Genomic DNA, 57,671 nt, shown 5'->3' on the forward strand with positions numbered 1-57,671 from the left:
TCATGAACAGCCGGGTAAAGGCCGTCATGTGCCCCAAGTACGCGGTGATGGTTTTGGGAGCGTAATTCTTCAGCTCCAGCTCCATCTTCATCTGGTCACGCAACTTTCCCATGATGAGCCTCCTTATGGTTAGGGTTAATGGGATAGCACCACGCTTACGATGCGTCTTTGCATCTTCATATCAAAGTAGGAAAAGTTGCGATCCTGTCAAGCACTCCTTGGTATCGCCGCGATCAAGCTCGGAGCGTCCAGACCATCCTGATTGTCAAAGAACGATAGCAGCGACTACAAACCCAAAGCTACCGCGCAGCGGTTTCGTTCAACATTGATTTATCGGGCTAGGGTGAAAGCCGCTCGATCAACCAGCCGCTGCCGCCGCGACGGTAGCGCAGCCGGTCATGCAACCGGCTGGGCCGTCCCTGCCAGAATTCAAACACCTCCGGCACGAGGCGGAAGCCGCCCCAATGCGGCGGCCGCGGCACCTGCCGGTTTTCATACTCGCGCGCCAGTTCCTGAAAACGCTGTTCCAGCATCTGGCGGTTGGCGATGATCTCGCTTTGCGCCGAGGCCCACGCGCCAAGCTGGCTGTCGCGCGGCCGCGTCTGAAAATACTCGTCTGCCTCCGCCGGCCTCACCGTTTCCACTTGGCCCTCCAGCCGAACCTGCCGTTCCAATTCCCGCCACCAAAACACCAAACTCGCCCGGGCATTTTCGGTCAGCTCGCGGCCTTTGCGGCTGTGAAAATTGGTGTAGAACACGAATCCTCGGGCATCGCAGTCTTTCAACAGCACCACGCGTGCCGAGGGCCAGCCCGCCGCCGTGCTGGTCGCCAGAGTCATGACATTGGCGTGCTGCGGGTCGGCCGCCAGCGCCTCCGCAAACCAGCGCTGAAATTGTTGAAACGGATCCGGCATGGCTTCGCTTTCTTCCAGACGGCGTTGGGCATATTCGACGCGCAGATGGTTCAAGGCATTGCTCATGGCTGTGCTCGACGGTGTGACTGCGAATTGAATGACGCGGGAGCCGCGTTCGCGGCTCTTGCGTTCGCGGCAAAACACGGCCTATTTTAGCATCTTCCGCGAAAGAAGCAAGCTTTACCTCCAACATCGCTTGCCGTCAGGCGCCCAAAGAGGCCTGCACCGAAGAGATGGTCGGAATGATACAGAACGTGGAACACACCCGACAAGCCCGGATCCTGAGTTCCATCCACCAGCCTGAACACTGCCGGCCGGCGAGTCCATTACATTTTCATCACAGCCGGATTACAATTTTCATTCCTGTAACTGCTGGTAGCCACACGGAGGCGTGGTTTCCTTGCAGTTTCACCCGGGAATGATTGTTGCAAACATGTGAGAGCACATGGCACCGGGCGCTATCGTTCTTAAATCAGAGAGAGTCCGCACCGAGGCGCACGCTGCCAGCCGAACCCGACATCGAAGGAGGCACGAAAATGGAAACAATTCTGAAATGGCTGATCGCCGGCTATGTGGTCGGCGTCATTTGCATGCTCTATCTGATCGCGCGCTCGTGGGTGATCACCAGCGCCATGCTGAACAACCGGGGCAGCGCGGTCTACCGCCGGGAATTCGGCGTGCACTGGCTGGGCATGGCCCTGCTCAGCACCGGCATCTCGCTGGGGTGGAGTTTCATCGGCGGCGGCATTCATCGCATGATGGCAAACGATCTAAAGTTCGTGCAGTTTTCCCTGGGTCTCGCTGGCGCCATTGCCATGCTGCTGATGATGGGCAAGACCACCCACAAGGCCGACAAAATCGCGCTCAACACCATCGTGATCGTCGGGTTGGGCGTACTCATTCCCGTGATGTTCTAGTGGTCTGTTACCTTGAAATGTATAGCCCCCACGCTGTCATCCTGCAAGGATCCTGTGAAAACTTGAGCACGGTATCAAGTAATTCACAAGATTCCTTCTGAATGACACTCGGAAACACTTATACAAATCAAGGTAACAAAGCACTAGGCCGAACCCACCGCCTCCCGCCGGCTGCCGGACCGCTGACGGTCGATGACAGTTGTGGTGACCTGGCGCTGGCGCGAGGCGAGGATTGACAGGATTAGCAAGACCCAAAGCAGACAAACCGCGTTGGGTCTTGCTATCAGTCGGAAAAAGTCGCTGCTTGCCCTGCAAAGATCCCAATTGCAACAGCCAAATAGTTCTGTCCCAAACCATCTTGCCATAGCTGTTCTGCCCTTGACGGTTTTGCCCTCAATCATTTTGTCCATAATCATTTTACCGCAGCCGCTCTGCCCCAAAGGTTTTCTTCCCAAGTCATTTTGCCCCAATCGTTTTGCCCTCCGCAGCATGCCATCGAGTTTTCCCTTGACATTTGGCAGTTGGTTGTTAGGTTATGACGCAATCTTAACCTTGACGCATTGACCCGTGACCAGGAGTGAACCCTCACCCATGTCCACGCCCACTTCGTTCACGATCGGCCTCGTGCAAATGGCAATGAGCCGGGACGCCGATGACAATCTCAGCCGCGCCGGCGGTTGGATCACCGCGGCAGCGCGGCAGGGCGCGCAGGTCATCTGCCTGCCGGAGCTGTTCCGTTCGCAATACTTCTGCCAGGTCGAAGACGCCAGCCTGTTCGACCTCGCCGAGCCGGTGCCCGGACCGACCACTCACGCTTTGAGCCGGTTGGCTGCCGCGTTGAGCGTCGCCCTGGTCGTGCCGGTGTTCGAACGCCGCGGGCCGGGAGTTTACCACAACAGCGCGGCCGTCATCGACGTCACCGGCGCGATCGTCGGACTCTATCGCAAAATGCACATCCCGGATGATCCGGCTTACTATGAAAAATTCTATTTCACGCCCGGCGATCTCGGCTTCAGAGCGTTTGACACGCGGCCGGGCCGCATCGGCACGTTGATTTGCTGGGATCAATGGTATCCCGAGGCCGCGCGCTTGACCGCTTTGCGCGGCGCCGGCATTCTCTTCTATCCCACGGCTATCGGCTGGCACCCGCACGAAAAGGCTGAATATGGCGCGGCGCAACGCGAGGCCTGGCGTACCGTGCAGCGCGGTCACGCGATCGCCAACGGCGTGTATGTGGCCGCCGCCAATCGCATTGGTCACGAACAGCCTGCCGCGGGCGCCGGCATTCAGTTTTGGGGATCGTCATTTCTTTGCGACCCGCAGGGCGTGATTTTGGCGCAAGCAAGCGACGATCGCGAAGAAATTCTGCTGGGCACGGTGGATTTGCGCCACCTCGAAGAAATCCGCCGCAATTGGCCGTTCCTGCGCGATCGGCGCATCGATGCCTACCGCGATCTCGAAGCGCGCTATCTCAGCGAGGAGCCGTGGCACCAAACTCGCTGACTCCGAGCCGCGGCACGCCGGCGCGTCTCGGCTTCCGCATGCCGGCGGAATGGGAAAAGCATGAAGCCACCTGGCTGGGCTGGCCGCGCAACCGCTCTGACTGGCCGGGCAAATTCACGCCCATTCCCTGGGTGTATGGCGAGATCGTGCGCAAGCTGGCGCCGGGGGAGCGGCTGCACATTCTCGTCGAATCGAAAAGCCACGAGGCCCAAGCCCATCGCGTTTTGCGCGCCGTTGGGGTCGATCGGGAGCGCGTGCAATTCTTCCGCTTTCCCACCAATCGCGGCTGGACGCGCGACTCCGGCCCCATGTTCGTCCGGCGCCGCGGTGAAATCGCCGTCGTCAATTTCGGTTTCAACGCCTGGGCGCGCTATCCGGATTGGCAAAAAGACAATGCCGTGCCACAGCGCGCTGCCCGGGCGTTGGGCTGCCGGATCTTTGCAGCGCAACAGCAGGGCCGGCCGTTCGTGCTCGAAGGCGGCAGCATCGAAGTCAACGGCCGCGGCACGCTGCTCACCACGGAAGAATGCCTGCTCGATCCCGTCACCCAGGTGCGCAATCCCGGCATGAGCCGCGCCGCGATCGAACACCTGCTGCGCGATTATCTCGGCGTCACCAATATCTTGTGGCTGGGCCAGGGCATTGCCGGCGATGACACGCACGGCCACATCGATGATCTCTGCCGCTTTGTGAATGAACGCACGGTGGTGCTGGCCAGCGAGCGCAATCGCCACGATCCCAACTATGCGCCGCTGCAGGAAAACCGCGAGCGCCTGCAGCACATGCGCCTGGAAGACGGCGGCAAGCTGGAGGTGGTCGCGCTGCCCATGCCGGAGCCGCTTTACTTCAAGGGAACGCGGCTGCCGGCGAGTTATGCCAATTTTTACGTCGGCAACGCCGCGGTACTCGTTCCCACCTTCAATGATCCCCATGATCGCATCGCGCTCGGCATTTTGGCGGAACTGATCACCGACCGCCCGGTGATCGGCATTCACGCGGTGGATTTGGTGTGGGGCTTCGGCACGTTGCACTGCCTGACGCAACAGCAGCCCGCAGCGGAATGACACCGGCCCGCGCAGGCGTGCTCGTGAACCACCCCGCTGTGAGCAGAGAGAGTGCCACTTTGGTGCCGCGAGTGATCACACCGGCTCGTGGGATCGATGCCCTCAAATTGCATGGCAGCTCGGAAACGGGACATACGCCCTACCCTCTTTGAGGCTCGCGCCTCGCTTCCATCCACTGATACACCACCGGCAAAATAAACAGCGTCAACAAAGTTGAAGTCACTAGGCCACCGATGACAACGGTGGCAAGCGGCCGCTGCACCTCTGCGCCGGTGCCGTGCGAGAGCGCCATCGGAATGAAGCCGAGCATCGCCACAAGCGCGGTCATCAATACCGGACGCAATCTCTCGGAAGCGCCTCGCACGACGGCGAGATGTACGGAGATGCCTTGGCTGCGCAGTTGATTCATGTACGTCACCAGCACGACGCCGTTGAGCACCGCGACGCCGAAGAGTGCGATGAAACCGATACTCGCCGAAACGCTGATGTGCAAGTCGCGAATGAGCAACGCGAAAATTCCGCCGCTGAGCGCGAAAGGCAGATTGGCAAGAATTAGAAGAGAATGGCGGAAATTGCCGAACGTAGTGTAGAGCAGCGCGAAGATGATGAAGATGGAAAGCGGCAGCACGACCATGAGCCGGCGCGTGGCGGATTGTTGGTTCTCAAATTGTCCGCCCCAGGTGAGATAATAGCCGGAAGGCAATTCCACTTCCGCTGCAATTCGACGCTGCGCCTCGCCGACGAAACTGCCGATATCACGGCCGCGCACGTTGCACTCGACGGCGATGCGACGCTGGCCAAACTCGCGGCTCACTTGCACCGGCCCTTCTTCGGCAACGACGCGCGCGATTTGCGAAAGCGGGATTGAACCGCCGCCTGGCAAATGCACGAGCGAGCGTTCAATCGGAGCGATGTCGTCGCGCTTGTTTTCAGGATAACGCACGACGACGGCAAAGCGCTTATTGCCTTCGAAAATTTCCGACGCAACTTTGCCGCCGATGGCGATTTCGATGACTGCCTGCACTTCATTAACGTTGAGGCCGTAGCGCGCAATCGCCGCGCGGTCGATATAAATGTTGAGATAAGTTTGTCCGGCGATTTGCTCGACGGAGACATCTTCAGCGCCGGAAATTTCGCGCACGACGTTGGCAATCGCATCGGCTTTCTTTTTGAGCACGTTGAGATCATCGCCGAAAAGTTTGATCGCGAGATCGGACTTGACACCGGAGACCAGCTCGTCGACGCGCATCGCAATCGGCTGTGTCATGTTGTAATTGACGCCAGGAATTTGTTGTAGCTCATGCACCATTTTATCGACAAGCTCTTCTTTGGTTTTAGCAGTTTTCCACTCGCTGTGCGGCTTGAGCGTCACATAAATGTCGCTGAGATTCACGCCCATCGGATCGGTGGCAATATCGGGACGACCGAGGCGGCCAACGGCAAACTCGACTTCGGGAAATTGCATGATGATCTTCTGCACCTGTTTGTCGATCTCGATGGACTCGGTGAGGCTGATGCTCGGCATACGAATCGGTTGCACCAAAATTGCGCCTTCGTCCAATTCGGGAATAAACTCCGTTCCGAGCAACGGCACGAGCGCGAATGAACCAAACAAAATAACTATCGCGGCAATGAGCATTTTGCCTTTGTGGTGCAATGCTTTCTCCAACGCCGGCGTGTAATATTTGTGCAGCCAACGCACGAGAAAAATTTCGCGGTGTTTTATTTCTTTGGGCAGAATAAAACGCGCCGCAGCGGGCATGAACGTGAGCGCGAGAAAGAGTGAGCCGAGCAGCGCGAAGCCGACGGTCATCGCCATCGGCGTGAACATTTTGCCTTCGATGCCTTGCAGCGTGAGAATGGGCATGTAAACCGCGATGATGATGAGCACGCCGAATAGCACGGGCCGCGCCACTTCTTTGGCAGCGCTTTCGATCACGTGTTCGCGCTTATCGTCGGGATTGGCATGGCTTAACCGGCGCACGCAATTTTCGATCATCACCACGGCGCCGTCGACGATCATGCCGAAGTCGATGGCGCCGAGGCTCATGAGATTGGCCGAGAGGCCGCGCCACTTCATGCCGATGAAGGCGAACAGCATTGACAGCGGAATTACCGAGGCCACGAGCAGCGCCGCGCGAATATTGCCGAGAAAAACAAAGAGCACGGCGATGACGAGCAAGCCGCCTTCGATGAGATTCGTGCGCACCGTTTTAATCGTTTTCTCGATCAAATCAGTTTGATCGTAATACGGATGAATTTTCACATGGCGCGGCAGCGTTTTGTTGATCGCTTCGATTTTAGCTTTGACGCGCGCAATCACTTCGCGGCTGTTTTCGCCTTTGAGCATCATGACAATCGCGGCGGCGACTTCGCCGCGTCCTTGCATCACCACCGCGCCTTGCCGCACCTCCGCGCCGGTCGTGACTTCGGCAACGTTCTTCACGTAAATCGGCGTGCCGTTCATGGTTTTGACGACGATGTTCTCCAAATCACTCATCGTCTGCGCGCGCCCGACGCCGCGAATGATGTACTGCTCCGAAGCATGCTCGATGAAATTGCCGCCCACCACGCTGTTGTTGTTCTCCACCGCCGTGAAAACTTCGGCGAGCGACAGACCATAGCTCAACAACATTTCCGGCGAAACGAGAATTTGATATTGCTTCACCAATCCGCCGAAGCTATTGACTTCAGTGACGCCAGGTACGGTGCGCAGTTGTGGCTTGATCGCCCAATCTTGCAAGCTGCGCAGCTCCATCAAATCGAGGCTGTCGCTTTCGAGAAAGTATTGATAGATTTCACCCATGCCCGTGGTGACCGGTCCCATCTCCGGCTCCGGCATGTTGGGCGGCAGCGCTTCGCGCGCGCTTTGCAAACGCTCGAGCACGAGCTGGCGCGCGAAGTAAATATCAACGTCATCTTCGAACACGACGGTGATGACGCTCAAGCCGAATTTTGAAATCGAACGCACTTCGGTGAGTTGCGGCAGTCCGTTCATCGCCACTTCAATCGGGAAGGTGACGAGTTGTTCGACCTCCACCGGCGAAAGCCCAGGGGCCTCGGCGAGAATCTGCACCTGCACGTTGGTCACGTCCGGAAACGCATCGATGGGAATGTGCGTGAGCGACCACCAGCCGAGTCCGGCCATGAGAATGACGAGGCAAAAGATGAGCAGCGGTTGTTTGAGAGAGAATTGGATGAGACGGTTGATCATGAAAAAATTCTCCGAAGGTTGTGCCTAACAGTTTCATTATGAAAAATTTCGTTTGAGCTGGAATTTTTCGTTTTGTGTCTTCGTTATATTAATTAAGCAATTGCTAAAATACTTACAGACAAGCTTTATGAAAAAAATCTACGTCGAAGGCAAGCTCTGCATCGGCCCGAATTTCTCCAAAGCCGAATTTGCGCTGATCAAACGCAATCTCGCCAACCAAAAAGGCTTGGAAACTTTGGCCGATCTTCTCGCCGTTGCGGGCAACGGCCAGCGCTTGAAAATCTTGTACCTGTTGCACGCGCACCACGAGATGTGCGTGTGCGATCTGGCCGAAGTGCTGGAGATGACGGACTCCGCGGTTTCGCAGCATTTGCGCAAGCTCAAAGATAAAAACCTGGTCAAAACGCGGCGCGAAGGCCAAACCATTTTTTATTCGCTTGTGCAAAATGTTTTTACTTCCAACTTGGAAGACATGTTTGTGCAAGATGAAACCAAAGAGCAACATGCTTTTGTTTTGAATGAAAGGAGTTAATCAATGCAAAAAACCGCTTTATCAACTGTTGGAAGTGTTGTGACCGCTGTTGTTGCTTCGCTTTGTTGTATTGGGCCGGCGGTCTTGGCAATTGCCGGCGCCGGCAGTCTCAGCGCCTTTTCGGCGTTTGAAACTTACCGTCCTTACTTCATCGGCGTTACCGTGCTCCTGCTCGGCTCGGCGTTTTATCTCACCTATCGTAAACGTGAGGTGAAATGCGAAGACGGCTCGTGCAAAATTCAAGGCGCGGGCAAATGGAACAAGCTCGGCGTGTGGAGCGCGGCGATTATTGCTGTTCTTGCCATTTCGTATCCCTATCTCGCGGCAAAGCCTTCTGCCACGACCAATGCCGCTTTCACGCCCAAAGCGACGGTGGTGTTGGAAGTCAAAGGCATGACGTGCGCCGCGTGCGCTTCGCATATTCAAACCGCGCTTTCAGAAGTCAAAGGTGTTCCTCGCGCCCGCGTGGAATATGAAACCGGCAAGGGCGTGGTCGAATACGATCCTGCGCTCGTGCAGCCGGAGGCCTTGATCAAGCGCGTTGATGAGGCCGGCTACAAGGCAACAGTTGCCCAAGAAAACAAAGGAGAATGAGATGAATGCCTGTTGCGCACAACCTCTCGACGCGATTGCCGCCGGCCAGCATCATGAAGAAAGTTGCTGTCTCGTCACGGAGAAAACGCCCGCACCTGCAAAAGCTGCGTGTCCGGCTTCCGGAACGCTTTCACGCAAGATTCAGCGCCGAACGCTGGAACATTTGCTGAAACCTGAGAAGCTTGGCTCCCTACGTCGTGTGCAATATTACTATTGCAAGGAACCCACCTGCAACGTGGTTTATTTCTCCAACGAGAACGTGCCTTTCTTTACGACAGATGATGTGGCGGTAAAAGTGTTTGTCAAAGATCAGGGTGACGACGTTCCGGTTTGCTACTGCTTCAATTGGACGCGTGCTCGGATCAAACAGGAGATTAGAGAAACTAAAAAATCGACCGCTGCCATGGAAATCGCGCGCGAAATCAAAGCCGGCAACTGCGCGTGCGACATTAAAAATCCCAAAGGAGAATGCTGCCTTGGTGAGGTCAATACGTTTGTCAAAGATGCGGCATCGGCGGCAACTGCATGAATGTTCATGAACAACGCCGCCGCACTCTCCCTGCCGGTATCCGCTTCCTTAAAGCCAGCGGCGTGTTTGTTGACAATACTTCTGATACTCTACGCCGTGCGTTTGGCGCAGATATTCTTCTTCCAAGCGAACTTGGATTTGCATCAGCGCGTCTCCCAATAGCAGCAAGGCGAATGTCACGGCATTGGGCAAGATTAAAAAGAGGCCGAGCAAGGTCACGCGCATGCCGAGAAAAATCGGATTGCGCGACCAGCGAAAAACGCCGTGCGTGATCAAAGGAGTTTTGGCGTTCACGTCGATGCCGATGCGCCATGAATTGCCCATCTGCGCTTGCGCGAGCAATGTCCAAATGAAGGAAGCGGCGAGCAGGAATAAGCCGGCGTGCTGCAATGCTTGCCGTTCAAGCCAAAAGATCGGAGCCAAATGCTGATATGCTTGATTCGAAGCGGCGTGCAGAATGACGACGGCGACGATGGCGATCAGCGTGAATCGAAACAGCATGCCGACGAAATCATGCGCGTTATCGGTTTTGCCGAGCACGTAAGGATTGACACCGGTTCGTTTCCAAACTAAAAACGAGCGCCAGAAAAAAGCGAACGTGAGATAGACGATCAGATAAATTGGAAGCACGTATCGCAGAATTGCGTCCATGTTTATTTCTCCGAAATGCAGAAGTATTTTATCCGCGCGGCCACCACATGATCACCGCGATGCCGACGCAACAAATGGCGGCGCCAACAATATCAAAGGTGTCCGGCGTTTTGCGATCCACCAGCCAACCCCAGAGCAACGACATGACGACAAAGATGCCGCCATAAGCCGCGTAGATGCGCCCGAAGTTGTGCTCGCTTTGCAGCGTCGGTATCACGCCGTAAAGCATCAGCAGGAGGCCGCCGATCAGACCAATCCAATGGCTGCGGCCATCTCGCAGCCAGAGCCAGACGAGATACCCGCCGCCGATTTCACACAGGCCGGCTAAGACGAATAACGCAATTGATTGCGCGATAACCATACTCACCTCAATGATGTTCTTCACCAAAAGTTTCTTTGGCCAGCTCGGATTTCAAAAAGAAGCCGCCGCGCGTCACGATGCGTTCGCCCGTCGCGAGGCCGTCGAGCACTTCGACAATCTCGCGCGTCTCCACGCCAGTGCGCACCTCGCGTTTTTCAAAGGTTGAGTCATTCACAGCCACAAAAACAAAATGCCTTTCGGTTTCACCAAGCATGGCGCTGGCCGGAATTTTGATCGTGTTGCCGCCCAGCTCGGTGGTGAGATGCACGCTCGCAAACATTTCCGGCTTGAGCTTGCCGCTGGGATTTTGCACTTCAAGCCGTGCCTTCACTGTGCGGCTTTGCGCATCGACGACGCCAAAAATTTCCGTCAACGTGGCGGCAAACATTTCGCGTGGATAGGGCGTGACTTCGACTTGCGCTTTCATGCCTTTGTGGATGCGCGGCAAATCTTGCTCGTAAATGTCCGCAAGCACCCACAACGTCGAGAGATCGGCGATTTCAAATAAATGCGCGCCCAGCTCGACGAATTGGCCTTGCACGACTTCAGCGCTGAGCACCGCGCCGCGGAATGGCGCGCGAATGTGCAAATGGCTCAGCGGTTCTTTTGCGGTTTCCAGTTGGCGCAAATCAGCCTCACTCAGTCCGGCGACTTCCAATTTTCTGCGCGCCGAGAGCAAAATGGTTTTTGCCGTTGATTGATCGGTGCTTCCATTGCTGGGGCGCTGCGCGCGTTCGATAGTCTGCAAATATTCCATCTGCATCGCGAGAAATTCCTGGCTGAAAACTTCGGCGAGCGCTTGCCCGGCGCTGACGCGATCGCCGGCAAACGCCGAGACTTTTTCCACGCGGCCCGCCAGGCGCGCGGTGATGGCTGCGCGGCGGCGCTCATTGAGCATCACTTTGCCCGGCAGCGTCAATGGAATCGGCGCCGAGCTTTCATTGACCTCAGCAGTTTCAAGGTGAATGTGGAAAAGCTGGTGTTTGGTCAACGTCACGACTGTGGCATTTTCCTCATGAGCTTCTGCGGCTTGATGCGGATGCTCTTCGGATTCTGGTTGATTGCAAGCCCAAAGTGCGATTGCAGCGAAGGGCAAAGTATACTTGAGAGCTTGATTCATGGCTTATTCCTTGAGAATGAGTGAAGTCCGGCGCTCGACAATTTTTCAAATCTAGCAAGCTTTCGCAGCGCGAGTCAGACTTCACTCGTCTTGTTCAAACTTTTCGCCAACTGCTTCCAAATCAGCGCGGGCGGCGAGGTAATTGAAAATCGCGCGAACATTTTCCAAACGCGTTTGTCCTGCGGTGCGATGAATATCCAGCAAATCCGTGAGCGAAAGCTGGCCGGACTGATATGCTGCCACCGCGGCATGTACCACATTTTGGGATTCCGGCAACACGACGTTGCGAAATTCCAAAACCTGCTTCTCTGTCGCTTCCACGGCAGCGACGGCGACTGCAAAATTGTGGCGCACCTGCTGCTCAAAATAAGCCAAGCGTGTTTCCGCCGCCGCCAGCTCGGCCTGGGCGATTTGCGTTTCGCCTTTCGGCGCAACACGATTGAACAGCGGCAGGCTGATGCCGGCCTCGAGGCCGAAGGCATTCACGGTTTCACCGTTCGGCTGCGCGAGCGTGAAAGGTGGATTCTCCGCGACCCGTTGAAACGAAGCGCCAACAGAAAAATCCGGTCGACTGGCAAGTTGCGCCAAGCGCAAAGCGCGGCGTTGGCGCTCGACCGCAGTGACAAGAATTCGGCGCAAATTGGATTGCCCGGGGGCAAATGCCGAATCACCGGAAGGTGCATAAACCAGAGAATCACTCAACTGCAAAAGTTGCGCGCTTTCACGGCCCAGCAAAAGATTGAGCTTGGCTAACGCCGCGATTTGATCCTCTTGCACCGCGGCCAACTCAATCCGGCCGCGGCCCAGTTCAATCCGGCTGCGCACGACGTCAACGTAACTTGCCGCGCCGCTTTGATAACGTTCGGCGATGAGTCGCTGCAAATCGTCGAGAAGCTGCACGGCAAATTGCTGGCTTGTGACATTCTCCTTCGCCAGCAGGTTTTCATAGTACCGTTTCTTGACTTCCGCTGCGAGCAAGACGCGGAGACGCGCCAGTTGCAATTCGGCGATTTGACGATCAGCGCGGGCAACGGCTTTGCGGCTGCCGCGCTTGCCGGGAAATTCAAAGCCTTGACTAAAGCCGATCTCGATGGCATTGGCAGCGGCAAAGTCGAAGCCGATTTCGTCGAGGCGAGCAAAGATTTCGGCGGGCGGCAGCGCCCCGGCATGCACGCCTTGTCCCCGCGCCACGGCAACTTCCTGCTCGGCCAGCATGATTTGCAGGTTTTGCCGCAGTGCCAAAGCAATGGCCTGTTGCAATGAAAGTTCACTCTGCGCCCTAGCCGCGCCGGACAGCAGCAATAATGGAAACAGCACAGCCAGGCAGGAACGCGAAACAGGAATCACGTGCCGGCTCCTTTCCGAAAAAACTGCACCGAGATGAGATGCGCCTAATGATCTGTGGGAAACGGGGAGAGAATCAGACTAGCGCAGGAGGGTGATCGACGAGGCGGCTGGGAGCAGAGGAGATTTGCAACACGATGTCGGCCGTGTTATATTGGGCATTCGGAAAAAAGCTGAAATCGAAAACCGGCCCGATGACTGTCGGCACGTGACAGACGCAAGAGCAATCCCGGTCCGCAGCACGAGCGGCGCTCTGCGAGGCTTCATCATGCTTGTTCATCAAAGAACAGAACAATGAAGCGCAACCACCGTCGCCTTCGCCGGTCAGACAATCGATATCACCGCACACGAACATGGTGGCGATGAAACTGAACGCCAACAGGCCACCCAGCGGGCAGAGAAAGGCTTTGGTCAAAGCGTTGATCATGGCAGGCGAATTTAGAAATTCTCGATCAGATTCAAAGCCTTTTTTGCAGTTGCTCCAGACTGACGAGTTTTGCCATGGTATTCGTGCAGGCACACAACTGGCTCTGCCCCTGCTTCGGCAACGGCAGAACCTGGCTGTTGCGATTTTTGCTTCGGCGGCATCACAGTCGGCAATCGCGCTGCACGCGAATCATCCCCGAGAAGTTCGTGGCCGGCGTCGGCATGTTCCCGGGTGAACACACGCGCGCACCCACCCTGGCGTGTTCCACCGTGATCCGCGCGACTGATTCCGCGAATGCGTGTTCCTTTTCAAATCAGAGAAAACTGCATGCGGCGTTTCCTCAGGAACAACGGACCGCACAGACACTTTCTCTGACGCAGGGCAGACGCCGGCCCTGCAGTTTTTCACCGAGACTGCGGTAGTAGGAAAATCACCTTTAACCATTCGGAGTGCAACATGAAGAAGCTGGTTTTGATCTCACTGTGCCTGTTCCTGGCGGGGCCGGCCTTGGCGCAGAAGCGCGCTTTCACCATAGCCGATCTGTACAAGATCAAGGACGTTTCCGACCCGCAGTTCTCGCCGGACGGCCGGCACATTGCTTTCGTGCTGACCACACACAATCTCCAAAAGGGAAAATCCAATGCGGAGATATATGTCATCGACGCCGATGGCACGAATCTCAAACAAATGACGAACAACCCCGCGACCGACAATCATCCGCGCTGGTCGCCGGATGGCAAGTCGATTCTTTTCGTTTCCACGAGAAGCAACGGCAGCCAGGCGTGGCTGATTGCAGTGGAGGGCGGCGAGGCGCGCCAACTCACGAACATTTCCACCGGCGTGGGCGATCCCCTTTGGCTGCCCGAGGGCCAGCATCTCATTTTCGCCAGCGACGTCTATCCGGAATGCGGGGCGAATGATGATTGCAACAGCAAGATCGACAAAGCCGCGAGCGCGGGGCCGCTGCAAGCGTACCTGGCCGACAAGCTGCTCTATCGCCACTGGACGAGCTGGAAGGAAGGCAGGCGCTCGCACATTTTTTCGTTCAATATCGGCAACGCCGCGCTGATCGATTTGACGCCCGGCGACTACGATGCGCCGGCATTCTCATTGGGCGAAACCGGCTTCGCCGTTTCGCCGGAGGGGAAAGAGCTTTGTTTCGTGTCGAATCGTGACGAGTATCAAGCCGAGTCCACCAACAAAGACCTGTGGCTGGTTCCCACCGCGGGCGGCACGGCGGTGAACCTCACCGCTGAGAACGAAGCGTACGACGGCTCTCCCGCCTATTCGCCGGATGGCCGTTATCTCGCCTACCGCTTTCAAACGACGCCGGGTTATGAGGCCGACCGTTTCCGCATTGGCCTCTACGATCGCGCCACCAAACAGAAAACCGTGCTCACCGAGGCATTTGACAACTGGGTGAATGAGATTATCTGGGCGCCGGATTCCAAAAGCATCTATTTCACCGCCGACGTGCAGGGGCATGTGCCGCTTTACAAAGTCGAGGTGAGCAGCAAGCGCATCGATCTGGTTATCGATGCCAAAACGATTGATGGCTTCTCGATTGCACCGGATGGCAAAGCGGTGACGTTGGTGCGGCGTTCGGTCGGTGAGCCGCGCGAGGTGTGGCGGGTCGCCGCGGGCAAACTCAGCCGCCTGACGATGTTCAATCAGACGCTGGCGGACAGCGTCGACCTCCGGCCCGCGGAAGAGAGGTGGATCGCGTCGCCGACCGGCCGGAAGATTCACACTTTCATCGTGAAGCCGCACAATTTTGATCCGGCGAAAAAGTATCCGCTCATCTTGAATGTGCACGGCGGGCCGCAGCAGCAATGGGCCGATGCGTTTCGCGGCGACTGGCAAGTGTATCCCGGCGCCGGTTACATCGTGGCTTTTTCGAATCCGCATGGCTCCACCGGTTACGGCCAGGCGTTCACCGCGGCAATTTCGAAAGACTGGGGCGGGAAGGTCTACGAGGATGTCATGGCGGTGGCCGATTCACTGGCAAAAATCTCGTGGGTCGATGCGAACCGCATGGGCGCGATGGGCTGGTCGTATGGCGGCTACATGATGATGTGGCTCGCGGGACATACCGATCGCTTCCAAGCGCTGGCGGCCATGATGGGCGTCTACAATCTCACGGCGATGCACGGCGCCACCGAGGAGTTGTGGTTTCCGGAATGGGATTTGGGCGGCGCGCCGTGGGAGTCCGAGCTTTATCAGAAATGGTCGCCCAATCAATTTGTGAAAAATTTCAAAACACCGTGTTTGGTGATCACCGGCGAGCGCGACTACCGCGTGCCCTATACGCAGAGTTTGGAATTCTTCACCGATCTGCAACGCAGGCGCGTGCCCTCGCGCTTGATCGTGTTCAAGAACGACGGTCACTGGCCGAGCCATGTCAAATCGATGCCGTTCTATTACAATGCGCATCTCGACTGGTTTCACCAGTACCTCGGCGGGCCGCCCGCGCCGTACGATATGAAGAAGATGATTCGCAATCAGGCGTGGGAGTGAGGGCGGGGAATTTGGAGGTGGGAATGCGCCAAGCGCAGAGGATCACTGCAACGAGGCGGGTGAGGCTCTGCATATTGGATGAGCGGATCGAGCACGTCCATGCCGGCGGGTGGGGCGCGCCGGTTGGTTGGTGCTCGGTGGCACGGTCATGCGCTGCCGGCGGCAGCCATTCATGTCGAGATCTCGAGCCTTTTGGGATAACATGATTTCGGTACGGAGGTAGTATGCAAATTCATCCCACTTTCAATCATCGCCAGTTGTACCGTCTGCCCTGGTCGCTGCCCGACAATGCCATTTCCTGGCTCGAGCCGACTTCGGCTTGCAACCTGGCGTGCGAGGGCTGCTACCGCGAGAACGTTGCCAAGAGCCACAAGTCTCTGGAGATCATCCGGCGGGAAGTGGAAACATTCCGCGCGCTGCGCAATTCTGATGGCATCTCGATTGCCGGCGGTGATCCGCTCATGCATCCGGAGATCGTGGCGATCGTGCGGATGATCGCGGAGCTGGGTTTCAAGCCGGTGATCAACACCAACGGCGGCATGCTCACGCCCGAGCTGTTGCGCGAGCTGAAGGCCGCCGGCGCAGTTGGCTTCACTTTTCATATCGACAGCAAGCAGGGCCGGCCGAAATGGAAGAACAAGAACGAGGTCGAGTTGAACGAATTGCGGCTGTTCTATGCCGAGATGCTGGCAGAGGTCGGCGGCCTGTCGTGCGCTTTCAATTCGACGGTGTATGAAGACACGCTGGCTCATACGCCGGAGCTGGTCGAGTGGGCCGCCCAACACATCGACATCGTGCACGTGATGGTGTTCATTCTGTTTCGCGCCGCGGTGCCCCAGCTTCCGTTCGAGTGGTATGCCGGTGGGCGAAGAATCGATTTGGGCGTGCTGGCCTACTCGGAGACGAAGGCGCGCAAGATCGATCTGAAATCAACGGAGGTCGTCGCCGAGATCCGGAAGCGCTTTCCCGAGTTCACGCCTTGCGCCTATTTGAATGGAACGGAAAAGCCAGATTCCTTCAAATGGCTGCTCAGCGGCCGCCTGGGTTCGCAGGGAAAAATCTACGGCTACGTCGGCCCCAAATTCATGGAAACGATTCAGACGATGCATCACCTGACCCAGGGCCGCTATCTCGCCTACACCAAACCGGCGCACACCAACTTGGGCCGGGCGATGCTGCTGCTCGCGCTGATCGACCGTGGCGTGCGCAGTGCGGCCGGCCATTATCTCGGCGCGGTACTCAGCAATCCGCTGCGGCTGTTCAAGGGCTTGCACTATCAATCCATCATGATCATCCAGCCGGTGGATTTTCTGCCCAACGGTTTGCAGAACATGTGCGACGGCTGCCCGGACATGACTTTGTGGAACGGCGAGTTGGTCTGGTCCTGCCGCATGGAAGAGTTGAAACACTTCGGCTGCTGGGTGCGCTCTGTGCCGTGCGCCAGCGCATGAGCGGCAAACCACCTGTTGCCTCAAGTGGCATATCGCCGCCCAGCACTGTCATTCTGCAGGGATCCTGTGAAGAACTGGGCACTGTTCCAAGTTACTCCAGAGATCCCGCGGGATGACAAGGATGAGGGCATGCCTTTAGCGGCAACAGCGCACCTCCTGCGGCAGCGACAGATACACACCGACTCTGAGGCAATATTGTCCGCGCCGCAGAATTCGATTCAAAGTTGCAGTCCTGGAAGGCCGTCATCAAAAGATCCAAGTGTAGCCCAGCAACAGCGCCAGACTCACGTGGATGATGAGGGTGAGGAACATCAAATAGGTAAAGGGCAGGTGGAAGGCGTGCCACAGCGCGAAGGCGCGGGCGGTTAAAGCCAGCGTTGCGCGGCTGCTTTCGAGGAAGAGCTTGCGGGACAGGAGAGTCAGGAGGCTGCGGTTGCGCGCGGCCGCATGATCTGCGGCGGTGAGCCACCGCTGCCAGGCACGCAGCTCGCGCCGGCGGCGGCGCCAAAGCTGCGCCACCTGCAGCCAGCCGACCCGTGCCGGGCGGGTGGATTGCCGCAACGCGCCGACGCGAAAATGGTCAGCGGTCAGTCCGGCCGCCGCGAGCGAACGCTGCACGGCAATGATCTCCGCATCGATTTCCTGCAGCGACAGCAACACGCCGCGTTGATTGCGCGGCAGCAGGGCAAACAGAAAGCGTCCGACCAAGCCGCTCGCCATCACAATCATCATCGCATAATAACAAATCGACGCCAGCCCGCCGAACTTGAAGGCGGTGTGCAGGGTGGCAAACAGCGGCCCAGCGATGCCGCAATACATGTGGAATTGAAACCACCGCCGCGGCGTGCCCCAACTGGCCAGCCGGCGCCAGCGTTTGCGCAACGGATAAAGCAGGGTCAGGAAACACAGTGTGCCGCCCACCACGCCGAATCCCTGCCCGATCAGACCGCTGGGTTTGAGCAAAACATGCAGCGGGTGCAGCGGCCGCTGCGCCAACGCGGTGAAATAGTACTCTCCGCCATAACGCAAGGCCGCGAAGAAGACGAATGCGGTGGCGAAGATCAACGCAAAGATCGCGTACGCCTGCAGCGCGAAGCGCTGCGGCGGTCGCGCGGCACGGCGGTGGGGCGCAGCAGGCGCGAGCGCAACGTGCAACTCCTGCGCGTTCACGCTGCCCTCCGGCTGGGAACCGGTTCGCCATAGAGCGTGCGCATTTCGATGCCAATCTCTTTCAAAAACTCGAACGGCAGGACGCCGCCGGCCATGATGAAGACGGTGTCGTTGGGAATGACTTTATCCGTCCCCTCACAGTCGAGCACGACTGCCGGTGTGGTGATTTCCTTCACGACGCTCGGCAGGATGGCTTGAATCTCTCCGCGGCGCACCGCCGCCGCCACCGCCTGGCGGTTGCGCGGTTTGGCGCGCGTGAGATGGGGTTGCCGGTATGACCAGGAGACGCGCGCGCCGGCTTCCACCAGCATCAACGCGCATTCCAGTGCGCTGTCGCCGCCGCCCACCACCAGGCAGTCACGGTTGGCAAAGGCGCGCGGGTCATCGAGTTCATAGTGCACTTTGGGCAAATGCTCGCCGGCAACCTCGAGCTGGCGGGCAATGCCGCGCCGGCCCAGCGCCAGCACGAGATGAGAGGTCGTGTAACTTTCGCCGGCAGCAAAAACCTCCAGCAGGCCCTCCCGCCGCACCACTTGTTCGACCCGCTTTCTCACTCGAATCGTGATGCCGGTTTTGGCAATGATCTTCTCCCATTCCGCCAGCAGCTCTTCCTTGCGCACGTCATTGAAATGAATCCTGCCGTAGCCGGGCAAGGCGAGCGGCGCAGTCATGACGATTTTGTTGCGCGGATACTTCAGAATGGTTCCGCCGACGTCGTTTTGTTCGAGGGTCAAGTAACGCAGCCCCTTCGTTGCGGCCTGCAGGGTGGCGGCCAGGCCGGCCGGGCCGGCACCGACGATGATCACATCATAGTCGGTGCCGGTGCGGCGCGGCTGGGCCGCGATGGCTTCCAGGCATTGCAGACCCTGTAACATCGCATTGCGAATCAAGCCAATACCGCCCAACTCTCCGACGACATAAACGCCGGGCACGCGCGTCTGAAAAGTTTCATCCGTCACCGGCACCTCCACGCCGCTGTCCTCGGCGCCGAGCACCAGCGTGATCGCACCGGTCGGGCAGGCTGCTTCACAGCGGCCATGGCCGACGCAATGGTCCGGCTGCAGCAACGCCGCTTTCATGCGCACCAGGCCCAGCACTTCCCCTTCCGGGCAGGCGATCACACAACTGCCGCAGCCGATGCAGCGATCGGGATCGATGAAGGGATGCAAGGACGGCGGCGCCTTGATTTCGTCGCGTTGGTTCTGGGCGAGGCGCGCTTGATTCCGGCGATCGCGCCGCAACCGGCGTTGTGCCTGCCACGCCACCACGAAGACCGCCCACGCGAAGATGAAGAGAAATTCCATCATATCTTTCACCGAGATGTAATCGAGATTACAAAAATGGAGTTGAATGACACTGCTCGCGGCCGGGATTTCGGGGAATCCCGCTTGGTGCTGCTCTTGTCTGCAAAATCAAAACCACTCGCCGGTGGCATCATCTTTGATTGCTGCCGGCTCCTGAGCCGCGGATTTTTCCGCCCAATGAAGCAAGGAGTGATATGAGGAGATAACAGCCTGCCCACTTTTGTCGCCAAATGCCACCGTCGTCTCGGCCGCGCCACGTGCGCATGGCTTGCGCTCTCTGCTTGCGCAACGTTTGCTCAGATTTCACCGGGACCGCTCGCGCGGCCGCACGCGCAGCTCGAGGGCTTGACCAAGTGTCTGTCTTGTCATGAGATTGGCGAGCGCATGAGCAATGCCAAATGCCTGGCGTGCCACGTGGCGATCGCACAGCGACTGCAGGCCAAACGCGGCTTTCATCCCACGGTAACCACTGCCCAGGTGGCGGGACCGGAAGCATCCGGCCAGTCGTGCGCGCACTGTCACAGCGAACACAATGGCGTGAGCTTTGAGTTGATCACGTGGCCGTCAAGCGAGGCAAACTTCGACCACCGCAAAGCCGGCTATGTCTTGCAGGGCCGGCACAGCCAGGTCGCCTGCCGCGATTGTCATCGGCAGGAGAATATTCAGGAAAAATTCCCCGATGATCCCAACGTGCAGTTGCGCAGAACCTTTCTGGGATTGGCGCCGGCCTGCATTCCCTGCCACGGCGATGAACACCGCGGCCAGCTTGCCGCCGCCTGCGAGCAGTGCCATGATTTCAACGGCTGGAAACCGGCACCGAAATTCACACACGAGCGCGCCCGCTTCCAGCTCACTGGCGGCCACCGGCAGGTGCCCTGCGCCAAATGCCACGTCGAGAAATCCGCGCGCGAGCGCGTCGGCACAGAGACGGTGGCGGCATTCGTGCAATTCACCAATCTGCCGTTTTCGAATTGCACGCCCTGCCATCAGGATCCGCATCGCGGTGAATTCGGCAAGGAGTGCAGCCGGTGCCACACCACGGAGAATTGGCAGAAAATTCCCGCCGGCGCTTTCAATCATGATTTGACGGATTTTCCGCTGCGCGGCCGGCATCGGGCGCTGGCCTGTGAACGCTGCCACGCCGGCCTCAATTTCAAAAGGCAGATCGCGCACACTTCGTGCGGCGATTGCCATCAGGATGCGCATGCCGGCCAGTTTGCCCGGCGGCCGGATCGCGGCCGCTGTGAAAGCTGCCACAGCGTCGAGGGATTTACACCGTCGCAATTCACGCTGGCGCGCCATCAACAATCGGCTTTTCCATTGGCCGGCGCGCATCTCGCGACGCCGTGCAGCCTGTGCCACCTCCGGCAGACCGCCGGCGCCCAAGCCGGGAAATTGCTCTTTGTGTTTCCCAAGCAACGCTGCCCTGCCTGTCACGAGGACGTGCACGGCAGCCAATTCGCGGAGCGCGTCGCCAGCGGCGGCTGCGAGAGTTGCCACCGCAACGAGAGCTGGCGGCAGACGAAGTTCGATCATGCCAGCGCGCGCTTCGCATTGACCGGCGCTCACGTGCGCGTGGCGTGCGGCCAGTGCCATCCGCGGGAGAAAATCGCAGCGGAAATGAACGGCAGCACCGCAACAACGCGGTTGGTCAGGGCCGGACCGGCAATCACGGAACGCGTGCGCTACCGGCCGCGTCCGCTGCGCTGCGAGGGCTGCCATGCCGATGTTCACCGCGGCCAGTTCGGCAAGCCGGAGCAAGTGCGCTGCGAGAAGTGCCACCAAGCCTCGCAGTGGCATGACCTGCTGTTCCGCCATAATCGCGACAGCGCTTTCAAACTCGAAGGCGCGCACGCGCGGGTGGCATGTGAGAAATGTCACTTCCCGGTCACGCGGGCGGATCGCACCGTCGTCATCAAATACAAACCACTCAAGCAGGAGTGCGCTGCATGTCATCGCTGAGCTGGAGGCTCGCATCCCGCTGGCTGCTGCTTGCCGGACTGGGGCTTGCTCTCGACGCCGGCGCGCAGGTCGCCACGGTGAATCAACCGCACGGCAAGATCAACCTCGCCTGTAGTGATTGCCACACCGCCAAGTCCTGGTCGCCGCTGCGTCTCGATCTCAAGTTCAAACATGAAACCACCGGCTTTGCGCTGGTGGGGCAGCATGCTGCAGTGGATTGCAAGCGCTGCCATACCTCGCTCAAATTCACCGGGGCCGCGCGCGAATGCACGGCCTGCCACGCCGATGTGCATGACGGCACCCTCGGCAGAGACTGCACACGCTGCCACAGTCTTCAAGCCTGGCGGGAATTCTCCAAAATCAATACGGTGCATCAGGCCTCGCGCTTTCCGCTGCTCGGCTTGCACCAGAACGTGGCTTGTGAAAATTGCCACACGCGGCAGGGCACCAGCCAGTTCGTGAATCTGCCGCTGCAATGCGGCGTCTGCCATCAATCCGATTACGAGGCCACGACCGATCCCAATCACCGCCTGGCGGGATTCTCGCTGCGTTGCGAGCAGTGCCACAGCACCATGATCATTGGCTGGGCCTCCGCCGGCTTGGGTAATCTCAGTGGATTCGATCACAACCGCACGCGCTTTCCGCTGCAAGGCGCGCATGCCGCAACTGACTGCGGCCAGTGTCATGGCAACGGCCGCTTTGCCGGCACGCCGACTGATTGTTTTTCGTGCCATCAGGCGGATTATCAGCGCGCCGCCAGTCCCAATCACGTCGCGGGAAATTTCTCGCAGGATTGCGGCTCTTGTCACACCACCGCGGCCTGGCAGCCGGCAAATTTCGATCACAATCGCACGCGCTTTCCGCTCACCGGCGCCCATCTGGCGGTCGTGTGCAGCCAGTGTCACGTCAATGGCCAGTACACCGGCACCCCGACGGCTTGCTTCTCGTGCCATCAGGCGGACTATCAGCGCGCCGCCAATCCCAATCACGTCGCAGGAAATTTCTCACAGGAATGCAACTCCTGTCACACCACTACCGCCTGGCAGCCGGCCACTTTCGATCACAACCGCACGCGCTTTCCGCTGCAGGGCGCGCATGTGACAACCGCCTGCGCGCAGTGCCACATCAACAACCGTTACGCCGGCACACCCACGGATTGCTTCTCCTGCCATCAGGCGGATTTCCAGCGGCCGACCAATCCCAATCACGTCACGCTGAATTTCTCCCACGATTGTACCGTGTGCCACACAATGACTGCCTGGCTGCCGGCGACTTTCGATCATGACAGCCAGTACTTCCGCATTTACTCCGGCAAGCATCGCGGCAAATGGCAAAGCTGCGCGACCTGCCACGTGAACGCGGCGAATTACGGAATCTTCGAATGCCTCTTCTGCCATGAACACAGTCAAGCGCGGATGGATGACAAGCACCGCAACCGGTCGGGCTATCAATACAACAGTCAATCATGCTACCGCTGCCATCCCCGGGTGTGAGGCCGGCAGCATGAAACGCAACGCGAAAGAGAGAGGGCAGTGATGATCACAAGCGGCAGGCATGGTCGCCTCGCGCTGGCATTGCTGTGGATGTTGTGCGGCGGTTGGGCGCAGGCGCAAAGCAGCATGCCCGGCGCGGCGGCAAACGGCAACGAGGCGCGCCGGGAGTTTCGCGTGCGGCATGTGACGCTGGAGGCGGTTTACTTCAACGGCGGCAGCGTGTTGGGCGTGGCCGCCGGTGACAAAGTCTGGGTGATGCGCAACGGCGAGCGCCTGCTGCCGTTGATCGTGAAATATGTTGCCGAACACAGCGCCAGTTGCCTCCTGGAAAACAGTGCGCCGGCCGGCAACAGCCCGACCGTGAAAATCGACGACACGATCTTGTGGGTCATTCCGCTTGCCGAGTATTTGAAACGCCTCCCGCCGGCAACGGAACCGGAACGCAAGCCCGCAGCCGCAGCGCCGATCCGCCGCGCCACTGCTCCGGCGCCGAAAAGATACGCGGGCCGGCGGGGGGTCTCCAACAACGACTTCTCCGGTCAGCTCAGTTTGCAATCCTACGGGCAACGCGACCAGGGCCCGCAGCCGTTCGATTTCCAGGAGTCCTCCGCCTATCTGCGCTTGCATGCCGAACGCCTCGGCGGCCTGCCGTTGCGTTTGCTGGCGCGCACGCGAACGGTGCGCAGGTCCCGGCAGGCCGGAATCGGCGGCTGGCAAACCCAGCCGGTGGCGCATCGGGTTTATGAGCTGGCCTTCGAATGGCAGGGAACTGCCACACCGGTTGAGTTTGCCGTTGGCCGCATGTTGCGGCATGATCTGCGCGGCGTGGGCTACCTCGACGGCATGGCAATCGGTTCTCGCCTTGGATCGCGCTGGAAAGCCGGCCTGTTTGCCGGTTTCGAGCCGGATCTCTCCGGCTACACCGTGCGCGCTGACGGGAAAAAATTCGGCGGTTTTGCGCAGATGAAAATGCCCGTGCGCAAGGCCGGTGAACTCACGGTGGCGGTCACCGGCGTCGGCCAGTACCGTGGCGGCGAGGTCAGCCGGGAGTTTCTCGCTGCGCAGACCGACCTCAACTGGTCACGCCGGTTTTATCTCACGCAGTATGCCGAGATCGACTGCAATCGCGCCTGGCGCAATGCCAACCGCGGCACGCTGGCGCTCAGCAATGCCTATTTCAATCTCACTTGTTATCCGCAGGAGAAACTCGCGCTGGGCTTGTCGTATGATGCGCGGCGCTTGCTCCGCACCTGGGAGACGCGCACACTCGCGGACAGCTTGTTCGATGCGAGCCTGCGCCAGGGCTGGCGCGGCCAATTGTCCTATCAACCGGCAGCGCTGTATCGCATTGCGATCGATGGCGGCTGGCAGGGCCAAGGCAATGCACCGGCAGTCTATTCCTTCGGCTGCACTGCCAGTGCCGCGGAGTTGTGGAGCAGCGGCCTCAGCCTGAACGCCCGCTTTTCTTATTTTGGAAATGCGCTGGCGCGCGGCTACTATCCCGGCCTCGAGATTTCGCGCCGCATGCTGGCGATGCTGTATGTGAGCTTGGGCGGGGGAATCTATTCGTATCGCATGAGCAGTCCCGCCAGCACCCAGAACAATCCCTGGGAACGTTTGCGGTTGGATGCACATTTCAACCGCGCCTTCTTCCTGAGCGCGACGGTCGAACGCTATCACGGCGACACGATGCGATTCGTGCGGGGATTCGGAGAGGTGGGCTGGAGATTTTGATCTGCCGGCACGCGCAGCGTAGACTCCCAGCGCAATGTCACTCCCTCTTGAGGGAGAGTCCGTTCCAACTTTGGCTGAGCCGAGGTTTTGTGATCGTTTGTACGACGCGGATCCACCGGCTTCATTCCGCGGCGTAGCCGTGGCAAGAGCCTCGCCGAAAAGTTGGTGACATTGGCTCCCAGCCTGCAACCGAGGGCAAGTTCAAACCTGGCGCGACAACCTCAGATCATGCCGCTCGAGCCGCAAGCGAGAACCTGCTGCCGGCCTCTCACCGGATCAGAGTATCGGAGAAAGCATCATTTCCGCGAGCGCCAGGGGCGCATGGCCGTTCTGGCGCAGGTGATCGAACGCGCGGAATTCCACCGGCGCGCGCAGGCCGAAGGCCGCCAATTCCTCAACGCGCGCGAGCAGCTCGCCCGGCACGCCCGCCAGCACGATTTCACCACGATGCAAAATCAGTAGACGGTCGGCAAACAGGGCTTCTTCGGCAAATTGCGTGATGTGCAAGATTGCGAGCGGCGTGCCGCCCGCTTCCGGCCGGCGCAGGCGGGCGAGCGTGTTGAAAAAACCGAGACGCGCGGGATAGTCCAAGAGCGAAGTCGGTTCGTCGAAGATCAAATGCCGCGGCTGCATCGCCATGACGCTGGCGAGCGCCACCCGCTGTTTTTCCCCGCCGGAGAGTTGATGCGGCGCCCGCTCGCGATAGCGGGTTAGCTCGAACAGCTCCAGCATGGCCGCGACGCGGCGTTGCATCTCCGGCCGCGGCAGGCCCAAATTCTCCAACCCAAAAGCCAGCTCCCGCTCCACCGTTGGCGCCACCATTTGATTATCCGGATGCTGGAAAACCAGCCCCACGCGGCGGCGGATCTCGCGCAGATCATGCGGGTCGCGCGTGTCCAAACCATCGACCAGAACTTCGCCGGCGGAAGGCGACACGATGCCGTTCAAGCAGCGCGCCAGGGAAGTCTTGCCCGAGCCATTGGCGCCCATGAGCGCCACGAACTCGCCCTCGGCCAGCGTCAGCGAGAGATGCGACAGCACGCGCCGCCTGCCGGCGGCCGCAGGATATTCCACCGCGAGATTATTGGCGATGATCATGAAAGGTCTGCTTGCGGAAAGAAAACGCCACGGCGCACCGGCCGCGGCTTATTCCCATTTCATCAAATTGCAGTGGCCGGGGTCAGCCTGTTCGTGATAGCCGGCCAGCGTCATGCGCAGTTCGGCGTGCGCAATGCGAAAACCGGCTTCCAACAGCATGCGATAGGCGTGCGCGTACCGCGTGGGCGTGCGTACGGTGACGCAGGTGTTCTGCTTCTGTTCCGCCCACGTCAGCAACAGTGCCGGCACTTCCGCCAGCAGGGCCGTGTGCTGCGGATGCACCAGCAGCATGACGATGCGCAAATGGCGGGCGGTCTCTTCCGGTGAGTAGGTTTCGGTGTGGGCCACCACGCAGGCGGCGAGTGCGCCCTCGCGGCGCACGTAGAGCGTATCGCCGTAGCCAAACTGGTGAATCAAGCCAATTTCATGCCGGAGGCGCAGACAGGGATCGAGCGCGGCTGCCAGCGCCTCCGCCTCCGTCACGGCGCGCGCCGCCTCTGCTGCGCCGAGCTGGCTGTGAAAGAAAACTTCGCGCGCCGGCGGATGCGCGTCGGTGCGCACCGGCGGCACATGACGCACCATATCGAGCGAGAGCTGAGTCGGCAAGAATCCGAGATTGGAGTAGAACCCGATGTTGCGGCTGCTGCGCGGCTCGGTCTCCAGCCCGATCACTTGCGCGCCCGCTTGCAGCAACGCCTGGATCACCGCCTGCATGATCTCGCGGCCAAGATGTTTGCCCTGATATTCGGGCAGCAGGCTCACCGGCCCGATCCAGCCCACGCCGCCCCAGAGATGAGCAAAGGCGTAGCCGATGAGATTGTGCTTGTGTTCCATCACCAGACAGGCGGCGGGCAGCGAGGAGCGATACATCTCCAAGAAAGAAAGATGCACCAGCGGCACATAAGGCCGGCGGTAACCCTCCTCCATGCGCGCCGCGGTGAATGATTTGGAAAGCACGCGATTCACCGCCGGCAGATCGGCGCTTTGCATTTGACGAAGTTGATACGAGCTCATGACATGGAAACTCCGCGCGCTCAGCGGCCGGGGCCGTTTTCGGCGCAGCTTGCCCGCGCTTCCGCCTCACTGTCGAAATGCGGAATGTATTTCCGCAACCCGACCATTTCAAAAATCTTTTGGAAATGCGGCGACAGGCCAAACGCCTTGAGCGCGAGCTGCTGCTGCTGGGCACGGCCCAGCAGGGTGATGATGATCGACATGCCCGCGGAATTGATGTAACCGACCTCGCTGAAATTCAACAGCAGGCAGCGCAGCTTCTGCGTGATCGCACGTTCATAAGCCGCCACGATCTTCCGTTCGGCCAGACTGGTGACGTCGCCGGTGAAGTCGATGATCGCGAGCTTGTCTTCCAGGCGGAGATTGACTTGAATATCCGGCACGAGTCCCTCACTGCTTGTGTTTGCCACCTCGCTAAGGCAATACCAAATCGTTGCCCTCATTGGGCCAGCGCGAGCGCACTTTCACCGTATCCGGCCAGACGTGCGCGCGTTCTGCCGGAACAAAGGGAAATGCCGTGCCGGCATCGAAGCGGCCGTTGCGATTGCCGTCGCGAAAGCCGCTGAGTTGATACAGGCCGGGCAAGACTGCCGGAAAAGTATAGTTTCCCGGCGCCCGCGCGAGGACGTGGTATTCGATTTTACCGCCAAGCTGTTTGGCCTGCAGGTGCATGTCGCCGGCCGTGGAGTCCCGCGCATCGCTGAGCGCGCCGCTGATGGAAGCCAGCGTGTCGGCATTGAGCGTCCAGAACGTGACGCGGCCGGTGGTGTCGAGCAGAGCATTGCCATTCCAGTCAAACAAAGAGTCAGCCGCAATCACGAATTCATAGCGCGCCCGGCTCTGCCAGCCTGCTGCCGGCGCAAAACGGTATTGCAGCGGATTCACCCACCCCGCGTTACCGCTCACCGCCGCGCCACTGGAATCACGCACCAGGAGCGCCCGCGCCAAACTGTCACGGCGCATGATCTCCGAGAAAACCAACTCAATGGGCAGGTCGAGCGGGAGATCGCGGCTGCTGTCGGCAATCGAGATTTTGATCAGGCGCGGCCGTAGCGTATCCGGCTGGGTGAGGCCTTCGAATTCGATTTGGCTGCGGGCGGAATCAATGCAATTGCCGGCCTCATCAAACAGCGAATCCGCGGCCGCGAGATAGGCCACGGCCTGCAGCGGCGCGCTGAGCGCCAGCACTTGATTGCGATTGAGCGGATGTGGGAAGGCCGCCAGCAGCGCGAGCGGAGTTTGCGATTCTTTGGCCGTCACCCGCAGCCGTGCCCGCCAGTCCCCATGTAGGGGCATCACCGCCTCGTCGAAACGCCATTCCAGTTGATTGGCAGAAAGCGGACTCACCGCGGCGAGCGCAGGCGCGAGCGTATCCTCGGCAGCCAGAGAGAAGCTCAGACTCGGCGCGGTTTGATCCTCCCGTGTGATCGTCACATCCAGCGCCGGCACACCGATGGCTTCTTCTCCGCGCGTGTAGAGGCGATCGGCGTTGCGGTCGCTCAGCGCGAAGACGCGATAGCGACCGGGCGCGAGGTAGGACAGCGTGAAAGTGTTGTTCTCGCCCACCTGGGTGTAGTAGTCCGCCCGCTGTTTGGCGGGATCAGGCGCGCGGCCGTTTTCGAGAATGTAGGCCATGATCAACACGCCGGCGGCCTTTTCTCCCCAAATGCGGCCGCGGATTTCGCCGCGATCGAGGGTATCGCCGGTGGTGAAGGCGAGCGCAAAAGCTTCCAGCAGCCGCACGCCGCGCAAGTCGCGCACATCGGTGCCGAGATTGACGACATACGTGCGGCGCGCCCGCAACGAATCCGGAAAGCGAATGTGAACCGTTCTGCCCTGCCAGTCGAATTTCAACTCAGCTTCTTCCTCCAACTCGCCGCCCAAGCTGGGGGTAATGAAAAGCGACTCTTCAAAACTCTTGCGATTGACCTTCTCGCTGAAGGTGAAGGAGAGTTGGGTATCACGCGCGACGCCGGTGGCATCGCGTGCCGGCGAAGTGCTCAAGATTTTTGGGGGAATGTCATCCACCGGGCCGCCCGGCGGTGAGCCGGTTTTGGCGCAGGTGAGGCCCACCAGCGCGGCACCGAGCACGGCCCAATTCCGCCGCCGGCGCCCGGCATTGCCCGGCTGCCGGAGAGCAAAGCGGTTGCGTTTGACGATTGCGCAGTTTTGTGCGGCTGAAGGCATGAACTCTTTGCAAGGCACAATGGCCGACCTGGAAAGGCCGATCACGCCGAAGCGCAACCGGCTCAGTCACTCAAACGGTAGTTCTTGACGCCCCAGAGCACCAGCTCGGCCGTGACTTTGATGATGCTCGCCACCGGCACGGCCAGCAACATGCCCCACATGCCCAGCAAGCTGCCGCCGATGAGGATGACCACGATGATCGCCAGCGGATGCAGTTCCACGCTGCGGGCGGTGACGTAGGGTGAAATGAAGATGTTTTCGATTAACTGAATCGCGGCAAAAGCAATGACGATGGCCAGCACGAGATTGAGCGAGCCGGTGTGCACCAGCGCGATGATGATGGCCGGCACCGCGCCGACAATCGGGCCGAAATAAGGAATGACGTTGGCAAGGCCGGCCAGCACGCCGATGAAGAAGAAGTAGGGCACATGCAGCAGGTAGAGCGCCAGCACCGAAAGCCCGGCCACCGCCGCCGCCACGATCAACTGGCCCTGCAAATAGCGGCTGAGCTGTTCCGTCATCTTGTGGGTGATGAGCAGCGCCATTTCGAAATAGCGATTGGGCACGCCCGCAATCAATGCCTTCTTGAGCGGGCGGCCGTCTTTGAGCAGAAAGAACACCATGAAGGCGATCAACACGGCATTCGGCGCGGCGGAGAGCAGGCCGAGCATGAAATCGAACGCGTTCTGCATGAAGCCGGCGACCAGGCTCTGCAGTTGGGCGGTGATTTTTTGATCTACGGCTTCCAGACGCAACAGCGGGATCTTTTCGGCCAGTTCGCCCCGGAGGCGGGCGATGATTTGATCGAGCGCGGAAGCGTCCATCGCGGTGGAAAGCGATTGCACCTCCTGGCTGATGACCGGCACGAGCAGGCGAATGAGAATGAGGCCGACCAGCAGCGACAACACGAGCACGAACGTCACGGCCGTGGCGCGCGGAATGTCACGATTCTCCAGAAAGGTGACGAGGGGATCGAGCACGGTGGTGAGCAGCAGGGCGGTCGCCAGCATGCTGAGCACGGGCGTGATGCGCGGCAGCAGCCAGACCAGCGCTGCCAGCACGGCCAGCAAGAGCACGCCGCGCGCGGCGCGGCGCAGCAGTTTGCGATCCAGCACCAGGACGATTTTGGTGTCCGCCGCGGGCAGGCCGGTGAGCACCGGCGGCTCAGCGGTGAGCGAGGAACGCAGCGGCCGAAAGCGGGATTCCCGCGGGGGCTTGCCGGCAGTCTTCACGGACATCATAAGACAACGTCCGTGCGGTCGAGCTGGGCGCGCAGATTTTGAATTTCCGTATTGGTCTGCTTGAGCCGTTCGCCGATAATGAGCGCCAGTTGGAAGAGGAATTTGTTGCCCAGCCGCGGCTTGCGTTCCAGCAGGCCAAAGAGATCGGGCCGGAACAAGCCGATGATTTGGGAGTTTTGTTCGGCGATCGCCGAAGCCGAGCGCGGGCTTTCATCGAGCAGCGCCAACTCGCCGAAGAACTCGCCGTCGTGCAGGAGCACCAGCGTTTCACGCACGTCATTGCGGTTGTGCTTGCAGATGGCGACCGCGCCGTGCTGAATGATGTACATGCCCACCCCGGGTTCGCCCTCCCAAAAGATGGTTTCGCCGGCTTTGAATTGCCGTTGATGGATGAGCTTTTCGAACTCGCGCAGCTCGCCGTCGGTCATGTTGCTGAACAAGGGTACCTGCCGCAGCGTGCTCAGAATATCCTCGGCGGTGTTGCTTCGGCGCCGGAAGATGTTCCCCCACAGCGGACTTTTTGCCGCCGCGCGGGGAACGCCATTTTCGCGATTCATGGGATTCGTGCAATCGATGGGTGTGAGAAGATGCGGAATTATGACAGAACTGTTGCATTGCCGGCGTGCGCGTGGCCGCGCGCCGCACGGTGATTTTTGCAGCGCAATATAGAGAAGCTGCCTGCGCGAGTCAAGCTCTTTTCCGCTGCGCTCGGCGCAGGCCGTGGTTGCCATGGGGAATTTCCAGTTGATTTTCTTGGGTGAATACTTTACTTTCGCGCCATGTTTTGCCAGCGCCAGAGAGCGGCGCGGTGGCCACTCGCCGCGTTGTTCGTGTTCATCCCTCAGCTCGTGTTTCCGCAGGAAAGCCAGCAACAACTCGAGGAGTTGCGGCGGAACATCGCGCAACTACAACAGAAGATCAGCGGGCTCGCGCAAAGCGAGTCGTCCGAACTCGAACGGCTGCGCGCCCTGGAGGAGCAGATCGATCTCATGAATCGCCTGGTCGGCCGCCTGCGCCGGCAGGAAATCGTCAAGCGCCAGGAAGCGAGCGCGACGGTTGCGGGCCTGCGCGAAGCCGCAGCCGAGCTGCAACGTTTGCAGACCATGGGCGCGCGGCGTGCGGTGTTCTTTTACAAATATGGCCGGCTGAAAGATCTCGAGATGCTGCTCTCCTCCCGCTCGCTGAACCAGGTTTTGCTATGGGCGGAATATCAACGCCGGCTGCTCGCCAATGACCGCCGACTGCTGGCGGGGATGAAAAGCAAGCAGGAACGCATTCAGGCGCAAAATGAAAAGCTGGCCGGCGAGCTGGCCGCGCATGAAAAGATGCTGGCAGAAAAACTGCGGGAGGAACAGACCCTGCGGCAGCGCAAACAGCAGCGGGAAGAGTTGCTGAAAAAGCTGCGCAAGGACAAATCGTTCCACCAAATGCAGCTCAGCGAGCAGCAGCAAGCCGCCGAGCGCATCGCCAGGTTGATCGCGGCGGCCGAGGCGGCGTTGCAGGAACAGCAACAGCAGCAGGCAGCACCGCCGGCGCCCAGCACCGGCGAAAGCAAGGCCGAAAGCATGACTCCGGCCCTGCGCCTGCCGGCCGAACCCTTTACCGGACGCCGCGGCCGCCTGCCGTGGCCGGTGAGCGGTGAGATCGTCGGCCACTACGGCAGCTATCGCCATCCCGTCTTGAAAACGATCACGACCAACCTGGGCATCGACATCGCAGCAGTGGCCGGCACCAGCGTGCGCTGCGTGGCGGCGGGCAGAGTCACGACCATCACCTGGCAGCGCGGCTACGGCAATCTGCTCATCATCAATCACGCCGACGGCTACTACACCGTGTACACGCGCCTGGCGGAAATCTTCGTCAATCTCCACGAGAATGTTGCCGCCGGCCAGCTCATAGGCAACGTCGCCGAGGCGCCGGCCGGCCAGCAGGCGACGCTGCATTTTCAGATCTGGCAGCGGACCAAAGAAGCGCGCTCGCAGGATCTGAATCCGGAAGAGTGGCTGCAGTGAATACCGAACATCCCTTGCATCTCGCGGATATTCCCATTCTCAAAGCCTCGCATGCCGCCGAGGTCTTGCGCCGCGCGCGGCAACATCAGCGCCTCGCCCATGCCTATTTGCTGCATGGCCCGGAAGGCGCGGGCAAGGAAGCTCTGGCGCTGTATCTGGCGCAGGGATTCCTCTGCAAGAAACGAACAGCCGCTGCGCCGGCCGCCGCGCTGTTCGCCGAAGAACCCGCCGCAGCAGAGCTTGCCTGCGGGCAATGTTCCAACTGCCGGCGCATGGCCGAGATGACGCACCCCGACGTGCATTTCATCTTCCCGCGCGCCAGCAGCGCCGCCGAAAAGGAGATTCTCGAAGTGTTGCAGAGCTTTGCGGCGCAGCCGTGGTGCCGCGCCCGGCCGTGGGAAAACTCCTTCATCCTGATTGATGACATTCGCGAGCTCAAACGCAAGCTCGCCATCACCAGCTATGAAGGTGCCGGCACCGTGGTGTTGCTGCTCGAAGCCCACCGGCTCAAAGCCGAATCGGCCAATGCCCTGCTGAAGATACTGGAAGAGCCGCCGCCCAGCACCTACTTTCTGCTGACCGCCGTCGCACTCGAAGGTCTGTTGCCGACCATCATCTCCCGCTGCCAGCCGATTGCCGTGCCGCCGGTGGCGCAGCAGGATTTGATCGATTTCCTCGTGCGCCATCACGGCGCGGCGGCGGAGAGAGCGCCACTGGTGGCAGCCATGGCGGGCGGCAACCTGCGCCAGGCGCTGGCCCTGCTCGAAGACGATCTCGAACCCAAGCGCCAGCTCGCGGTGGAGTTCATGCGCACGGCGTTCAAGTTCAACAAGCCGGTCGAGCAGATGGATTTTCTCAATCAGCTCACCAACGAGCATGATCGCCAGGAGCTGCAACAGTTGTTGCGCTTTTGCCTGGTGTGGGTGCGCGATGCTTTCGTGGTCAAATCCTGCGGCGCGGGCCAGCGTTTGGTGAATGCCGATCTGCAGGACGCGCTGGCGGCGCTGGTCAAGAACCTGCCGCAGTTCGATTTTGCCGGGGTGGTCGGGGAGCTGGAATACGCCCTGGAATGCCTGGAGCGCTACGTGCAGCCCTGGCTGGTGTTGATGGTGTTATTGCATCGGATCAATCAACTGGCACGCCCGGGGAGGTAATGTGCAGAGTATCATACAAGTCAAATTCAAAGAGCAGCGCAAAGGGTACTATCAGAATCCCGAGCAGTTCCCGTTTCGGCTGAATGATTTTGTGATCGTCGAGGCCGAGAAGGGCGAGGATCTCGGCGTGGTCAAGCTCGTCGGCTTGCCCGAAAACCACACGCTCGCCGACAACGAGCCGTTGCGGCGCGTGTTGCGCAAGGCGACGGATGCCGATCTCGTGCGCAGCCAGAGCAATCGCATGCTGGAGAAGAAAGCCTTCGAGGCCTGCCGGCAGAAGATTGTGACGCACTCCCTCGACATGAAGCTGGTGGGCTGTGAATACCAGTTCGACGGCAACAAAGTCACCTTCTATTTCACCGCGGAAAAGCGCGTCGATTTTCGCGAGCTGGTCAAGGATCTGGCCTCGGAGTACCGCACCCGCATCGAGCTGCGCCAGATCGGCGTGCGCGATGAAGCCAAGCGCCTGGATGGCTTTGGCGTGTGCGGCCGCCGCCTGTGCTGCTCCTCGTGGATCGATCAATTTGCGCCCATCACCACCCAGGCCGCCAAGGAACAAAACCTGCCGCTCAATCCCAACAAGCTGGCAGGCGTCTGCGGCCGGCTGAAATGCTGCCTGATGTACGAACGCGATTTCTACAACGAAGCGATCAGCCGCTTCCCCGAGCTGGCCAAGGAGATTACCACGGCCAAGGGCAAAGGCACGATCATCAAGATCGACATCTTCCGCGACACGTTTACCGTCAAGTATCCGAGCAATGAATACGAGGTGCTGCCGCTGGCCGAGGTGCAGGACAAAGTCTACAAATGCCAAAACGACTGCGGTCATGCCCACGGCAATCTCGAAGATTTGACCGCAACGATGGGCGAGGCGTGAGCCGTTGCGAAAGAGGTGAGAACGCGGCGGCCAACCAAGACGCCGAGCCGGGTGGCAATGCCGGCCGCGCCCCGCGCGCTTTACGAGATTTCCCCAGACAGACATTCCGCGCAGAGATATGTTCCAAACGATGAAAGAAGGTCTCGTGTCCGACAACCAACCCATCCTGGTCACCAGTGCGCTGCCCTATGCCAACGGCCCGCTGCATCTCGGCCATCTGGCGGGTGCTTATCTGCCCGCGGACATCTACGTCCGCTATCAGCGCTTGCAGCAGCGCAACGTGCTCTATATTTGCGGCACCGATGAGCACGGCGTCGCCATCACTATTGCCGCGGAAAAGCAGAACAAGACGCCGCAGGCCGTCGCCGACTACTATCACGCGCTGATTCGCGACGCGCTGGCCGGCATGGGCATGAGCTTCGACATGTTCTCGCGCACCACCGAGCCGGTGCACGCCGAGCAGACGCAGGAATTCTTCCTGCGGCTGCTCGCGCAGGGCCTGGTGGTGGAGAAGTCCGAACGCCAATTTTATTGCGTCACCTGCAAGCGCTTCCTGCCCGACCGCTACGTCGAAGGCACCTGCCCGCACTGCGGCAAACCCGGCGCGCGCGGGGACCAATGCGAGAATTGCGGCAAGTGGATCGAGCAGTTGCAGCTCCGCGAGCCGCGCTGCGTGGTGTGCGGCGCGCAGCCGGAAATCCGCGAGACCCGCCACTTCTACATTCCGCTCGGCAAATTTCAAGACCGGCTGCGTGCCTGGCTCGATACCAAAACCAACTGGCGCGAAAACGTGCGCAACTTCTGCTACGGCTGGCTGAAAGAAGGCCTGGAAGATCGCGCCATCACTCGCGATCTCACCTGGGGCGTGCCGGTGCCGCATCCCGGCTATGAGGGCAAAGTGCTGTACGTGTGGTTCGATGCGCCCATCGGCTACATTTCGGCGACCCGGGTGTGGGCCAGGCAGACCGGCCGGCCCGAGGCCTGGAAAGACTACTGGCTGAATCCCAACACCAAGCTCGTGCACTTCATCGGCAAGGACAACATCGTGTTTCACGCCATCGTGTGGCCGGCCATGCTGATGGGCCAGGAGGGCTATGTGCTGCCGGCGGACATTCCCGCCAACGAGTTTCTCAACTTCGAAGGCCACAAATTTTCCAAGAGCCGCGGCATCGGCGTGCTGTTGCATGAGTATCTCGAAAAATTCCCGCCCGACCCGCTGCGCTACACCCTCGCGGCCAACATGCCGGAATCCAAGGACACCGATTTCTTCTGGAAGGATTTGCAAACGCGCAACAACAGCGAACTGGCCGACATCCTCGGCAATTTCATCAACCGCACGCTCACGTTTGCGCAGCGCAATTTCAACAACCACGTGCCGCCGGCGCAGGAGTTGAAGGAAACCGACCGCCGCATGCTCGCCTTGCTGCAGACCTGGCCGGACAAACTGGCGGCCGCGTATGAGAACTACGAGATCCGGCGCGCCACCAAGGAACTCATGGATCTTGCCCGCGAGGCGAACAAATACTTCAACGACGAGGAACCGTGGCGCACGCTCAAGCAGGATCGCGCCCGCTGCGCCACCACCATCCACGTCTGCCTGCACGTGTGCAAAGCCCTGGCGGTGCTGATGAGCCCGACCCTGCCGTTTTCCGCAGCGCGGGCGTGGCGCATGCTCGGCCTGCCCGGCGAAGTGACCGAACAGGTGTGGCGGAAAACGCCGGCCGAGCCGTTTCCCGCGCACCATCGCTTGGGCACGCCGGAGATTCTTTTCACGAAGATCGAAGACAAAGACATCGCGCCGGAACAGGAGAAATTGGAAAGGGCGATTCGCATGATCCCACCCGCCGAAACCAATGCCACCACCACCACGGTCTCGCCGGCGGGCAAACCCGAGGCGCCGGCGCTCATTTCCATGGAAACGTTCCGGCAGATCGAGTTGCGCGTTGCCGAGGTGCTGGCCGCGGAGCGCGTGCCGAAAGCCGACAAGCTGCTCAAGCTCAAGGTGCGCGTCGGCGCGGAGGAGCGCCAGCTCGTGGCCGGCATCGCGCAGCATTATGCGCCCGAGTCACTCATTGGCAGGAAGGTCGTGATCGTGGCCAATCTCGAGCCGGCCAAGATTCGCGGCTTGGAATCGCAAGGCATGATCCTCGCGGCCTCGACCGAGGACGGAACATTGAGCCTGATTGCACCGGAGCGCGAAATCACCAGCGGAGCGAAGGTGAAGTGACAGAAGGGCGCGATTCTGCCGGCGATTTGCGGCTGCGCCCGGCAAGACCGGTCTCTTCGATGTGAGCTTGCTTGTTGGAAGCCTCAACCGAATGCAGGGGGTGTTATGGTTCCCAACGAACTGACAGTCATCTTCCGCGAAAAACTGCGCGACCTCGCCAAAACGCAGAAGTACGCCCGCCGTTTCACCCCTGAGCAGGAAGAACGCGTTTGCCGCGCGTTCGCCATGGCATTGGAAAATCCCTCCATTTCCGAAACACTGCTGTTCGAATTGCTCACGGGGGACAAAGCATGAAGCTCGAAAGATTGGTCGTCAAGAATGTCGGCCGGTATCGCGAGAAGCACGAATTCGATTTGCGCGGCGAAATGATTCTCTTCTATGGCGCAAATTTTTCGGGCAAATCGACCTTGGCCCGCGCCGTGTATTTTGCGCTCACCGGCAGAGTGCTGAACACCGGTCTCAAGCCGCCGGCGCTGGCGAGCACAAATGCGGCCAGCGGCACCGTCGGCCTGTTCTATCAGCATCAGCAGAGCAGATTTCGGATTTACCGCTCAACCAAAGGCGAGGTGCAGATTGAACAGGCGGACGGCGAAAAATGGCAGCAATGTGTCGAAGGCGCAGTAACGCTGCCTGCGCTCAATTTTCAGCAGTGGCGCACCGGCTGTTTCTTGCACGAAGATGAGCTGGGCGAGTTTCTCGCGCAGCCGCCGGCCAGCCGCCGTGATTTGCTGAATCAATTGCTCGGCGTCGAGTCCCTGCTGCAAGCGCAGGAGCTTTTCATTCAAGTCCGGCGGCTGGCCAAACGCCGCGAGAAAACCGCGGCTGGCTTGCAGGCAAGCCTGCGGCTCGATGGTTTGACTGATCGTACCGTAGAATTGCAGGCGGCCAGAAGCGCCGTGGCGAAATTGGAAGCGCGCCTGCAAACGGTGCAGGAAACCAAGCCCGATGCCGGACCGGACGATCGCCTGCGCCAGACGTGGGAGCAGGCCAAGGCCGCGACGCAAACGCGCCTCGAACAATCGCAGCAGCAACTCGCTGCGGTGCGCGCCGGCTTCAATCACCGCGACGAGCTTGCCGAACTGTTGCGGCAAATCGCACAGCACTTGACGCAGCGCGAAACCGCAACAGGTGAAATGGAAAGCTGTACCGAGTTGCGCATTGCGCTGACCAGCCAACTGCGGCAGGTTGAGGAAATGTTGGGCATGATCCAAGGCTTGCAAGGCCGCGAGACCTGCCCAACTTGCCAGCAGCCGCTCGCGCCGGCGGCAATCGCAAGATTGGTTGAAGACTATCAAACCAAGCGCGAGGCCGTTGTGGCCGAACGCGAACAAGCCGCCGCCAAAGAGCACAAGGCGCGCGAAACCGTGCGGATGTTTGACGAGCTGGCCGGCAAGCAAATCGACCTGGAGCAACGTCTGCACCGCTGGCAACCGATCGAGGCAGAGATTGCTGCGGCGCAAGAAGAATTGGAAACCTGGGAGACCAAATTGGCGGCGCTGGCACCGCTCTCCCCTGCTGATGAAAGCCGCGAGAAACTGCAACAGGAGCTGGACGCGCATCGCCGCCAGCTTGCAGAGCTGGAGCGCCAGCACATGCTTCACGAACAGCGGCGGCAGGAAATTTTGTCGGCGAATCGCCAGGCGGAAATCGTCGCCCAGCAACGTTTACTGAGCGAATGGGCCGCCGAGGCGGTTGGGCGCACGGTGCAGTCCGTGGTCGGCATTTCGCTGAAAAAAGCCGATGCCGAAGTTGCGGATTGCCTGCAAAGCTTCGGCCTCTTTCGCGCACAGCCGCAGCAAATCGATTTGGAAAAGTCGCAACTGATGCCGGACCTCGACGGGCGGGCGCTGCCAACGCTTTCCGGCAGTGAGAAGACGATTCTCTATCTCAGCATGAAAACCGCGCTGTCCCGGCTGATGCCGGGCGCGGACTTTCTGGTGCTCGACGAGCCGACAGTGCATCTCGATGAAACCCGGCGCGGACGCTTGCGCGATTATCTTGCAAGCTTGCTGCCGGAAAAGCAAATCATTCTTTTCACCAATGACCGCGGCTTTGCCGAGCAGTTTGGCAATGCCAAAAGAATCGATTTGAGTTCGTCGTAACGCCTTCAGGCGTCGATGCTTCAATTAGGGGAAAATCACTGTGACTACAGGCTCTTTCCAGACTACAACGCTTGATGCCTAAAGGCATCACTACAAACAAATGAATGATGATTTAAAAAACTTGTTGGGCGCCATCACTCAGCGTTTGCAGAACCCGCCGGCGCCGCCGGTGAAACAGCCGGAATTGCACGGCGCTTTGCAGCAGCATTTTGGCTACGCCGAGTTCAAGCCGCAGCAGGAGGCCATCATCGCCGCGCTGCTCGAGCGCCGCTCCGTGCTGGCGGTGTTGCCAACCGGCCACGGCAAGTCGCTGTGCTACCAACTGCCGGCGCTCATGCAGGAGGGCTTGACGGTGGTGGTCTCGCCGCTCATTTCGCTGATGAAGGATCAAATCGACCAACTGCGGCGCCGCGGCATCACGCCGGTGGCGTTCATCAACAGCTCGCTCGCGCTGAACGAGCAGCGCCGTGAAATGGCGCGCGTCAAGAATGGTACCGTGAAATTGCTCTACGTCGCGCCGGAGCGCTTGCGCAGCCGCGCTTTTACCGCGGAGCTGGCGCGCTGCCGCTTGAGCCTGTTTGTGATTGACGAAGCGCATTGCGTCTCGCAGTGGGGCCATGATTTCCGTCCGTCGTATCTCGCACTGAAAGACACCTTGCGCATCTTGCAGCCGCCGGCCGTGGCGCTGTTCACGGCAACCGCCACGCCCGAAGTCGAAGCGGACATTTTGCAGCAACTCGGACTCGAGGCCGTGGAAAAATTCGTCGGCAGTGTGGCGCGTCCCAACTTGCATTTTCGCGTGCACCGGGTAGATTCGGACGGCGACAAATTCCGCGCGCTGGCGGATTTGCTCGAAGGATTTCCCGGCAAGGGCATCGTCTACACTGCCAGAAAGCGCGAAGCACAGGAGGTGGCTGCGTTTCTGCAAAACTTGGGCATTGCCGCGGATTTCTATCACGCCGGACGCCGCGACGAAGAACGCCGGCAGGTGCAGGAAAGGTTCTTCGATGACAGCGCAAACGGCCTGCGCGTGGTGGCGGCCACGAACGCCTTCGGCCTCGGCATTGACAAACGCGATATTCGCTTTGTCGTTCATTTCTCGCTGCCGGCCAGCCTCGAAGCCTACTATCAGGAAGCGGGGCGCGCCGGGCGTGATGGCTGGCCGGCGCAATGCCTGCTGCTTTATTGGGAGGAAGATCGCGGTTTGCAGGAGTGGTTCATCAAAGAAAGTCTGTTGTCAAAAACCGATTTATCGAAACTCCTGCGCGCAGTGGAAGCAACGCCGGCGGTGGGAAAATTCCATTGGCTCGCGCCCAAGGATTTGGAGTGGCAAACCGGCCTGGACAACACCAAGCTCACGGTCGGTCTCAGTCATTTGCAGCGGCTCGGTTTTCTGCGGCAGTATCCCCATATTTCCCGCGAACTGAGAGTCACCCTGCACGACGCCGAGACAAGAGACCCGGCGCTTGCGGCCTCGCTGCAGAAAGCCGGTGAAGTGATCGACACGCGCGAGTTTTGCCGGGCGCATCAAATCGCGCCGGTGGAATGGATGGCGCAACTTTACGACGCGCAGTGGCGCGGCGAACTGCATTTCTATGGTGTGGAAGATTGCTGGCTGGTTGAGCATTTGCGGCCCGCTACCGAGCTTGCGGCGATCACCGAGACGCAGCTTGGCATGCACGATTTGGAACGGCAAAAGCAGCGCCGCTTGGAGCAGATGCTCTTGTATGCCATCACTCCGGATTGCCGCGAATCGGTTATTCGCCGCTATTTTGGCGAGGCGGTGAGTGAGAAAGATCGTTGCGAGCGTTGCGACAATTGCAATCCGATCCCTGACACAACTCATTCTCCGCCGCAGCGGCAGACGGCCATTGCGGAATATCTACAGCGCCGGGAAACGCCCGAACTCGCCGGTCCTGATCTCGATGGCGGGGTGGCGCTGGCTTTTCACACCTTCATACAAAGCGGCGAGCATGCCTATACGGAAGTCGGCACTCGTGTCCACGCTTTCAAATATCAAGGTGAGAAGGCACAAATAGAATGGCTACTGGAACGAACACTGAAGGTGCTTGCCGAGCGCCTGCCCTGCCAAGAAATCGATGCAATTGCTTTTGTGCCATCCACAAAAGGTGACAGATCGTATGCCCCGGTGACGCTATTCGCGGAAACGCTGCGACAACGGCTCGGCGTTCGTGCAGCGTTTCAATTGCGAAAAAACCGCGCCACCCGCCCGCAAAAAGAAATGGTAACGATGGAGCAAAAACGCCGCAACGTGGCCGGCGCATTTGCGGTGCATTCGCCCAGCGTGAAAGGCCAGCGCATCTTATTGGTCGACGACATCTGCGATTCCGGCGCGACGCTCGACGAATGCGCGCGCGTTTTGAAAGCGGCCGGCGCGGCGAAAGTTTATGCGTTGACATTGACCAAAACCGGGCATGTGGCAAAATAGTACTTGTCATTGAGAAGAATCCTTGTTTGACTCGGCACCGTGCTGGATGAAAAAAAATCACCGCGGAATGACATGAAAGCCTGATTACGTCAATGAACCCCGAAAACGATCTGCGCGACTGGCTGCTCCTGCAAAGCCTCGAGGGCCTCGGCGCGCGCACTTATACAAAACTCATCGAGCGCTTCGGCTCGCCGCAGGCCGCCATGCAGGCCACGAAAGAAGAACTGCTCGCCCTTCCCAGATTTCCGAGGAAGGTCGCCGAGCAAATGCCGGCACTTGCCGAGCGGCGTGAGGAAGTCGAACTATTGCTCGGCACGCTGCAAGATCAAGGCGTCGCTTTCACGACGCTGTGGCACGAAGACTATCCTGAGATTCTGCGCGGCATTCCTGATCCGCCGCCGGTGATTTCGCTTTACGGAAAATTCTCTGCCAGCGACGCACGCGCCGTTGCCATCGTCGGCTCGCGCAACGCCTCGCCGCGCGGGCTGGAAATCGCCGAAGGATTTGGCCGGCGCCTCGCTGCCGCAGGCGTGACGGTGGTGAGCGGCTACGCGAAGGGCATCGACACTGCCGGCCATCTCGGCGCGGTGCGTGGTGAGGGCCGCACGATCATGATCTTGAGTCACGGCCTCAATCATTTTCGCTTGCGCGACGCGGGCTTCGAGTCCGTCGACTATTTGAAGGCGCATGGCGTGATTCTTTCGGAATATTTTCCCACCATGACCTGGACTGCCGGTGCGGCAATGGCGCGCAATCGCCTCGTCGTCGGCCTCGCCCAAGCGGTGTTGGTCGTCGAATGCGGCGTGAAATCCGGCACGATGGACACCGCGGAACGGACGCTGCAAGCCGGCAAGCCGTTATTCGTCGTGGCATTTCAAGAACCAAGCGAACATGCGGCCGGCAATGTGGCGCTGCTCAAGCAGGGCGCAGTTCCGGTGCGGACTTTTAACGAGCTGCAAACGATATTGCAGGTCTTGCCGCCGGTGTCCGGCTTTCAGGCCCCGTCTGTTCCTGCAATGTGAAATCGCTGCTGTGCAGGCAAAGGAATCTTTCCAATGGATACTTCGCTGCCGAACATGCTCATCGACACCCACGCCCATCTCCAGCTCGAGCAGTTTGACGCCGATCGCGAGGCCGTCATCCGCCGCGCGCAGGAAGCAGGCGTTGCAAAAATCATCGTCGTATCCACGGATCTCGCTTCCAGCCGGCAAAGCCTGGCGCTCGCGGAAAAGCATCCCGGCCTCTTTGCCGCCGTGGGATTTCATCCCAACGATTGCGGCGCTGCCGGCGACGCCGATTTTGCCGAGATCGCGCGGCTGGCGCAGCATCCCAAAGTCGTGGCGATTGGCGAAATCGGCATGGACTTCTACTGGCAACGCGTGCCTGCCGAGATGCAGCAGCGCGCCTTTGTCCGGCAATTGCAACTCGCCGGGGAAATCGGCAAACCGGTGATCATTCACAATCGCGCGGCGGGCGAGGCGATTCTCAGTGCGCTCAGCCAGGCCGGCGTGCGCGAGCTGGCGGGCGTGTTTCATTGTTTCTCGGAGAATGAGGAATATGCCCGGCGCGTGCTCGAGCTGGGCTGCCATGTTTCCTTCACCGGCAACTTGACGTATCGCAAATCCGCATTGCCGGAAGTCGCGCGAAGCCTGCCGCTGGCGCGCCTCCTGCTCGAAACCGACTGCCCTTTCATGGCACCGGTGCCGCAGCGCGGCCAGCGCAATGAGCCGGCTTTCACGATTCACATTGCCGAGAAATTGGCGGAGATTCACCATCTCTCCGTCGCCGAAATCTGCCGGCACACCACTCAAAACGCGAGGCAACTCTTCGGTCTGTCCTGAAGTGGGCTCGCCAGCATACCGCGAAGGTCGAAAAAATGGCACGCCGGCCGGGCGCCGCGCGCTTGCCGGAAAAAAATCTGCCTGCCTGTATGATGATCCTGCCACCTGACTTCCAACCGCGCCGCTCGCTCGGGCAGAATTTTCTCGTGGATGACAACGTCGCCCGCAAGATCGTGCGCGCCATCGCGCCGCAGCCCGCCGATGTCATTGTCGAAATCGGGCCCGGATTGGGCGCGCTGACGCGGCACCTGGTGCCGGTGGGTTGCCGCTATTGCGCGATCGAGATCGATGAGCGGCTGTTGCCCGGCCTGCGCCAGCAGTTTGCGGCCTTCCCGAATTTCAGCCTGCTGCATGCGGATTTCCGCGCAGTCGATTTGCAGCAGTTGTTTCCCGCCGGCGGCATTCGCCTGCTCGGCAACATTCCTTATCACATCACCAGCCATATTGTCTTCACCGCATTTGCCCAGCGCCATTTGATCAAGGACGTGACGCTGACGGTGCAGCGGGAAGTGGCGGAACGCCTCGTGGCGCGGCCCGGCAGCAAGACCTACGGCATTCTTGCGGTGGTGTGCCAAACCTACGCGGCGGCGGAATTGCTGTTCACGCTCTCCGAGCACGTGTTCCGGCCGAAACCGGAGGTCGAATCAGCGGTGGTGCAATGGAAAATGCAACCGCCGCCACTGCCCATTCGGGAGGAAGCATTCTATTTGGAATTCGTCAAGACGGTCTTCGGACAGCGCCGCAAAACCTTGCGCCGCAGCGTGAGCAAGCTGCTGCCGGCCGGCGCGCCGCCATTGGTCACCTCGCTCGATTTGCAGCGCCGGCCCGAGACCTTGTCGGTTACCGAGATGATCGAGCTGGCGAATCAGTTGAGTGCAAGCAGAGAAGCTTGACCGGCATTTTCCACGTGAGTCATGTGCCATGGCCATCGTCAAAGCAGAAGGCATCGTCATTCACACGATGAAGGTACGGGAATCGAGCAAGCTGGTGACGCTCTTCACGCGCGAGTACGGCCTGCTCAAGCTCGATGCCCGGGCGGCGCGCACCAGCAAGAGCCGGTTGCGCGGCAGCCTGGAGCTGTTCTCGGTGGTGCAGATCGTCTATTATGAAAAAGAAAACCGGCCCATTCAGTTGCTGAGCCATGCCGATCTCCTCGAAGTGTTTCCAGATTTGCAGCACGATCTGGAGAAACTCGGCTATGCTTCCGCGTGTTGCGAATTGATCCGGCGCACGCAGGCCGATACCGAACCCAAGCCGCAACTCTACCCGCTGCTGCTGGAGACGCTGCGCGTGATGAACATGGCCCGTGAACCGCGGCTGCAATTCTGGGGCTTCGAGATGAAGCTGCTCGGGGCGCTGGGCCTTGCGCCGAATCTGAAAATCTGCCTGCACTGCCAGACCGCGGATCCGGCTGCCGGCCGCCATGGCGAGGAGGCGGTTTGGCAGTTTCAAGTGGCGCGCGGCGGCTTTGCCTGCCCCGATTGTGCCGGCCATGCCGGTGCCTTGCCACTCAGCGGAGAGTCGCTGCGGCTGCTCGCCAGTTTTCAAACGTTGCCGGCAGCCCGCCTGCAACACTTTCGCATTTCCCCGGCAGCGCTCGCCCAGATTGCCGCCTTTTTTCGTGCCTATTTGGCGCATCATCTCGCAGAAGCCAGCACACTCACCTCACTGCAATTTGTCAAAGAAGTGACTCAGCAATTGAAGACTTGACGCCGGCGCCAACGCAAGCCAGCACCGCTGCGCCTCGCGTTGCGCCACCACGCAACGCCGCAATCAGGCGGTTGTCCGGCGCGGAGCTGACGATGGTTGCAATCATTCCTTATCAAGAAACTTGGCCGGCGGAATTCCGCGAGATCGCCGCGGTCATGCGGCAGGCGCTGGGCGCACTGGCCTTGCGCATCGATCACATCGGCTCGACGGCTGTACCCGGCTTGTCCGCCAAAGATGTGATCGATATTCAGATCACGGTGGCCGCACTCGCTGATCGCGTCGAGGCGGTGATGGCCGGCTTGGGTTATGTTCGCGTCGAGGAAAATGAACGCGACCATCGTCCGCCGGGTGCAGCGGGCGTGGCGGCGGACTGGCACAAGCTGTTCTTCCGGCCACCGCCCGGGCAGCGGCGCACCAACACGCATGTGCGCGTGCTCGGACGCGCCAATCAACGCTATGCCTTGCTCGTGCGTGATTACTTGCGCGGCAATCCGGCGCCGGCGCAAGCCTATGCGGAGCTCAAGCGTCGCCTGGCACACTCCCTGGCGGATCCGCAAGCTTATCCGGAAGTGAAAGACCCGGCGGTTGATTTGATTTACTTCGCCGCCGAGGCGTGGGCACAGACCACGCATTGGCGTGCCGGACCGCCGGATGCCTGACGGCGTCCCCGGCCGCTGGAAAAGAGTTGATTGGTTTTCAGTGTGAAACTAGGTATATTGCGCGCACATTTCACCGTCCGGCGCGCAGCCGGCGGCGCACGATCAACGCTCTTGGCAAGGATAAAGCAGGAACAACTATGGTTGACAGCAAAAAGCTGATGGACAAACTCGTGGGGCTGTGCAAACGGCGCGGCTTCATTTTTCCCTCCAGTGAAATCTACGGCGGCTTGAATAGTTGCTACGATTACGGCCCGCTGGGCGTCGAGCTTAAACGCAACGTCAAAGATTTTTGGTGGCGGGCAATGGTGCAAACGCGCGACGATATCGAAGGCCTGGATGCTTCCATTCTCATGCACCCGCGCGTGTGGGAGGCGAGCGGCCACGTCGCCAATTTCACCGACCCGATGGTGGACTGCAAGGAATGCAAAGCACGTTTTCGCGCCGATCAAATCGAGGGTGCGCTGTGCGGCTCGCCGGCGTACAAGGGCCGCAAAGCCGCGAAATGCGCGGAAGAAGGCAAATTCACCGAGGCCCGCCAGTTCAACTTGATGTTCAAGACCTTCATGGGGCCGGTGGAAGAAGCGGCCAACGTCGTCTACTTGCGGCCGGAAACCGCGCAGGGCATTTACGTCAACGTCTACAACGTCATGCAGGCCGCGCGCCAGAAGATTCCCTTCGGCATCGCCCAAATCGGCAAGGCCTTTCGCAACGAGATCACGCCCGGCAACTTCACCTTTCGCACGCGCGAATTCGAGCAGATGGAAATGCAGTTTTTCGTGAAGCCCGGCAGCGACATGGAATGGTTCGAGTATTGGAAGGCGCAGCGCATCGCCTGGTACGATGCACTCGGCATTCGCCGGAGCAAGCTGCAATTTCACCAGCACACGCCTGCCGAGCTGGCGCACTATGCCGCCGCCGCGTTCGACATCGAATATGAATTCCCCTTCGGCTGGAAGGAACTGGAGGGCGTGCACAACCGCACGGATTTCGATCTCAAGCGCCATGCCGAATTCAGCGGCAAGGACTTGAGCTATTTCGAAGACGCCACCCGCGAGCGGTTCGTGCCCTACATCATCGAAACTTCCGCCGGCTGCGACCGCACCGTGCTCACCGCCCTGATCGACGCCTACGATGAAGACGTGATCGAGGGTGAGGCCCGCACCGTGCTGCGCCTGGCGCCGGTGATCGCGCCGATCAAAGCCGGTGTCTTTCCGCTCGTCAAGAAAGACGGCATGCCGGAAGTGGCGGAGAAAATCTATCACGCTCTCAAAAAGCAGTTCAACGTCTTCTATGACGACGGCGGCGCGATCGGGCGGCGTTATCGCCGCATGGATGAAGCCGGCACGCCGTTCGGCATCACGGTTGACGGCCAGACCCTGCAGGATCAAACCGTGACCGTGCGCGAGCGCGATTCACTGGTGCAGACTCGAGTCGCCAGCGACAAGCTGGTGCCGTTTCTGCAGGAGAAGATGGCGGCCTACCAGCGCCCGGCGTCATGATAGGCCGGCCGGGCCGTGCAAATCTGTCTTAGGGCTGCGCGGACAAACTCAACCGGAACCCCATGCCACACCTCCTTGAAGTCACAGAGATCGAAAAACAGTTCGAGCACGTGAGGGCAGTCGACCGGCTTACTTTCCACGTCGGCGGCGGAGAGATTTTCGCCCTGCTCGGACCGAACGGCGCCGGCAAAACCACGGTGGTGCGGATGCTGTTGCGCATTCTCACACCCGACCGCGGCGCGATACGCTTTTTCCTGAACGGCGTCGCGCGCGAGCAGGCGCTGCCGCAGGAGATCGGCTATCTCCCGGAAGAGCGGGGATTGTACCGGGAAATCGCCGTGCTCAAAAACTTGAGCTACATGGGCATCTTGCGCGGCATGCCACGCGAGGCGGCGCGCCTGGCCGCGGAAGAATGGCTGGAGCGCCTGGATCTGCGCGAGCGCAAGAACGCGCGGCTCGATCAACTCTCCAAGGGCAACCAGCAGAAAGTGCAATTCATCGCTGCGATTCTGCACCGTCCCGCGTTTGCCATCCTCGATGAGCCCTTCTCCGGCCTGGATCCCGTGAATCAAGAGAGCTTTCTCGATCTCATCCGCGAGCTGCGCGCTGCCGGCATGACCATCCTGTTGAGCGCGCATCAGATGGATCTGGTGCAGCGTCTGGCCGATCGCGTGCTTCTGCTGCATCGCGGCCGCGCCGTTCTCGAAGGGACGATCACCGAGGTGCGCGCTTCCGCGGCGGCGCTCAAAAAAGTGGTCGTGCAGATCGAGGGCGATGTCGAGGCCGCGCTTTTCGAGCGCTTTGCCACCGTCGCGCAGATCGACAAGCTGACCGAGGGAACTTATGCGTTTTCGCTACGGCCGGAGGCTGCGATGAGCTGCTTTCTCGCAGAGGCGGCGCAGCTTCCAATCAGCGGGATTCATTCGCAAGACCCGTCGCTGCACGAAATTTTTCTCCGAACCGTCAATGACGACTCCGGCATCCGCCCGCGGCCGCTGGAGGAAGGCGCATGAAATCCCGCACCCGGGTTTTTGAAATCGCGCGCTGGGAGTTCGCCCGCTGGTTCAAATGGAAAGACCAGATCGCGACGGTGGCGATTTCAGCGGTTTTGGCCCTGCTCATCCGGGGCGGCCTGGCGCTGCTCGCGCGAGCCGAAGAGGCGCCGGTCAAACTTGCCGTTCTCGAGCAGGATTTTCTGACGCTCACCTTTCCCGCCGGCGGCCGGATCGCCATGCAAAGCGCCGCTCCCCGTGACGAAGCGCGCCTGCGCGAGCTGGTCGGCCGCGGCGAAATCGACGGGCTGCTCCTGGTCAAAAGTGTGGAGGAAGCCGAGCTGTTGGTTTACCAGGAACCGGTTTGGCAGAATGAAATCGCAACGCGCCTGGCCGAGGCGAGAATGCAGGCGAAAATCCGGGCGCTTGGCATTGCGCCCGCACAACTGGCCGAGGCGCTGCGGCCGCTGCAAATGTCGGTCACGATGCACGCGGGCCGGCGCGCGGCCGGCACGGCGGGAAAAATCGCCGCCGGCGTGATCGTCTGCCTCATGCTGTTCGGCACGTTCGTCGGCGCCGCCTACATGTTCGTGGCGATCACCGGCGAGAAGCAGCTTCGCGTCACCGAAATGGTGGTCTCTGCCGTCTCGCCGCAGGAATGGATCGATGGAAAAATCTTGGGGGTTTCGGCTTATGCGCTGGCATTCACCTGCACCACGGCCGTGAGCATCGTGCTGTTCGTGCTGCTCTCTCGAATGCTCGGTTCAAGCTGGGAGATTCCCGCCGGGGTGGTGCACCCGGGCGTGATTCTGGCGTTGTTGCTGTTGGGGCTCGCCGGCTTCCTGTTGTGGAACACGGTCTTCGCGGCCATTTCTGCAACGGTAAACGATCCCAACACCTCGGCGCGCGGCTCGCTGCTGCTCGCGCCTTTTCTTCCGGTCGTGTTTGCCATGATCATTTTCAATAATCCGGATGCGCCGGCAGCGCGGTTCTTCTCCGTTCTTCCTTTTACCTCGCCGGCGGTGATGCCGGCGCGCCTGGTCTTGACGCAAGTGCCCTGGTGGGAGACGGCGCTTGCCATTTTTCTGCTGGCGGGAGGCGCCTGGCTTTTCCGTTCTGCCAGCGGCAAGATTTTCCGCTTGGGCATGCTCATGCACGGCAAGGAGCCGAGTTTCAAAGAAATGTTGCGCTGGGCGCGCGAGGCGTGAAGGCGCCTGGATCGCCCGGTCAAGTGCGAGCAATACGAGTAACCTTTTTGGCGGAGGATGGAATGCGTTTCAACAAAACCAAGATGCGCCAGCTTGTCGATTGGGGCGCAGCGCTGCGTGCCGGCGTGTACAGCGGCCTGATTTTTCTCGCTCTCAACCTGCTGTTGACGCATCTCTACGTCGGCAGCCCGTGGGTGGTAGTGCGATTGGTGGCCTCGGTGGTCATGGGCAAGGGTGTGTTGCCGCCGCCGGCCACGTTTGACGTGACGATATTCCTCGTGGCGCTGGTCGTGCATCTCGTGCTCTCCATCGGCTTTGCGTGTTTGATTGCGTACGTGCTGCACCGCTGGGGCTTGATCGTCGGCATCCTGGGCGGCGCCGTGCTCGGCCTGGCATTGTACGCCATCAATTTCTACACCATCAGCTTCTTCTTTCCGTGGTTCTTTCCAATGCGCAGTTGGATCATGGCGCTGAGCCATGCGCTGTTCGGCGCCTGCGCCGGCGGATTCTATGAAGCCATGGAAGTGGAGAAGTTCGTGCCGGCGGAATCCTGAAACGCCAACCGCACGCCGGTGCCCCTCAGATGGCGGGCCGGCAGCAAGTCGACATGAGATAATTTTGATAAACGATCAGTGTGAGGGAAGAGTCATGTTAGAGCGGAATTCGTTTCGTATGCAATTTCCCCAGCGTGGTTGGGGACAGCGAGCCTTCCCGGCAGCCAACCGGGCTTCCAGCGGTTCCGGCAAGATGCGCTTGTTGATCGGCCTGGTCGTGGCGGCGTTCGCGCTGTTTTCCTATTTTCGCTCGAGCGTCTACAATCCCGTGACCGGCGAAAATCAGCATATCAACATCACCGCCGAGCAGGAAATCGCGCTCGGGCTGCAGTCCGTGCCCCAGATGGAGGCGGAGTTTGGCGGGCTGCATCCGGATCAGCAGGCCCAGGCGCTGTTGGATGCCGTCGGCCGCAAGCTGGTACAAAGCAGCGCCGCTTCGCAAACGCCCTACCAGTTCGAGTTCAGCCTGCTGGCCGATGACCAGACGGTCAACGCCTTTGCGCTGCCGGGCGGACCGGTTTTCATCACCGCGGCGTTGTTCAACCGGCTGCAAACCGAGGGGCAGCTTGCCGGTGTCTTGGGCCATGAGATCGGCCACGTGGTGGCGCGCCATAGCGCCCAGCAGATCGCGCAGCAGCAGCTCACCCAGGGCTTGACCGGCGCGCTGGTGCTGTCGACCTATGACCCCTACAATCCCAGCAGCCAGCAGACCGCGCAGATCGCGATGGTGATCGGGCAATTGGTCAACATGAAATATGGCCGGGAAGACGAACTGCAATCCGACCATTTGGGCGTGCGCTTCCTGGCGGATGCCGGCTATGATCCGCGTGCGCTGATCGGCGTCATGCAGATTCTGGCGGAAGCGGGCGGCGGTGCGCGCCAGCCGGAGTTTTTCAGCACCCACCCCAATCCGGAAAATCGTGTGGCGCAGATCGAAGCCGCCATTCATGAGCGCTTCCCGGACGGCGTGCCGGCGGGGTTGCGGCCGTGAGGGTGGAATGATCTCCGTTATGATGTCGAAAGCAAGCGCTTGCGAGCATCCGAGATTGCCTGCAGAGAGACAGCCATGCTCACCAAATTGACCATTCGGAATCTCAAGCTTTTTGCCGAGGTTGAAATCGAGCTCGGCGAGCGCGTCGTCTTCATCGGCCCGAACAATTCCGGCAAGACCTCGGCTTTGCAGGCCATCGCGTTGTGGGAAGCCGGGGTCAAGCGCTGGCTGGAGAAGCGCGGCAGCGAGAAAATACCGGGCCAAAGGCCGGCAGTGACCATCAATCGGCAGGACTTGGTCTCGCTTCCCGTCCCTTCCGCCAAACTGCTCTGGCGTGACCTGCACGTGCGGGAGGGTGTTCGGCTGGAAGACAAAACCGCCACTCGCAACGTGCTCATCACGATCGGCGTCGAGGGCGTAGACGAAAGAACTTGGCAATGCTCTCTGGAATTCGACTATGCCAATGAGGAGTCGCTCTACTGCCGGCCGCCGCTGGTCTCCGATAACCGGCGAATGGAGGTTCCCGCCCATCTCAAAGATCTCCAGGTAGCCTATCTCCCACCCATGTCCGGCTTGGCCGCCCGCGAAGACCGGCTCGAAATGGGCTCCATTCGAGTTCGGCTGGGAGAGGGTCGCACGGCTGAGGTTTTGAGAAACCTATGCTGGCAAGTTCTGCAAAGCAAAAACGGAGAGCAAAGATGGCAGGAAATCTGCGAGCTGATTGAGAGGCTGTTCGGTTCGAAGCTGAATCGTCCGCAATATATCGTTGAGCGGGGGGAAATCACGATGGACTTGCAAAGCCGGTATGGCACGACGCTCGACATTTCCGCGAGTGGCCGCGGCGAGCAGCAGACACTGCTGTTGCTGGCCCACCTGGCCGTTCATTCCGGCGCCGTGCTCCTGCTGGACGAACCGGATGCCCATCTTGAAATCCTGCGCCAACGCCAAATCTATGATGTCCTTTCCCGGCAGGCCGAAAAGACGAACAGTCAGATCATCGCTGCCAGCCATTCGGAAGTTCTGCTCAACGAAGCGGCGGGGCGCGATGTGGTGGTCGCCTTTGTCGGCAGGCCGCACCGCATTGACGACCGTGGCAGCCAGGTGCTCAAAGCCCTGCGCGAAATCGGTTTCGAGCAGTACTACCTGGGCGAAGACAGAGGCTGGATTCTTTACCTCGAAGGCGCGACGGATCTGGCCATGCTGCGCATGTATGCTGAACGGTTGCATCACGATGCCCGTCCCCTGCTGGCAAGGCCGTTCGTGCACTATGTCGGCAATCAGCCGCGCAAAGCGCAAGAGCATTTCTACGCCCTGCGGGAGGCCAAGGGGGATCTGATCGGCATCGCGATTTACGACCGCCTCGACTCCCCGCTGCCTGCTGATCCGAATCTCGACCAGCGAATGTGGCGACGGCGCGAGCTGGAAAATTATTTGTGCCAGCGCGAAACCCTGCTGGCCTACGCGGAGAATGCAGGCCGCATGCAGTTTGGAGAGTTGTTTCGTCCAAGCTGGCGCGAAGCCATGGCACAGGCAATTGCGGAAGTTGAAAAGGCACTGCAGACTTTGGGCAAGGATCCCTGGAGCGCGGATCTCAAGGCGAGCGACGAATTCCTCGATCCTGTTTTCAAGAGATTCCACGAGAAGTTGGCTTTACCCAATCTCATGAGCAAGACGAACTATCACGTCTTGGTGAAGTTTGTGCCCGGCGAGGCGATTGCTGCGGAAATCCGCGAAATGCTCGATGCCATTGTTGCGGTGGCCGGCCGGGCCAAGCCGCGGGAATAGGCGCGGCGGTTTCAACGGCTGTGCACGGCCTCCCTGGCCTCCGCCGGCACCGGGCGGATCACGGCCAGGAGGCGGGAAATTTCCACTGATGGTGTTTTGAGATTTGCCGCAGAAAGGAGCAGGACCGCCATGTTGATCAAGCACGAGAAGGACTGTGAGGAAATCATCGCCAACGATGGCTGCCGCTTGCGCGAGCTGTTGCATCCCGAACGCGATCGCGGCGCCGGCATCTCCTATTCTCTGGCGATCGCTTACGTGGAGCCGGGCAAGGCAACCTATCGCCACTCGCTCCGGCAGTCGGAGGTCTACTACATTCTCGAAGGCCTCGGCAACATGCACATCGGCGCAGAAACCCAGGAAGTGCATCCGGGCGACGCCATCTACATTCCGCCGGGCCAGGAACAATGGATCGAAAACCTCGGCCAAAATGTTCTCGTGTTTGCAGCCATCGTCAGCCCGCCCTGGCGCGCCGAGGATGATATTCGGCATGACGTGGCGGCGTGAGCCGCGGGTGAAAATTATCTCGAGGATGACAACGCAACCGATGAAGTAGATGAACTCGCCCGTCATCACATGCCTGCTCGCCGCCCTTGCCCTCACCGCCAGTGTGCCGCCCGGCCACGCCGCGGAAAAGAATAGCCTGCGCGATCCGGCCTTGCAACGCCTCTACCATGCGCTGCGCGCGCCGGCAATCGCGGAGACCGGATGGCATCTCACGGACACACTCCGGCTGCACTTGCCGGACTTCCGCCTCACCTTGATCACCGGCCGGCTGGCGCCGCTGCAAGACTCCACCGCCGGCTGCACCGGTCTGGTGTTCGAAGGCCAGGCGCGCGTAGAATTCAGCCCGCGCGAGGCCGCGGAACAGTTTCAGCTTGCCCGCTTCACCAAAGATCCGGCCCTCACCTGCACCACGACCCGCCTGCTGTTGCGCTTCCCCGATTTCAGCATTCTGCAAGCCCTGCTGCCGCCTGCTGCGATTCTCGCGGCGCCACCGCGCGACCCCACGAGTTTCTCGCGTTCGGTGCGTGAACTGCCGGGCGATTTGCAGGCGCTTCTGCTCGAACGCCGCGGCTACAATCTTGCCGCGCACCTGCTGCGCAGCCGGCTGCAACCCGTCATGTCCCGGCAAGTGGTGTGTGCCTTCTATCCCGAGCGCGACATGAATCCGTTTCCGCCGCTGTACATTTATCTTTACGATGCGGCCGCCGTCGAGCAAGTGGCGTTGCTGCAGTATTTCCACAAGCGCCTGGGACGGCCGCTGTTCACCGTGTGCAGTTACGCGGTCACGGCGGATTCCATGGCCGCCCTGCCGGCTTTGCTGAGATACAACGGCTGGGTCCAGCTCAATCAAAGCGGCATGTTGGAGGCCGACATGGGTGTGAACATTTTTCTGGGCGCGGCAAAACCGCCGATCCTCCATTTCGCGCTGGCCGCTGATCTGGAAATCGCCTGGATTCTCTCGGAAGACGGCGACACGCTCAGTTTCGTGCGCGAGAAAAAGGAAAGCGAAGTCACGGTCTTTGTCAATGCAGCGCGTGCCCGCGATGACACCTTGCGGCTGCTGTTTCACTATCAAGGTGAATTACTGCGCCGCCATGACAACGGCATGTATGCGCTGAAGGATCCGGTCTTCTGGGTGCCCCGGCTGGGATACTTGCAGCGGGCGCATTACAACATCGTTTACAAATGCCCGCCGCGTTTGCGCGTTTTGACACTTGGCCGCCTGGTTCGCGACTGGGAGGAAGCAGGATTTCACCTGAGCTACTATCGCTCGCACGCACCGGCCAAAGCCTCGACCTTTTGCATGGGCAGTTTCAGCGCGGACACGCTGCCTGCGCCGGGGCTGGGGTTGCCGCAAATCGAAATCTACAGCAGTTCGCGCCATACTTCCGGCACCCGCAAACGCGTGGCTGCCGATGTCGCCAACAGCCTCTACTTCTTCGCCAGCCGGCTGGGAGATTACCGCCTGCCGGTGCTGCGCGTGGTCGAGGTGCCCACCTTTCACAGCCAGGGATTTCCCGGTTTCGTCACGCTGTCCTGGCTGGGATTTTCCGGCCATGCCGAAGGCCCGCGCGAAGCGCTGCGCAGCCACGAAATCGCGCATCAGTGGTTCGGCAATACGCTGGGCTGGGCCACCTATCATGATCAATGGCTGAGCGAAGCGTTTGCCGAATACCTCGGCGCGCTTTACGTGGAGTGGGTGTTGCGCGACAAGAACCACTTCACGGAGATTTTGCAGGCCTGGAGCAATGATTTGCTGGAGCAGGGCAACGTCGGCGTGAGCATCGGCATGCAACGTTTCGGTTTCAGCAAGGAGGCTTTGCGCAAAAGTGAAGGCCAGCGCGCCGGCCCCATCGCCATGGGCGTTCGCCTCGGTCAGCGCGAAGCGCTGGACTACTACATGCAAACCTATGAGAAAGGCGCGTACGTCTTGCACATGTTGCGCTGGCTGCTGCGCGATCTGGACACCGGCGACGATTCCCGCTTTTGGGCTTTACTCGCGGATTTTCTCCGCGTTCATCGCGACGGTGAGCCGGCCACCCGCGACTTTCAACTGCTGGCCGAGCAGCACTATGGCGCGCCGCTCGATGATTTTTTCCGCCAATGGATTCAACAAAACCGGGTGCCGACCTATCACTGGCGCTATGAGATTGCCGCGGTGCCCACCGCACCGCCGGCCGGTTTGCCGGTCGCGCGGCCCACGCCTCATTCCGTCAAGCCCGAATATGTCGTGCGCGTGCACGTGCGCCAGGAAGGCGTGCCACCGGGTTTCAACATGCCGGTTCCCGTCACCGTGGATTATGCCGACGGCTTCACGCTGACGCGGCGCGTGCAGGTCTCCCAGGAGGGCGGATTGCTGGAATTCCCCGCCTATCCGGCCAGAGTGAGCCGCGTTGTTTTCAACACCGGCAACGCGGTCCTGTGCCGCCTGTCGGCAAATTGATCCCGCCCCGCAACTCCCTCCCATGCTGGCATTCAGACGAATCTCGTGAAATACTCGGCACGGCGCCCGAGTCTTCACAGAATCCTTGCAGGATGACAATCGTGCTGCATTTTTACTCTGGAAAAACGATCACGGCCGCGAAGATGTTGTGGCGCAAGCTGTCAGCTTGCCTTCGTAGGCGGACTGGAAGCCTGCGTTACGTCATTCGGAAAAAATCATTCAGGAAAAAAAGTGATGCGCTTTAGCCACGGCTCGACACGGATTGGCGCGGATGAAGCCCAAACCCGAAATCCGTGAGAAGCCGTGTTCATCCGTGGCCCCGTCTTTCGCGCATTGTGGGGCCGTTTGCTGTGCTGATCGCAATTCTCGAGGACCGCGAACTGGAGGTTTTGCGCTTGTTTGCTCGGGGAGAAGACGCCAAAGCCATCGCTCTTCGCCGCAACCTTTCCGCCAAAATCGTGGACACGCACCGCGCAACATCATGCGGCAAGCTCAAGCTCTTCGGCGTGATAGAGTTGACGAAGTATGGTATTTCTCCGGAGAAACGATCACGACCGCAAAGATGCTTTAGCGCAAGCTGCCCGCTTGCCTTCGTTGGCAGGCGGGAAGACTGCGTTGTGCTTTTCCAGAAAACAGTGCACTCGCGACTCTGCGTGCTTTCACTTCTCGGTTCCGGATCGTCCGGCGTGTGATTTCCCCTCCTCACGCATGAACGGCTGCTTGCGGCGCAGCCAAGTAAGCAGCCCGGCGCCCAGGAGGCCGCCCACCGGCAGCGTGAGCCAACCGTAGAAGAGCAGACTCCAAAGCGCGAGCACACCGGCTCCCCACAGGCCGTTTAAAATGTCGGCGGGCGGCTGGCCGGAGCGAAGATTGCAAATCCAATACTCGATATTGGCCCAGAGGAAATAGCAGTAGAAGGTGAGATAGTGCCCGAGCAGCGCGGCCAGCACGCCCGCCAGCGCGGCCCGGCGCCCAGGCGGCAGCACGCGCCGCGCCAGGAGCCGTTGCCAGCAGAACCAACCGCTCAGAAATGAAGCCGCACCGGAGAAGATCGGCAACAGCGCCCAATCGGCACTGCTTGCTAGAGACGCTGCCCACTGGCCAACGGCAGCGCCAACCAGAGCGCAAAGCGCACCCATCAAGAGTCCGGAGCGCTGCAGCATTCGTTCCTGCATGAGGGCTTCAGTCGATTTCCTGCGTGAGGTTTTTGCGCGAAAGCGTCTTCTCCCGGCGCGGAATTGGGAGGCATTCGGCTTCCCCCTGCGTGCGCTCTGCTCATGCCGTTCCGAAAGCCTTGATTTCCGCCGCGATGATGTCATAAACCCGGCGCAGCGGCAAACCCTGTTGCAGCGCCAGGCGCCGGCATTCTTCATACTCCGGCACCATGTGTTTGCGGTCCTGCCATTCCGCGACTTTGATTTTCACCGGCCCCAGGGAGGTCATTTTCTCCTCCTGCCAGCGCCGCAATTTGCGGCGGCTAATCGGCATGACCCGCACCCCCAGCGTGGTGGTTTCGCCGTAAATGACGGCGAGCATGTCATCGACCTTATCCTGCGCAGCCAGGACCGAGAGCAGCATCCCCGGCCGGCCTTTCTTCATGAGAATCGGCGTCAGGAAGGCATCCAATGCGCCGGTCTCCAGCAGACGATCGATGACGAACGGATAGATCTCCGGATTCATGTCATCGATGTTGGTTTCGAGCAGAGTGACCATGTCGGTCTGCCCGGGGCTGAAGGCCTCGGCGAGGATCAGCCGCAAAACATTCGGCAACTCCGCGAGATCGCCGGTGCCCGCGCCATAACCGACGCGCTGAATTTGAAAGGGGGAATGATTGTAGGGTTTGCCCAGCGTGGTGAGAATCGCCGCACCGGTGGGTGTGACCAGTTCGAAATCAATCGGCCCCGGCTGCGTGGGGAACCCGCGCAGCAACTCCACGGTGGCGGGCGCCGGCACCGGCATGATGCCGTGTTCACATTTCACGGTGCCGCCGCCCAGCGGCAATTGTGAAACAAAGATGGCATCGAGATGAAGTGAATGCAGGCCCGCGACCGCACACACGACATCGGCGATGGCATCCACCGCGCCGACTTCGTGAAAGTGAATCTTCTCAGGCGTGGTGTCGTGCACGCGCGCCTCCGCCACTGCCAGACGCTGAAACACCTGCAGCGCTTGTTGCTTGACTTCGCCCGGCAGCTCCGCCGCGGTGATGATCGCCGCAATGTGATGCAGGTGGCGATGCTTGTGCTCCGGAGGAAAACTCACCGTCACGCTGGTGGCGGAAATGTCCCGGCGTTTGACTTTGATTGCGCTCAGTTGCAGGCCG

General features: G+C 60.1%; 47 protein-coding genes and 1 pseudogene (1 of these 48 running past the window's edge). 31 read left to right on the top strand and 17 right to left on the bottom strand.

Going from position 1 to position 57,671, the window contains the following annotated elements; translation table 11 throughout:
* Positions 1 to 338: 338 nt before the first annotated feature.
* Positions 339 to 980 carry a pyridoxamine 5'-phosphate oxidase gene (pdxH, locus tag L6R21_10970; GenBank protein MCK6559707.1) on the bottom strand — a complete coding sequence of 214 codons (642 nt, stop codon included), beginning with the start codon at positions 978 to 980 and terminating at the stop codon, positions 339 to 341.
* A 470-nt stretch (positions 981 to 1,450) separates the two neighbouring features.
* On the opposite strand from pdxH, the gene L6R21_10975 reads away from it, so the two are divergent.
* The 3 genes from L6R21_10975 to L6R21_10985 all read left to right on the top strand — a co-directional run bounded on the left by L6R21_10975 (position 1,451) and on the right by L6R21_10985 (position 4,398).
* Positions 1,451 to 1,831, top strand: a complete 381-nt coding sequence (locus L6R21_10975) for a hypothetical protein (protein ID MCK6559708.1) — start codon at positions 1,451 to 1,453, stop codon at positions 1,829 to 1,831.
* A 591-nt stretch (positions 1,832 to 2,422) separates the two neighbouring features.
* Positions 2,423 to 3,334 (top strand): carbon-nitrogen hydrolase, encoded by a 912-nt coding sequence (locus L6R21_10980; protein ID MCK6559709.1) that lies wholly within the window; start codon positions 2,423 to 2,425, stop codon positions 3,332 to 3,334.
* Between the two features lie 38 nt (positions 3,335 to 3,372).
* The gene (locus L6R21_10985) at positions 3,373 to 4,398 is read left to right on the top strand and encodes an agmatine deiminase family protein (GenBank protein ID MCK6559710.1); all 1,026 of its coding nucleotides are present in this window, start codon (positions 3,373 to 3,375) and stop codon (positions 4,396 to 4,398) included.
* A 139-nt stretch (positions 4,399 to 4,537) separates the two neighbouring features.
* On the opposite strand, the gene L6R21_10990 is transcribed toward L6R21_10985, so the two are convergent.
* Positions 4,538 to 7,612, bottom strand: coding sequence for an efflux RND transporter permease subunit (locus L6R21_10990; protein MCK6559711.1), 3,075 nt, complete (start codon positions 7,610 to 7,612; stop codon positions 4,538 to 4,540).
* A 271-nt stretch (positions 7,613 to 7,883) separates the two neighbouring features.
* On the opposite strand from L6R21_10990, the pseudogene L6R21_10995 reads away from it, so the two are divergent.
* The 3 genes and pseudogenes from L6R21_10995 to L6R21_11005 all read left to right on the top strand — a co-directional run bounded on the left by L6R21_10995 (position 7,884) and on the right by L6R21_11005 (position 9,267).
* A pseudogene (locus L6R21_10995) lies at positions 7,884 to 8,144 on the top strand (metalloregulator ArsR/SmtB family transcription factor).
* 39 nt (positions 8,145 to 8,183) lie between these two features.
* Entirely contained in the window at positions 8,184 to 8,738 is a 555-nt protein-coding gene (locus L6R21_11000) for a cation transporter (protein MCK6559712.1), read from the top strand.
* Position 8,739: 1 nt separating this feature from the next.
* Positions 8,740 to 9,267 carry a (2Fe-2S)-binding protein gene (locus L6R21_11005; GenBank protein ID MCK6559713.1) on the top strand — a complete coding sequence of 176 codons (528 nt, stop codon included), beginning with the start codon at positions 8,740 to 8,742 and terminating at the stop codon, positions 9,265 to 9,267.
* A gap of 48 nt (positions 9,268 to 9,315) precedes the next feature.
* Here L6R21_11005 and L6R21_11010 read toward each other — a convergent pair whose 3' ends face one another.
* The 5 genes from L6R21_11010 to L6R21_11030 form a co-directional block, all read right to left on the bottom strand.
* Positions 9,316 to 9,918, bottom strand: coding sequence for an isoprenylcysteine carboxylmethyltransferase family protein (locus L6R21_11010; GenBank protein MCK6559714.1), 603 nt, complete (start codon positions 9,916 to 9,918; stop codon positions 9,316 to 9,318).
* A gap of 28 nt (positions 9,919 to 9,946) precedes the next feature.
* Positions 9,947 to 10,273: a YnfA family protein gene (locus L6R21_11015; GenBank protein MCK6559715.1), complete on the bottom strand. Its 327-nt coding sequence runs from the start codon at positions 10,271 to 10,273 to the stop codon at positions 9,947 to 9,949.
* 13 nt (positions 10,274 to 10,286) lie between these two features.
* Entirely contained in the window at positions 10,287 to 11,399 is a 1,113-nt protein-coding gene (locus tag L6R21_11020) for an efflux RND transporter periplasmic adaptor subunit (protein ID MCK6559716.1), read from the bottom strand.
* Positions 11,400 to 11,480: 81 nt separating this feature from the next.
* Positions 11,481 to 12,746: a TolC family protein gene (locus tag L6R21_11025; protein MCK6559717.1), complete on the bottom strand. Its 1,266-nt coding sequence runs from the start codon at positions 12,744 to 12,746 to the stop codon at positions 11,481 to 11,483.
* A 73-nt stretch (positions 12,747 to 12,819) separates the two neighbouring features.
* On the bottom strand, positions 12,820 to 13,158 hold the full coding sequence (locus L6R21_11030) for a hypothetical protein (protein MCK6559718.1): 339 nt from the start codon (positions 13,156 to 13,158) through the stop codon (positions 12,820 to 12,822).
* A 468-nt stretch (positions 13,159 to 13,626) separates the two neighbouring features.
* Here L6R21_11030 and L6R21_11035 point away from each other — a divergent pair, with 468 nt between their 5' ends.
* Together L6R21_11035 and L6R21_11040 are read left to right on the top strand one after the other, a co-directional pair.
* Positions 13,627 to 15,687 (top strand): S9 family peptidase, encoded by a 2,061-nt coding sequence (locus L6R21_11035; protein MCK6559719.1) that lies wholly within the window; start codon positions 13,627 to 13,629, stop codon positions 15,685 to 15,687.
* 224 nt (positions 15,688 to 15,911) lie between these two features.
* Positions 15,912 to 17,138, top strand: coding sequence for a radical SAM protein (locus tag L6R21_11040; GenBank protein ID MCK6559720.1), 1,227 nt, complete (start codon positions 15,912 to 15,914; stop codon positions 17,136 to 17,138).
* Between the two features lie 246 nt (positions 17,139 to 17,384).
* On the opposite strand, the gene L6R21_11045 is transcribed toward L6R21_11040, so the two are convergent.
* Both L6R21_11045 and L6R21_11050 read right to left on the bottom strand, forming a co-directional pair.
* Entirely contained in the window at positions 17,385 to 18,308 is a 924-nt protein-coding gene (locus L6R21_11045; protein MCK6559721.1) for a hypothetical protein, read from the bottom strand.
* On the bottom strand, positions 18,305 to 19,615 hold the full coding sequence (locus tag L6R21_11050; protein ID MCK6559722.1) for an NAD(P)-binding domain-containing protein: 1,311 nt from the start codon (positions 19,613 to 19,615) through the stop codon (positions 18,305 to 18,307). Before L6R21_11050 ends, L6R21_11045 begins: the two co-directional genes overlap by 4 nt.
* A gap of 381 nt (positions 19,616 to 19,996) precedes the next feature.
* On the opposite strand from L6R21_11050, the gene L6R21_11055 reads away from it, so the two are divergent.
* From L6R21_11055 to L6R21_11065, 3 genes are read left to right on the top strand one after another with little or no spacing between them, the layout of a single operon-like run.
* The gene (locus tag L6R21_11055; GenBank protein MCK6559723.1) at positions 19,997 to 21,574 is read left to right on the top strand and encodes a hypothetical protein; all 1,578 of its coding nucleotides are present in this window, start codon (positions 19,997 to 19,999) and stop codon (positions 21,572 to 21,574) included.
* Positions 21,562 to 23,067 (top strand): hypothetical protein, encoded by a 1,506-nt coding sequence (locus L6R21_11060; protein ID MCK6559724.1) that lies wholly within the window; start codon positions 21,562 to 21,564, stop codon positions 23,065 to 23,067. Before L6R21_11055 ends, L6R21_11060 begins: the two co-directional genes overlap by 13 nt.
* 39 nt (positions 23,068 to 23,106) lie before the next feature.
* The gene (locus L6R21_11065; GenBank protein MCK6559725.1) at positions 23,107 to 24,801 is read left to right on the top strand and encodes a hypothetical protein; all 1,695 of its coding nucleotides are present in this window, start codon (positions 23,107 to 23,109) and stop codon (positions 24,799 to 24,801) included.
* A 276-nt stretch (positions 24,802 to 25,077) separates the two neighbouring features.
* Here L6R21_11065 and L6R21_11070 read toward each other — a convergent pair whose 3' ends face one another.
* The 6 genes from L6R21_11070 to L6R21_11095 all read right to left on the bottom strand — a co-directional run bounded on the left by L6R21_11070 (position 25,078) and on the right by L6R21_11095 (position 30,898).
* Positions 25,078 to 25,899, bottom strand: coding sequence for an ATP-binding cassette domain-containing protein (locus L6R21_11070; protein MCK6559726.1), 822 nt, complete (start codon positions 25,897 to 25,899; stop codon positions 25,078 to 25,080).
* Between the two features lie 48 nt (positions 25,900 to 25,947).
* On the bottom strand, positions 25,948 to 26,913 hold the full coding sequence (locus tag L6R21_11075) for a GNAT family N-acetyltransferase (GenBank protein ID MCK6559727.1): 966 nt from the start codon (positions 26,911 to 26,913) through the stop codon (positions 25,948 to 25,950).
* Between the two features lie 20 nt (positions 26,914 to 26,933).
* On the bottom strand, positions 26,934 to 27,296 hold the full coding sequence (locus L6R21_11080; GenBank protein MCK6559728.1) for an STAS domain-containing protein: 363 nt from the start codon (positions 27,294 to 27,296) through the stop codon (positions 26,934 to 26,936).
* Between the two features lie 31 nt (positions 27,297 to 27,327).
* Entirely contained in the window at positions 27,328 to 29,100 is a 1,773-nt protein-coding gene (locus L6R21_11085) for an Ig-like domain-containing protein (protein ID MCK6559729.1), read from the bottom strand.
* A gap of 62 nt (positions 29,101 to 29,162) precedes the next feature.
* Positions 29,163 to 30,341 carry an AI-2E family transporter gene (locus L6R21_11090; GenBank protein MCK6559730.1) on the bottom strand — a complete coding sequence of 393 codons (1,179 nt, stop codon included), beginning with the start codon at positions 30,339 to 30,341 and terminating at the stop codon, positions 29,163 to 29,165.
* A complete protein-coding gene (locus tag L6R21_11095; GenBank protein ID MCK6559731.1) occupies positions 30,338 to 30,898 on the bottom strand; it encodes a cyclic nucleotide-binding domain-containing protein in 561 nt (186 codons plus the stop codon). Before L6R21_11095 ends, L6R21_11090 begins: the two co-directional genes overlap by 4 nt.
* 273 nt (positions 30,899 to 31,171) lie before the next feature.
* Here L6R21_11095 and L6R21_11100 point away from each other — a divergent pair, with 273 nt between their 5' ends.
* The 20 genes from L6R21_11100 to L6R21_11195 all read left to right on the top strand — a co-directional run bounded on the left by L6R21_11100 (position 31,172) and on the right by L6R21_11195 (position 55,348).
* Positions 31,172 to 32,353 (top strand): peptidoglycan DD-metalloendopeptidase family protein, encoded by a 1,182-nt coding sequence (locus tag L6R21_11100; GenBank protein MCK6559732.1) that lies wholly within the window; start codon positions 31,172 to 31,174, stop codon positions 32,351 to 32,353.
* Entirely contained in the window at positions 32,350 to 33,507 is a 1,158-nt protein-coding gene (holB, locus tag L6R21_11105) for a DNA polymerase III subunit delta' (protein MCK6559733.1), read from the top strand. Before L6R21_11100 ends, holB begins: the two co-directional genes overlap by 4 nt.
* 1 nt (position 33,508) lies before the next feature.
* A complete protein-coding gene (locus L6R21_11110) occupies positions 33,509 to 34,384 on the top strand; it encodes a stage 0 sporulation family protein (GenBank protein MCK6559734.1) in 876 nt (291 codons plus the stop codon).
* Positions 34,385 to 34,514: 130 nt separating this feature from the next.
* Positions 34,515 to 36,611 (top strand): methionine--tRNA ligase, encoded by a 2,097-nt coding sequence (gene metG / locus L6R21_11115; GenBank protein MCK6559735.1) that lies wholly within the window; start codon positions 34,515 to 34,517, stop codon positions 36,609 to 36,611.
* Positions 36,612 to 36,716: 105 nt separating this feature from the next.
* Positions 36,717 to 36,905: a hypothetical protein gene (locus L6R21_11120; GenBank protein ID MCK6559736.1), complete on the top strand. Its 189-nt coding sequence runs from the start codon at positions 36,717 to 36,719 to the stop codon at positions 36,903 to 36,905.
* Entirely contained in the window at positions 36,902 to 38,713 is a 1,812-nt protein-coding gene (locus tag L6R21_11125) for an AAA family ATPase (GenBank protein MCK6559737.1), read from the top strand. Before L6R21_11120 ends, L6R21_11125 begins: the two co-directional genes overlap by 4 nt.
* A gap of 100 nt (positions 38,714 to 38,813) precedes the next feature.
* Positions 38,814 to 41,162, top strand: a complete 2,349-nt coding sequence (locus L6R21_11130) for a RecQ family ATP-dependent DNA helicase (protein MCK6559738.1) — start codon at positions 38,814 to 38,816, stop codon at positions 41,160 to 41,162.
* A gap of 92 nt (positions 41,163 to 41,254) precedes the next feature.
* On the top strand, positions 41,255 to 42,184 hold the full coding sequence (locus L6R21_11135) for a DNA-processing protein DprA (GenBank protein MCK6559739.1): 930 nt from the start codon (positions 41,255 to 41,257) through the stop codon (positions 42,182 to 42,184).
* A 33-nt stretch (positions 42,185 to 42,217) separates the two neighbouring features.
* Complete coding sequence (locus L6R21_11140) at positions 42,218 to 43,003, top strand: TatD family hydrolase (GenBank protein MCK6559740.1); 786 nt, start codon at positions 42,218 to 42,220, stop codon at positions 43,001 to 43,003.
* Between the two features lie 89 nt (positions 43,004 to 43,092).
* Positions 43,093 to 43,896, top strand: coding sequence for a 16S rRNA (adenine(1518)-N(6)/adenine(1519)-N(6))-dimethyltransferase RsmA (gene rsmA / locus L6R21_11145; protein MCK6559741.1), 804 nt, complete (start codon positions 43,093 to 43,095; stop codon positions 43,894 to 43,896).
* Positions 43,897 to 43,924: 28 nt separating this feature from the next.
* Positions 43,925 to 44,713 carry a DNA repair protein RecO gene (gene recO, locus L6R21_11150; GenBank protein ID MCK6559742.1) on the top strand — a complete coding sequence of 263 codons (789 nt, stop codon included), beginning with the start codon at positions 43,925 to 43,927 and terminating at the stop codon, positions 44,711 to 44,713.
* 92 nt (positions 44,714 to 44,805) lie between these two features.
* Positions 44,806 to 45,372: a GrpB family protein gene (locus tag L6R21_11155; protein ID MCK6559743.1), complete on the top strand. Its 567-nt coding sequence runs from the start codon at positions 44,806 to 44,808 to the stop codon at positions 45,370 to 45,372.
* Positions 45,373 to 45,509: 137 nt separating this feature from the next.
* A complete protein-coding gene (locus tag L6R21_11160) occupies positions 45,510 to 46,871 on the top strand; it encodes a glycine--tRNA ligase (protein MCK6559744.1) in 1,362 nt (453 codons plus the stop codon).
* A 62-nt stretch (positions 46,872 to 46,933) separates the two neighbouring features.
* A complete protein-coding gene (locus L6R21_11165; protein ID MCK6559745.1) occupies positions 46,934 to 47,884 on the top strand; it encodes an ATP-binding cassette domain-containing protein in 951 nt (316 codons plus the stop codon).
* Positions 47,881 to 49,071 carry an ABC transporter permease gene (locus tag L6R21_11170; GenBank protein MCK6559746.1) on the top strand — a complete coding sequence of 397 codons (1,191 nt, stop codon included), beginning with the start codon at positions 47,881 to 47,883 and terminating at the stop codon, positions 49,069 to 49,071. Before L6R21_11165 ends, L6R21_11170 begins: the two co-directional genes overlap by 4 nt.
* A gap of 62 nt (positions 49,072 to 49,133) precedes the next feature.
* The gene (locus L6R21_11175) at positions 49,134 to 49,625 is read left to right on the top strand and encodes a hypothetical protein (protein ID MCK6559747.1); all 492 of its coding nucleotides are present in this window, start codon (positions 49,134 to 49,136) and stop codon (positions 49,623 to 49,625) included.
* A gap of 193 nt (positions 49,626 to 49,818) precedes the next feature.
* Complete coding sequence (locus L6R21_11180) at positions 49,819 to 50,616, top strand: M48 family metalloprotease (protein MCK6559748.1); 798 nt, start codon at positions 49,819 to 49,821, stop codon at positions 50,614 to 50,616.
* A gap of 75 nt (positions 50,617 to 50,691) precedes the next feature.
* Positions 50,692 to 52,401, top strand: a complete 1,710-nt coding sequence (locus L6R21_11185; GenBank protein MCK6559749.1) for an AAA family ATPase — start codon at positions 50,692 to 50,694, stop codon at positions 52,399 to 52,401.
* Between the two features lie 129 nt (positions 52,402 to 52,530).
* Complete coding sequence (locus L6R21_11190) at positions 52,531 to 52,905, top strand: cupin domain-containing protein (protein MCK6559750.1); 375 nt, start codon at positions 52,531 to 52,533, stop codon at positions 52,903 to 52,905.
* A 49-nt stretch (positions 52,906 to 52,954) separates the two neighbouring features.
* Positions 52,955 to 55,348, top strand: a complete 2,394-nt coding sequence (locus L6R21_11195) for a hypothetical protein (GenBank protein ID MCK6559751.1) — start codon at positions 52,955 to 52,957, stop codon at positions 55,346 to 55,348.
* A gap of 659 nt (positions 55,349 to 56,007) precedes the next feature.
* On the opposite strand, the gene L6R21_11200 is transcribed toward L6R21_11195, so the two are convergent.
* Positions 56,008 to 56,523, bottom strand: coding sequence for a hypothetical protein (locus L6R21_11200; protein ID MCK6559752.1), 516 nt, complete (start codon positions 56,521 to 56,523; stop codon positions 56,008 to 56,010).
* A gap of 100 nt (positions 56,524 to 56,623) precedes the next feature.
* Positions 56,624 to 57,671 carry the 3' portion of a nickel pincer cofactor biosynthesis protein LarC gene (larC, locus tag L6R21_11205; protein MCK6559753.1) on the bottom strand. It continues 122 nt past the right edge of the window, so only the last 1,048 of its 1,170 coding nucleotides appear in the window; the start codon falls outside the window, past its right edge; the stop codon is at positions 56,624 to 56,626.

It is taken from the genome of bacterium, assembly GCA_023150945.1.
Classification (GTDB): domain Bacteria; phylum Zhuqueibacterota; class Zhuqueibacteria; order Zhuqueibacterales; family Zhuqueibacteraceae; genus Coneutiohabitans.

Excerpts from the sequence above, each read along its gene's own strand:
- L6R21_11090 (MCK6559730.1), bottom strand. The coding sequence starts at position 30,341 with ATGATGTCCGTGAAGACTGCCGGCAAGCCCCCGCGGGAATCCCGCTTT.
- L6R21_11200 (MCK6559752.1), bottom strand. The coding sequence starts at position 56,523 with ATGCAGGAACGAATGCTGCAGCGCTCCGGACTCTTGATGGGTGCGCTT.
- L6R21_10980 (MCK6559709.1), top strand. The coding sequence starts at position 2,423 with ATGTCCACGCCCACTTCGTTCACGATCGGCCTCGTGCAAATGGCAATG.
- L6R21_10975 (MCK6559708.1), top strand. The coding sequence starts at position 1,451 with ATGGAAACAATTCTGAAATGGCTGATCGCCGGCTATGTGGTCGGCGTC.
- L6R21_11140 (MCK6559740.1), top strand. The coding sequence starts at position 42,218 with ATGGATACTTCGCTGCCGAACATGCTCATCGACACCCACGCCCATCTC.
- L6R21_11185 (MCK6559749.1), top strand. The coding sequence starts at position 50,692 with ATGCTCACCAAATTGACCATTCGGAATCTCAAGCTTTTTGCCGAGGTT.
- L6R21_11005 (MCK6559713.1), top strand. The coding sequence starts at position 8,740 with ATGAATGCCTGTTGCGCACAACCTCTCGACGCGATTGCCGCCGGCCAG.
- L6R21_11055 (MCK6559723.1), top strand. The coding sequence starts at position 19,997 with ATGAGCAATGCCAAATGCCTGGCGTGCCACGTGGCGATCGCACAGCGA.
- L6R21_11165 (MCK6559745.1), top strand. The coding sequence starts at position 46,934 with ATGCCACACCTCCTTGAAGTCACAGAGATCGAAAAACAGTTCGAGCAC.
- L6R21_11085 (MCK6559729.1), bottom strand. The coding sequence starts at position 29,100 with ATGCCTTCAGCCGCACAAAACTGCGCAATCGTCAAACGCAACCGCTTT.
- L6R21_11040 (MCK6559720.1), top strand. The coding sequence starts at position 15,912 with ATGCAAATTCATCCCACTTTCAATCATCGCCAGTTGTACCGTCTGCCC.
- recO (MCK6559742.1), top strand. The coding sequence starts at position 43,925 with ATGGCCATCGTCAAAGCAGAAGGCATCGTCATTCACACGATGAAGGTA.
- L6R21_11050 (MCK6559722.1), bottom strand. The coding sequence starts at position 19,615 with ATGATGGAATTTCTCTTCATCTTCGCGTGGGCGGTCTTCGTGGTGGCG.
- L6R21_11120 (MCK6559736.1), top strand. The coding sequence starts at position 36,717 with ATGGTTCCCAACGAACTGACAGTCATCTTCCGCGAAAAACTGCGCGAC.
- L6R21_11075 (MCK6559727.1), bottom strand. The coding sequence starts at position 26,913 with ATGAGCTCGTATCAACTTCGTCAAATGCAAAGCGCCGATCTGCCGGCG.
- L6R21_11175 (MCK6559747.1), top strand. The coding sequence starts at position 49,134 with ATGCGTTTCAACAAAACCAAGATGCGCCAGCTTGTCGATTGGGGCGCA.
- L6R21_11180 (MCK6559748.1), top strand. The coding sequence starts at position 49,819 with ATGCGCTTGTTGATCGGCCTGGTCGTGGCGGCGTTCGCGCTGTTTTCC.
- L6R21_11035 (MCK6559719.1), top strand. The coding sequence starts at position 13,627 with ATGAAGAAGCTGGTTTTGATCTCACTGTGCCTGTTCCTGGCGGGGCCG.
- L6R21_11010 (MCK6559714.1), bottom strand. The coding sequence starts at position 9,918 with ATGGACGCAATTCTGCGATACGTGCTTCCAATTTATCTGATCGTCTAT.
- L6R21_11130 (MCK6559738.1), top strand. The coding sequence starts at position 38,814 with ATGAATGATGATTTAAAAAACTTGTTGGGCGCCATCACTCAGCGTTTG.
- L6R21_11125 (MCK6559737.1), top strand. The coding sequence starts at position 36,902 with ATGAAGCTCGAAAGATTGGTCGTCAAGAATGTCGGCCGGTATCGCGAG.
- rsmA (MCK6559741.1), top strand. The coding sequence starts at position 43,093 with ATGATGATCCTGCCACCTGACTTCCAACCGCGCCGCTCGCTCGGGCAG.
- L6R21_11195 (MCK6559751.1), top strand. The coding sequence starts at position 52,955 with ATGAACTCGCCCGTCATCACATGCCTGCTCGCCGCCCTTGCCCTCACC.
- L6R21_11060 (MCK6559724.1), top strand. The coding sequence starts at position 21,562 with ATGTCATCGCTGAGCTGGAGGCTCGCATCCCGCTGGCTGCTGCTTGCC.
- metG (MCK6559735.1), top strand. The coding sequence starts at position 34,515 with ATGAAAGAAGGTCTCGTGTCCGACAACCAACCCATCCTGGTCACCAGT.
- L6R21_11135 (MCK6559739.1), top strand. The coding sequence starts at position 41,255 with ATGAACCCCGAAAACGATCTGCGCGACTGGCTGCTCCTGCAAAGCCTC.
- L6R21_11095 (MCK6559731.1), bottom strand. The coding sequence starts at position 30,898 with ATGAATCGCGAAAATGGCGTTCCCCGCGCGGCGGCAAAAAGTCCGCTG.
- L6R21_11070 (MCK6559726.1), bottom strand. The coding sequence starts at position 25,899 with ATGATCATCGCCAATAATCTCGCGGTGGAATATCCTGCGGCCGCCGGC.
- pdxH (MCK6559707.1), bottom strand. The coding sequence starts at position 980 with ATGAGCAATGCCTTGAACCATCTGCGCGTCGAATATGCCCAACGCCGT.
- L6R21_10990 (MCK6559711.1), bottom strand. The coding sequence starts at position 7,612 with ATGATCAACCGTCTCATCCAATTCTCTCTCAAACAACCGCTGCTCATC.
- L6R21_11170 (MCK6559746.1), top strand. The coding sequence starts at position 47,881 with ATGAAATCCCGCACCCGGGTTTTTGAAATCGCGCGCTGGGAGTTCGCC.
- L6R21_11155 (MCK6559743.1), top strand. The coding sequence starts at position 44,806 with ATGGTTGCAATCATTCCTTATCAAGAAACTTGGCCGGCGGAATTCCGC.
- L6R21_11160 (MCK6559744.1), top strand. The coding sequence starts at position 45,510 with ATGGTTGACAGCAAAAAGCTGATGGACAAACTCGTGGGGCTGTGCAAA.
- L6R21_11190 (MCK6559750.1), top strand. The coding sequence starts at position 52,531 with ATGTTGATCAAGCACGAGAAGGACTGTGAGGAAATCATCGCCAACGAT.
- L6R21_11020 (MCK6559716.1), bottom strand. The coding sequence starts at position 11,399 with ATGAATCAAGCTCTCAAGTATACTTTGCCCTTCGCTGCAATCGCACTT.
- L6R21_10985 (MCK6559710.1), top strand. The coding sequence starts at position 3,373 with ATGCCGGCGGAATGGGAAAAGCATGAAGCCACCTGGCTGGGCTGGCCG.